Here is a 57,671-nt window from a genome sequence, read left to right on the forward strand (position 1 = left end):
GTCTCAGTCCCAGTGTGGCCGGTCGCCCTCTCAGGCCGGCTACCCGTCGTCGCCTTGGTAGGCCATCACCCCACCAACAAGCTGATAGGCCGCGGGCCCATCCCCAGCCGAAAAAACTTTCCACCCCACCCCATGCGAGGCAAGGTCCTATCCGGTATTAGACCCGGTTTCCCAGGCTTATCCCAGAGCTGAGGGCAGGTCACCCACGTGTTACTCACCCGTTCGCCGCTCGTGTACCCCCGAAGAGGCCTTACCGCTCGACTTGCATGTGTTAAGCACGCCGCCAGCGTTCGTCCTGAGCCAGGATCAAACTCTCCAACAAAAACTGGCTCTCACAACCACACCACCCACGGACGGGACCGCGATGGCGCGTCAAACAAACTGGCACAAAAACCAATTCATAAACAAGCTCGACACACTGTTGAGTTCTCAAAAGACACCCGCACACCCTCACCCACCACCAAGCGGGATCCGGGGCCGTGTTCCGTACCAGCCCCACCGTACACCACCCGATCCAAGCGGATCGGCAGGGTCCGACGGGGGCCGCCAGCGGGCCTGTTGACCGAACCCTCAGGGCCCGTTCTGTCCGGCTGTCTCGCTGACAGGAACTAAGTTACGCGCCGACTCGGGGCAGAGTCAAATCGGCCCCCTTCACGGCTCCTGAACTGCGAAAACGCGCCTCAACGGCGGCATTTCAGCAGGTTCTGCGTGCACATCTCCAATGTGTTCCGGGCCACCATTCATGCTTGTTTCGCAGGTGGTTCGAGGTTCTGCACGTGGTGTGTGGCTGTTCCTGCTGCGTGCCGGCGTCCGACGGCGAGACCGGGACCGGGAGGAGGTCCTCCCGAGCTCTACGCCGCGCCTGTCCGCGAGGCGACCCGGGGTGGCATGACCTGCGCTGCCGGTCCAGTCGGGGATCGGCTCCTCGCGCGCCGTGGCGGGGCGTGTCCGGACGGGATCCGACCTGACCCGTGCGCGGGGCCGTGGCACGTCCGGTCGCGGAGTCCGACGGTGTTCCGGTCGGCCCGTGCCGTTGTGGACCTGGGTGCACAGACACGGGGGATCCACGGACTCGATGGGTCGCGGACGGCGCCCGCCGGTCCGGACCTCGTCCACATCGGGTTGTCCGACAGAGCTCAAGCTCCGAACCGGCCGCGCACACGCTCCTCACCGCGGGATGATCGGCCGGTGAGGATCCGCCGCGAGCAGCCCGAAGACGTCACTGCGATTCACGCCGTGCACAGAGCGGCCTTCGCACCCCTCACTCCGGCCGGGGCCCCTGTCGTCGAAGGCCGTCTGGTCGATCAGCTGCGCGCCGGGCCGTGGTGGTTGCCCCAGTTCTCCCTCGTGGCGGTGGCTTCGAACGGGGATGTGGTGGGCCACGTCGTGGCCACGCGCGCCGTGCTGGAACCTGCCGGCACCCCGGTGCTGGGCCTGGGACCGCTCGGCGTGCTTCCCGCGTGGCAGCGGCGGGGAGTCGGCAGCGCGCTGATGGATGCCGTCCTGAGTGCCGCGCAAGCCTGCGACGAGGTGCTGGTCGGTCTCCTCGGGGATCCGGCGTACTACCGCCGTTTCGGCTTCGTGCCCTCGGTCCAGCACCAGGTCGTCGCCCCCGACCCGGCCTGGGGCCCGGCATTCCAGGTCCGGCTGCTGGGGCAGGCCGTCGGCGGTGGGACCTTCCGGTACGCGGAGCCGGTCCAGCACCTCGGCTGACCGCTCCTCTCCGGCGTCCGGCTACCCCTGCGGCACGAGCCGGACCTCGTGGGTGCCGGAGTTCTGGAATCGTTTCCCGATCGTGTCAGTCACCGATGCTCTCGGTGGTCGTTGCTCCATCCGAGGGAGCCCCGATCGGCGTGGTGCTCCGGAGCATTGGGAGCGTGGTCGTGTTCGTAAGTGTGTCGAGGCGGCGAGTGGCCTGCGCAGTGGCCGCGTGTGCCGCAACCGCTGGAGCGGTACTCGCCGCGGTGCCGGGAGTGGCCGCCGCCGGTCCCGCTTCCGACCCGGAGGTCGTCGCCGCATCGGTCGCACCCGACAACGGACGCACCTGCACGACCAGCCGGTTGCCGGTCGACCTCGAACTGGGGCTCCCGCCCACCCCGGGCTCGGACATCGGGGTCCCGGTGGGCGAGGCGCTGGGCCCGCAGGAAGTCGTGGTCAAGCTGTGCCTGCCGGACGGTGAGCCGACCCCCGACACGGTGCAGGTGCTCGTCCACGGCATCACCTACGACCACCGGTACTGGAACATCGCCGACCCCGACGATCCCGAGGGCGACCGCTACTCCTGGGAGGCCGCGGCCGCGAAGGCCGGCTACGCGACGGCCGCGATCGACCGGATCGGCAACGGTGACAGCACCCGTCCGGTCAGCGCGGCGATCAACATCGACTCCAACGCCACCGCTCTGCACCAGGTCGTGCAGGCCCTGCGCGAGGGCCGGGTCGAGGCCCCCGAGAAGAAGTCGACGGCCTTCGACAAGGTCGTTCTGGTGGGCCACTCCTACGGCAGCATGACCAGCTTCACCGAGGCCTCGCGATACCAGGACGTCGACGCCCTGATCCTCACCGGTGTCTCGCACAACATCCGCGAGGTGCAGACCCCGACGAACATCGAGTCCAAGCACTACCCGGCGATCCTCGACCCGCAGTTCGCCGGCAGCGGGTTCGACCCCGGCTACGTCACCAGCCGCCCCGGGACGCGGTACGACCTGTTCTACGCGCCGGGCACCGACGTCGACGAGCGCATCGTCGAGCGGGACGAGGCCACCAAGGGCACGTTCTCCCAGGGCGAGCTCGCGAACTACCCGGTCATCTTCCGCACCCCGCTCGACGTGCGGGCCCCGGTGTTCCTGCTCAACGGCAGCCTCGACGGCATCTTCTGCACCCTGGGCCCGCTGGACCTGGGGGCGCCGTGTGAGACCCCGGAGGCGCTGATCGAGAACGAGCGCCCGTGGTTCGGCCCGAACGTGCCGTCCATCGACGCACACATCACCCCGGACGCCGGCCACGACCTGAACGCCTTCCGCAGCAGCCAGGAGTCGTTCGGCGCAGCGATGGAGTGGCTCAGCGGGAAGGTTCCGGCCACGAGCTGACCCACGACGGCTCGTACGAGCAGGCCAGGGCGCACCGGTTGGGTGCGCCCTGGCCTTCGTCGTTTCCAGGACCGTGATGCGACCGCATCCGGTACCCAGGTACGGGTTCACCGTCGTCGTGCGGGCGCTGATCGTGGCGGTGGGAAGGACGTGGGGCGATGACGTGGGTCCCGGAGACGTGCACGTTGCCGTCGAGCGAGCGGCCGTTGCGGGTCGCCGAGTTCGACGGCGTATTCGCCTCGTCCGTGCGTCCTGCGGTACGGCAGGGCCGGATGTGGCTGCGGCTGTACGTGGCCGGCGGTGACGAGCTCGTCCCACGGTGCGGGAGCTGATCGCCCGGGAAACCGCGTGTTGCTCGTTCTTCACGTTCGACCCTGCGGCCGGCAGAGGGCGGGATGGAGCTGGATGTGCGGGTGCCGGAGTCGTACGTGGCGGTCCTGGACGCACTGGAGCAGCGCGCGGAGGTGGTCCGTACCGGCTCGGGTCCGGTCTCGTGAGCGGTGTGCTGCGGTCAGGGTGCCCGGCCGCAGCGGCCGGGGTCGACGTTCAGACATTGCGGTGCTACGAGCGGCGCGGGTTGCTGCCGGAGCCGCAGCGCTCGCCGGGTGGGCACCGCAAGTACGGGCCGGATGCGGTGACGGTGCTGCGGATCATCCGGGCGCGGCGGCTGGGCTTCACGCTGGACGAGATCGCCGAACTGCTCGAGGTCGGTTCACAGCGCGGGCCACGTCCCGGGCTGCGCGCCCGCGCCGGGGCCGAGATCGCCGAGGTCGCCGAGGTCGCCGAGGTCGACACGACGATCGCGCAGCTGAGCGAGATCCGTCGCTCGCTCGTCGACGTGATCGCCGCCGGGTGCAGCGATCTCACCGAGTGCTCGTGCCGGCCGGAGTGCCCTATCCCGTTCACCGGGCCGGCGCCGTGGGGGCGTGGGCAGGACGTTCGCCGTCACCGACGCCGACGACATCGTTCGCCATGTCCGACGCCGGCAGCGGTCCTTGCGGCCCATCGCCGATCTGAATTGCGCCGATGGGGGCGACAGCGAGCATGTGAGCTGCTCCACACTGACCGGTGACGGCAGTCAGCCCGACACCTCTCGGACCGACCGACCAGAGCTCCGGGACGTGACAGGCCCTCGGCCGCTACCACCTGGAGACGGCGCCGTGTCGACCGATGAACCAGCTGCCGACTTCCTCGAAGACAGGCTCCCGACGGCGGGGCTCGCCGCGCCGCGGACGGGAGCGGGAGGAGGAGCACATGGGATCGAACGCGCACCAGGACGTGCTGGACGCTTTCCACCGCCTCTACTACGACCTCCGCGAACGGACTCGCGAGAACAACTCCTGGCTCGGCGTGAAGATCTGGAAGTGCCCACTGGACCTGTGGGTCTACCAGGAGCTGCTGTACCGGGTCCGGCCTGATCTCGTCGTCGAGACCGGCACGTACAAGGGCGGTAGCGCGTACTTCATGGCGGGCATCTTCGATCTCATGGGCTACGGGCGGGTCCTCACCGTCGACGTCGACGAAGACGGCGACCGGCCCGAGCATGACCGGATCGAGTACGTCACCGGTTCATCCCTGGATCCCGCCGTGCTCGCGCAGGTCCGTGAGGAGGCCGCGCGCAACAAGACCGTGCTGGTCATTCTCGACTCCGACCACCACTGCGACCATGTGCTCGCCGAGCTGCGGGAATACTCCGGGATCGTGACGCCGGGCAGCTATCTCATCGTGGAGGACACCAACATCAACGGCCATCCCGTCCGGGCGGAGTACGGACCGGGCCCGCGGGAAGCGGTCGACATCTTCCTCGCCGACGCGCGGGACTTCGTGCCCGACGCCGCGTGCGAGAAGTTCCTCCTCACCTGGAACGCCGGTGGCTACCTGCGCCGGGTGGGACGACCTGCGGGCAGGTAGACCGAGACGTCCTCCCCCTTGCACGCCGTGTACGGGCGCGCCGGTCTGCGACGGGAGCCGCCAGCGGCCCTCGCCGACGAGCGACCACCGACGGCGCGTCAGCCCTTCGCCGCGGCCACCGCGGCTTCCGCCACGGTGACGTCCTGCTCGACGGAGCCGGCGCTGACGCCGACCGCGCCGACCAGTTCGTCGTCGCGGTAGATCGGGATGCCGCCGCCGAAGGCGACCATCCCGCCCGCGGTCTGCTCCAGGCCGTAGAGCTCGGCGCCGGGCTGGACGAGCGGGGTCAGCGCCGCGGTGGGGGCGTTCATCAGCACCGCCGTCAGCGCCTTGCGCTGGGAGATGTCGATGCTGGCGCGGATGGCGCCGTCCTGCCGGCCGAACGCGAGCAGGTGCCCCCCGGCGTCGACGACGGCGATGTTCATCGGTTGGCCGATCTCCTCGGCCCGGGCGAGCCCGGCGGCCAGGATGCGTTGGGCGTCGGCGAACGTCAGTGTTCCACTCATACGCACAGCAAACCGTGTTCCGGATGGCGGCACAGCCGTCCAACCGTCGAATCCCGGCCAGCGGCGGCGGCCTATGCAACGGACGCGCGGGGTGGTACGTGTCACACGGGACTACGGCTTCCGGTGGCCGGGCCCGCCGACGAAGGGGACACGTTGATGACCCAGAACGCGCCGTCGATCTCGCTCGGCCCCGCCGATTATCCGCTGTCGATCAACCATTCCGAGCTCCTGCGCACGCCGACCGGCAAAGCCCTCTCCGACCTGACGATGGACGCCGTCGTCTCGGGCGAGGTCACCGCCGACGACCTGCGGATCGCGCCGGAAACCCTGCTGCTGCAGGCCCAGCTCGCCGACGCGAGCGACCGGCCGCAGCTGGCGGGCAACTTCCGGCGGGCCGCGGAGATGACCGCGATCCCGGACGCCGAGGTGCTGGAGGTCTACAACGCGCTGCGCCCGCGGGCGTCGAGCAAGGAGCAGCTGCTGGCGATCGCCGAGCGGCTGGAAGGGCACTACGGCGCCGCGGAGTCGGGCGCCCTGGTGCGCGAGGCGGCCGAGGTCTACGAGCGCCGCAACCTGCTGGCCCGGCCCGAGCAGGCCTGAGAGGGGAACCGGAGATGACCGCCACCCAGCCCGCTCCGTCCAACCGCCGGACGTCCCGGCGGACCGAGATCCTCGATAGCCGCCCGGTGAACCTCGACGGCTTCGTCGAGGAGTGGCCCGAGAAGGGCCTCGTCGCGATGGAGAGCGACTTCGACCCCCGCCCGAGCGTCCGGGTCGAGGACGGCCGGATCGTCGAGCTCGACGGCAGGGCGCGCGCCGAGTTCGACTTCATGGACACCTTCATCGCCGACCACGCGATCGACGTCGCGACGACGGAGGCCTCGATGGCCATCCCGTCGGACGAGATCGCCCGCATGCTGATCGACCCGGGCGTCTCCCGCCGCGACGTGCTGGCGGTGACCCGCGGGCTCACCCCGGCGAAGATCCTCGACGTCGTCAAGTTGATGAACGTCGTCGAGATCATGCAGGGGATGCAGAAGATGCGGGCGCGGCGCACGCCCGCGAACCAGGGGCACTCCACCAGCGCCCGGGACAACCCCATCCAGGTCGCCGCGGACGCCGCCGAGGGCGCGCTGCGCGGGTTCGCCGAGCTCGAGACGACGCTGGGTGTGGTTCGCTACGCGCCGCTGGTGGCGATCGCGCTGCAGGTCGGCGCCCAGGTCGGGCGCGGCGGCGTGCTCACCCAGTGCGCGTTGGAGGAGGCCACCGAGCTCGAGCTCGGCATGCGCGGCATCACCGCCTACGCCGAGACGATCTCGATCTACGGCACCGAGTCGGTGTTCGTCGACGGCGACGACACCCCGTGGTCCAAGGCCTTCCTCGCCTCTGCGTACGCCTCGCGCGGCATCAAGATGCGGTTCACCTCGGGCACCGGCTCCGAGGTGCAGATGGGCAACGCCGAGGGCAAGTCCATGCTGTACCTGGAGATCCGCTGCATCCTCATGGCGAAGGGTGCCGGGGTGCAGGGCCTGCAGAACGGCTCGATCAGCTGCATCGGCGTGCCCGGCGCGATGCCGGGCGGGATCCGGGCGGTGGCCGCGGAGAACCTGGTCGCGAGCATGGTCGACCTCGAGTGCGCCTCGGGCAACGACCAGTCGTTCTCGCACTCGGCGATGCGCCGCACGGCGCGGCTGATGCCCCAGCTGCTGCCGGGCACCGACTTCGTCTGCTCCGGCTACTCCGGGGTGCCGAACGCCGACAACATGTTCGCCGGGTCCAACTTCGACACCGACGACTACGACGACTGGAACACCTTCCAGCGCGACCTGCAGGTCGACGGCGGCCTGCGGCACGTCCGGGAGGACGTCATCCTGCAGGTGCGCGAGAAGGCGGCGCGGGCGCTGCAGGCACTGTTCGAGTACCTGGACCTGCCGCCGATCACCGATGCCGAGGTGGAGGCGGCCGTCTACGCCAACTCGTCGAACGACTACCCGCTGCGCGACGTGCTCGCCGACCTCAAGGGCGCGCAGTCGGTGATGGACCGCGGCGTCACCGGCCTCGACCTGGTCAAGGGGCTGGAGGCCACGGGGTTCACCGACGTCGCGGAGAACCTGCTGACCGTGCTGCGCCAGCGGGTGTCCGGCGACCTGCTGCAGACCTCCGCCATCCTCACGCCCGCCTTCGTCCCGCTGTCCGCGATCAACGACGCCAACGACTACGCCGGCCCGGGTACGGGTTACCGGCTGCAGGGCGAGCGCTGGGAGGAGCTCAAGAAGCTCCGTCACGTCACGTCCGCGACCAACCCCGAGACCGAGGTGAGCTGAGCGATGGCCACTCCTGCCACCGAACGCACCGTCAGCCTCCGCGAGACCGGGCCCGCCGAGCGCGGCAGCCGTCCCGACGAGGTCGTGATCGCGCTGTCCCCGGCGTTCGCCGGGGAGTTCACGAAGACGATCGTCGACCTCCCGCACGCCGAGGTGCTGCGCCAGCTGCTGGCCGGCATCGAGGAGCAGGGCGTCACGGCCCGGGTGGTCCGGGTCCGCGACACGGCGGACCTCGCGGCGATCTCCCACCTCGGCGCGAAGCTCTCCGGCTCGGGGATCGCGGTGGGCGTGCTGTCGCGCGGGACGGCGATGATCCACCAGAAGGACCTGCCGCGCCTGTCCAACCTCGAGCTGTTCCCGCAGTCGCCGCTGCTCGACGCCGAGGTGTTCCGGAAGATCGGCTCGAACGCCGCGCGGTACGCCAAGGGCGAGTCGCCCGAGCCGGTCCCGACGCGCAACGACCAGATGGCCCGACCACGCTGGCAGGCCAAGGCGGCGCTGCTGCACCTCAAGGAGTTCGACTGCATCGAGGCCGACCGCGGTCCGGTCGAGGTGAAGCCCGTCTTCGAGCTGAGCCACGCCTAGCCAGGTGGACACGAGGCTGGTCGTCGGGGTCGACGTCGGCAACTCCACCACCGAGGCCTGCCTGGCGCGCGTCGGACCCGACGGGGCGGTGACCTACCTCGGCACCGCCTTGAAGCACACCACCGGCGTCAAGGGCACACCGGAGAACGCCGACGGCGCGGTGGCCGCGGTGCGCGAGGTGCTCGCCCGCGCCGGGGCCACCGTCGGCGAGCTGCACACGGTGCTGCTCAACGAGGCCACGCCGGTGATCAGCGGACTGGCCATGGAGACGATCACCGAGACGATCATCACCGAGTCCACGATGATCGGGCACAACCCGGCCACGCCGGGCGGGGAGGGCCTCGGCGTCGGCGTCACGGTGCCGATCGGGGAACTGCTCGGCGACGGACGCGACAGCGAGCGCCCCGTGATCGTCGTCGTCCCGCACGGCTGGGACTTCGACGACGTGGCGGCCACCCTCAACTCGGCCGTCCGCGACGGGGTGGACGTGGTGGCGGCGGTGCTGGCCGGCGACGACGCGGTGCTGGTCACCAACCGGCTCGAGAAGCGGATCCCGGTGGTCGACGAGGTCGCGGCCGTGGAGAAGGTCCCGGTGGGGATGCTCGCCGCCGTCGAGGTGGCACCTCCCGGGCGAACGATCCGGACGCTGTCGAACTCCTACGGCCTGGCGACCGTGTTCGCACTCGACCCCGCACAGACCCGGCAGGTGTCCCCCGTGGCGAGGGCGCTCACCGGCAACCGGTCCGCGGTCGTCATCCGGACCCCGACCGGGGACGTCACCGACCGGTTGATCCCGGCCGGCGTGCTGGAGCTGCGCGGGGCGGGAAAGACCCTGCGGGTCGAGGTCGACGCCGGGGCCGACGCGATCATGGACACCCTGGCCCGGGCGCAGCCCGTCGACGACGTGCACGGCGAGCCCGGCACCCACGTCGGGGGCATGCTGGCGCAGGTCCGCGACACGATGACCGACGTCACCGGCCAGCCGGCGAGCGAGATCGCCATCCACGACGTGCTGGCCGTCGACACCATCGTCCCCGCCGAGGTGCGCGGCGGGCTGGCCGGCGAGGTCGCGCTGGAGCACGCCGTCGCGCTCGCGGCGATGGTTAGCACGGACCGCAGCCGCATGCAGGCCGTCGCCGACCAGGTCGCCGCGGAGCTGGGCTCCTCGGCGGGGGTCGGCGGGGTGGAGGGCGCGATGGCCGTGCGCGGGGCGCTCACCACGCCCGGTGTCGACCGCCCCGTCGCGGTGATCGACCTCGGTGGCGGCTCGACCGACGCCGCCCTGCTCAGCGCGTCGGGCGAGACCACGGCCGTGCACGTCGCGGGGGCCGGAGAGCTGGTCACCAAGCTCATCGCCTCGGAGCTGGCGCTGGACGACCGGGAGGTGGCCGAGAACGTCAAGCGGTACCCCCTGGGCAAGGTGGAGAGCTTCTACCACCTCCGGCACGAGGACGGCACGGTGGAGTTCGTCGACGAGCCGCTGCCGCCGCACGTGTTCGCGCGGGTCGTGGTGATGACCCCCGACGGGCTGGTCCCGGTGCCCACGCGGCACACCCTCGACGCCGTCCGCCGGGTGCGGCGGGAGGCCAAGCGGCGGGTGTTCTGCGTGAACGCGGTGCGCGCGCTGCGGCAGGTGGCACCGCAGGGCAACCTGCGCGCGCTGGACTTCGTGGTGTTGCTCGGCGGCTCGGCGCTCGACTTCGAGATCCCCGACATGATCGCCGACGCGCTCGCCCCGCACGGGATCGTGTGCGGCACCGGGAACATCCACGGCAGCGAGGGCCCGCGCAACGCGGTGGCGTCCGGGCTGGTGGACGCGTACGCCGAGGAGCCGGGGTGAGCGACAGGCGCGAGGCGGAGCGCCCGTCGGTCGTCATCGGCCGGCACATCGACGCGTTCCCCGGCGTGCTGCGCGAGGTGTGCGCGGGGGCGGAGGAGGAGGGCGTGCCGACCCGCGTCGAGCCCGCCGGGGACCGCGAGGTCCGCGACGCCGCCGCCCTGGCGCATTCGGCCGCGCTGGCCTCCGGGCTGGAGGTCGGCGTCGGCATCGACGCGGGCGGCATCATCGCTGTTCACCACGCCAAGCTGCCGCCGGGAGCCCCGGCCCACGTCACCTCCCCCGGGGCGGGCCCGCCGGACTGGCGGCGCGCGGGCCAGGTGGCCGCCCGGATCGTCACGGGGCTGCCGATCGCGCCCTGAGCACGGCGTGGCGGACCAGCCGGGGGCTCCGGAGCCATCGGCACCGGCCCGAGGTCGAGGCGTCGTGCGGTGTGGGCGGGCGGCCCGCTCCGGCCTGCTTCTCGTCCCTGCTGAGCCGGGTCAGCGAACGGCTGGCCACGTACGAGGAGCAGACCCACCAGGACAAGCGGCATGCCGAAGAGCTCCAGGCCACGGCCGACGATCTTCTCGGCCGCCTCGAGCAGCAGCGCCGGCGGGAGCCGTGGGGCCGGCCTGAGTGCACGCGGCGCCTTCGCGGTTCAGCGATTCGCCGGAAGGGGAATTCCTGCCGTTGGTTCGGTTAGCGGTCGGACCGGCCCACGAATTCGATCGAAGTGGGCCGTGCTCGTGTTACTGAGCGACAGGCACCGCGATGAGCGGAACAAAGACATGAAACCGGTCGTATTGCGCGAGCCGATCGAGCCCGGGCCGACCTGACGCTGCGAACGCAACCCGCGGTCGACGACGAGTCCCGGGCCGACCACCAGGCATTCGACCAGGGCTTCCTCATCGGTGCCGCCGCGGCCAGCCGTGACGTGGACGGTGCACCGGACCCATCGGCGTGACGTCACATCCCGCTACATCAAGAGTCGTCGATTGAAAGTCTCGCTCCTTGGCACTTAAATCTTGGGGATCCTGGAATGATCCAGCGCACCGACCGGCCGGATTCGACAAGGAGCTGGTTATGCCTCAAACACCTCAAGACGTCCTCGCACTCGCACAGGACAGGGCCGCGCGGATCGTGGACCTTCGATTCTGCGACCTTCCCGGGCTGATGCAGCACTTCTCCATCCCCGTGGAGGAGCTCACCGAGGACGGCATCGAGTCGGGCTACGGCTTCGACGGCTCCTCGATCCGCGGGTTCCAGGAGATCCACGAGTCCGACATGCTCCTGATGCCGGACCCGACGACGGCGGTGATGGACCCGTTCCGCGAGGTGCCCACCCTTCAGATCCACTGCTTCGTCGTCGACCCCATGACGCGGGAGAACTACTCACGCGATCCGCGCTACGTCGCCAGGAAGGCGGAGGCCAACCTGCGGGCGACCGGCATCGCCGAGGTCTCCTACTGGGGCCCCGAGCTGGAGTTCTACATCTTCGACGGAGCGCGCTTCGATCAGAACCAGCACGAGGGCTACTACCACATCGAGTCGGTCGAGGGGGTCTGGGCGTCCGGAGACCCGGGGAGCCGCGGCTACCGCCCTCGCTACAAGGAGGGGTACTTCCCGGTACCCCCCATGGACCAGCACCAGGACCTGCGGAGCGAGATGGCCCTGACCCTCATCGAGTTGGGCATCCCCGTCGAAGTCCAGCACCATGAGGTGGGTACTGCCGGCCAGGCCGAGATGGACATGCGCTTCTCATCCCTGCTGGCCATGGCGGACAACGTCATGAACTACAAGTACGTGGTCAAGAGTGTCGCCTGGAGGGCGGGCAAGACCGCCACCTTCATGCCGAAGCCGATCTTCGCCGACAACGGCTCGGGCATGCACGTCCACCAGTCGTTGTGGAGGAACGGGGAGAACCTCTTCTACGACGAGGCGGGGTACGCGGGGCTCAGCGATCTGGCCCGGTACTACATCGGCGGGCTCCTCGAGCACTCTCCTGCGCTGCTGGCGTTCTGCGCACCGACCACCAACTCCTACCGCCGCCTGGTCCCCGGCTACGAGGCGCCGATCAACCTCGTCTACTCCCAGCGCAACCGCTCGGCCTGCGTTCGCATCCCCATGTACATGCAAGGTCCCAAGGCGAAGCGCCTCGAGTACCGCCCTCCCGACCCCACCGCGAACCCCTACCTCGCCTTCTCCGCGATGCTGCAGGCCGGCCTCGACGGGATCCGGAACAAGATCGAGCCGCCGGACCCGATCGACCGGGACCTCTACGAGCTCAAGCCCGAGCAGGCGGTATCGGTGAAGCACGTGCCCGCGTCGCTGGAGGCGGTCCTGGAGGCCCTGGAGGGGGATCACGACTTCCTCGTCGAGGGCGGCGTCTTCACCGACGACCTGATCGAGACCTGGCTGGACTACAAGCGGACCCAGGAGGTCGACCAGATCCGCCTGCGGCCGCACCCCTGGGAGTTCATGCTCTACTACGACCTCTGATCCGAACTCGAAATGCAGATCAGGGCGGCGGTGTGCGTACGACCAATCGGCGGAGCGGCGACTCGACCTCCCCGCCCCGCCGCCCAAACCTCAGACCATCGTGCCGAGCAGCTCGCGGAGGTGCCGGTCGACCTGTGGCATGTACTCGGGGTTGACCGAGAACAGCCCGACGTGGCCGAGCACGTCGTCGAATGACTCGCAGCTCGCTGCCGGCGATCAGTTCCTGCTCGAGCCGGCAGTCCCGAACGGGGAAGAACATGTCCTCGTTGATCGGCATGACCCGTCCCGATCCCATTCCAGATCGTCGTGCAAACGCATTCGGCCAGAGCTCCGAGCAGGATCTACGCGCTGCCGTTACCACAGATGTTGTCACGGACGTGCTGGAGATGTGTCCGCATCAGGTGCTGCGCCAACTGCGCATCCCCGTCGAGCACAGCTGCGACGATCTCCCGATGTTCCCGCAAGTAGGCATCTCGCCGCGCAGCAGTGAAGTTTCTGCGCTTCATGGCGCCCCAGATCGGCTGCGCACGGGAAAGATTGAAGGCGTCGCTGAAGGCGATGAGTAGGCCATTGTGCGTGGCCATGGCAAAACTCCGGTGTAATGCAGCATCCCAGAGTTCGAACTCCTCGTAGCCCCTCGACTTGTCGCCGCCGGCGAGACACCGCTTCATCTCCGCCACATCGGCCTCGGTTGCCGCAGCGATCGCCAGCGGCATCAAGTGCGGCTCGAGCATGATCCGCGCCGCCATGAGCTCGGCTGGGCTGACCTTGAGATCGTGAGTCGGCAGGCCGTTCGGCATCGGTTGAGGAGCCGCCACGAACGTACCTCGTCCCACGTGGCGCACGATCCGGTGGTCAGCCTCGAGGATCTGCAGCGCGCGGCGCACGGTGCTTCGAGTCGCTACTGCCACCTCGGAGAGTTCGCGTTCCGTGGGAAGCTTGGTCCCTGGCTCGAGACCGCCATCGTCGATCATCGCTTGGACGATCGAGAGAACCTTGCCGACATCTCCAACGGCCCAGGTCGAGGAGATCATCCGTGTTTCCCACCTGTCGCCGAGATCGTTCGTGACGAAATGGACCCGCTGCCCGGTGACAGCGCCGGCGGGCCGGCGCGCCGGAGCCGAAACCGAGGCCGGGCGCTGCCGCGAGGCCGGCGATTCACCCCTGGACCTCCGGCATCGTGACCACCAGCCCGTCCAGGTCGTGGGTGATCAGGATCTGGCACGAGAGCCGGGAGCCGCCGTCCACGCCGTCTGCGAACTGGAGAAGGGCCTGTTCGGCTCCCGTGGCTTCCCCCACCTTGTCGCGCCACGGCGCGACGACGTGGACGTGGCAGGTGGCGCACGAGCAGTGTCCACCGCAGTCAGCGTCGATACCGGGGACGTTGTTGCGGATCGCCCCCTTCATGACCGAGGTTCCGACTGGAACGTCCACGACATGCTCCGTCCCGTCGAACTCGACGTAGGTGACCTTGGCCAATGGGCCCACTCCCCTCGATGCGCTCCGACTCGGATCCATCTCCGATGTGCCTACAATTAAATGATCATGTCACGCATGGGCACGTCCAGGTCGCCAAGCTTGTCCACGCAGACGTGCCGGCAGTCCGCGATGATTTTCTTTCCCGCCATGAACTCCGCCGGCGAGTTGACCGCTTCGACTGCCATCAGACGGTTGCCTTTCAGGTGGAACACCGCGAACCGGTTCTGCGCCTCGTCACCCCTGATGACGAGTGCGCCACCTCGGCAGACCATGCCCGCGATCTGCAGCTTGGTGTCGTACTGATCCGACCAGAACCATGGCGTCTCCGGGCGCGGCGCGGGACGTCCGGTGAACGCAGCGGCCACCTGCTTGGCCTGCTCGATCAGATTGGGCACGCTCTCGAACCGGAACGAGCAGTCATAGAGAACCACGGGCCGACGGGAGACGTCGCCGATGGCGAAGATGCACGGATCGCTCGTGCACGCCGATCCATCGACGATGACGCCGTCGTCGCACTCGAGACCGGCCGCGATGGCAAGGCCGTCCTGGGGAACGGCGCCGATGCCGATCACCACGGCGTCGCACGGCAGCAATTCTCCGGTGGCGAGCGCAACGCCCACCACCTTGTGGTCCTCCTGGACGAACGTCGTGATCTGGGCGTTGAGCCGGAAATCGACCCCGTGATCGAGGTGATGGCGAAGGAAGAACGCCGCGAGTGGCTCGGAGGCGACGCGGGCAAGCAGGCGCTGCTGCTGTTCGATCACGGTCACCTCCACGCCGAGGTCCCGTGCGGCTGCTGCCACCTCCAGTCCGATGTAGCCGCCACCGCAGATGACGATGCGTCCACCTGTGCTCAGAACGGCCTTGAGCCGCTCGGCATCCGCCTGGTCACGCAGGTACAGCACGTTGTCGAGATCGTGGCCATGGACGTCGATCCGTCGGGCCCGGGACCCGGTCGCGAGCACGAGCCGGTCGTAACCGACCATGCGTCCGTCGTCGAGGCCGACGGTCCGGGCGACGCGGTCGATCGTCACCGCCGTACGCTGCAACAGCAGGTCGATGCCCTGCTCCTCGTAGAAGCCGGCCGGCTTGAGCAAGAGGCTGTCGGCATCGGCCTGGCCCTTGAGCCAGGCCTTGGACAGGGGTGGCCGCTCATAGGGCAGGCCCGGCTCCTCGCCGATGAGCACGATCGCGCCGTCGAAGCCATAGGCGCGGAGCAGCGCCGCTGTGGCGCCGCCGGCCTGGCCACCGCCCACGATGACGACGCGCTGTGGCCTGTCCATCACGTCTGTCCTCGCCGGGGCACGGAACGTGCATCGTGGGTGGTCCTCGCCGTGCGCCCCAGGTGACTCGTAATCATGTCGTCCGGACCGAGGTCGTCGTTGCTAAAGATGCCGTCCTCCGGACACCCTGCCGATGCCGCGGACCCGCAGGCCGCCGTCGGACTGCATCACCGCGCCGGTGGTCGTCGCCGAGTTGGCGTTGGAGGCGAGGACGACATACATGCCCGTGTAGTCCTCCGCGGTCGGCGAGTAGTCCAGCGGCAGCAACGGCGCGATGTCCTCGGCCGTGCGCCCGTCGGTGAGTGATGCCCCGTCCAGCCCCAGGCTGACCGGGCCACGCAGGTCGGAGTTGAACGGCCCCGGAGCCACGCCGTTCACCCGGATCTTCGGCGCGAGCTCGAACGCGAGCTGGCTGACCAGGCCGAGGCCGGCGTGCTTGCTGGCGGTGTAGAGGGGGCCGCCGCCGTCGGTGTGGAAGGCCGCGTTCGACAACGTGAAGATCATGTTGCCGTGGGTCTTGAGCAGCTCGGGGTAGGACGCCTTGGCGCCCATCAGATATCCCTTGACGTTCACCGAGAAGACGGTGTCGAACGCCGCGTCGAGGCCCTCCGCCGGGAGGTCGACGATGGACACGCTGCCGTCCCACACCCCGGCGTTGCCGACGAACGTGTCCAGCCGGCCGTAGGCCTCGACGGCCGCGGCCACCGCCTGCTGGTTCGAGGCCAACGAGGACACGTCGCCCTCGACAGCCACCACGTCGGACGGGAAATCCTGGCGCAGCTGCGCCACTTTGTCGGCGTCGCGCTCGAGGACGGCCACCCTGGCGCCTTCTTCGACGAACCGCCTCACCAGTGCGTGCCCGAGGCCTGAGCCGCCCCCGGTGATCATCGCTACCGCGCCGTCCAACCAGCCCACGACTTCCTCCACATTCTCTGCCTGACAACCGGATGGGCTGCTCCCATCCGGGCACCGCACCGGTGACGGAAACCCGGATGGGAGCCAGGGCGGCTCAGAAGAACGTCGTGACCGCAGGCGACCAGATCACCGTCGAGTCCAGGACGACCTTGCGGGAGGCGATCTTGAAAGAACCCCCGGTCCGGCGCAGGATGTCCTGGCGCTCGCCGTGGAACTGCGTTCCCTTCTCGTCGAATCGCGCGTGCGGCACGAGGAAGTTCGACCTGACGGCCAGTTCGTCGGGCTTGTCGGTGTAGCTGGCTTCGACGTTGGTGATCAGGTGCCGGACCCGTCCCGGGGGGTTGTCGCACCACAGCAGCCGGGCGGTCTGCATCCGGAAGACGCGGAGCTGGAGCTGGGGCAGCCGCTCGTCGAGGACGCACGGCTCACCATCAGCGGACAGTTCGAGATCAACCGCTCGATCGCCGGGCTTCCCCGAGATCATCCGGACCTTTCGGGCCGGGACCCAGTAGCGCATGTCCTCGGTGAACAGCGCGAGCCATTCCTCGTAGCACCGGTGGTCGAGCAGCCGTGCCTCCTCGGTCAGGAAGCGCTGCACCTCGAACCAGGCCGCCATGTCCACCAATTCGCCCGGCGTCCCCGCCGTGCAGGTACCGGTCTCGGTCGTCTGCAGCATCTCGGTGCTCACTTCCCGCCCTCCATCCGGCGCGACCACTCCCGGAAGAAGCTGCGCTGCGCGGCCTCGCTCAACTTGTCGGTCATCCAGCAGCCCAGCCCTTCGTGCCAGTACTCGGTGCCCGCGCCCATCTCGTAGCTGGAGAATCCTCGGGAGCCCTGCGTGCCCTGTGCGGTGCGGGTGATGCTCTCCCAGATGGCGCCGTCGTCCTGCTCGACGATCCCGGCCGGCCCGAAGGAGAAGTTGTAATAACCGGCCAGCTCCCGCTTGACGTGCTCGGGGGCGTCCCGGTCGACGAAGGTGTAGGCCCAGAGCTCGATCTCGTTCGGGCCCTTGGGATGGCAGACCCGGAAGGTATGGAAGATCGGCAGCAGGGACCAGTTCGGGAACACGGTCCCGGCCGCCAGCTGGCAGCGCAGGTGGATCGCGCTGACCCGTTCCTCCGCCTCCGCCAGGCAGGACTGCATGTACTCCCGGGTCTCGGGGCTGAACGCCTCCACGGGCTGGTTGAGCGGCAGGTAGGGCTCGGACCCGTCCGGCGGGTCGAAGTTGGCGGCGAAGCCGTGGCCGCCATCGACGGCGCAGTGCACCAGGCCGGCGAGGAACTGCTCGTCGCTGAACCGGATGGCCTCCAACGAGGAGCCGTGGGTGAATCCGATGTGGTACTCGTCCCCGGCGAAGTTGTCCTGATAGATCTTCCAGTTGGTCGGGATCCGCCACTTCACCGGCTGGCCGACGACCTCCATCCCGCCCTCGCGGCGGTCGAAGATGGCGTCGAGAAACGGGACCATGCCACCGAGGGCCTCCCGCAGCGGGACCGCGTTGGGGTCGAACGTCGCGAAGATCATCCCGTGGATGGTGTCCACCTGGGCGACCGGCGTCAGCCCCAGCTTGCCCTTGTCCAGCGGCGGGTTCTTGTAGTACTGCTCCTCGAAGGTGACACCCACCAGCCTGCCGTCGTTGGCGAAGGTCCAGGCGTGGTAGGGGCAGGTGAACGTGTTCGCGGTCCCGGTGTCCTCCAGGCACACCTTCGCGCCGCGGTGGCTGCAGGCGTTGAGGTGCACGCGGATCTGGCCGTCCCGCCCGCGGCTGACGATGACCGCGTCCTCGCCCATGAACGTGGTGAAGAAGGACCCGGTCCGGGGCAGCTGGCTCTCGTGGCCCAGCGGGAGCCAGCACTTGCCGAAGATCTCGGCCAGTTCCCTCTGGTAGATCTCCTCGCTGGAGAAGATGGCTCGTGCCACCCGTGACCCGTCGGGGGACACCAGCCTGTTCTGATCGCTGTCGATGACCGCCGCGATGTCGGCGTCGGAGATGGTGCTGGACATGCCGAGACTCCTTTGTTCGGCCTTTCGCGGGCGCCGGTGCGCACGTGGTGCCCCGGCGGAGGGAGATGCCTACAGCTCGTAGATCGCGAAGCCCATGCCGCAGACCCACTCGGGCACGGCCTCGTAGCTGAGAACGGTGGCCTCGGCCCCGTCGAGGGCGCCCATGCCGGCCGCCCAGTTCAACACCTCGTGGGCGCCGAAGCCGGCGGCGGACTCGATCTCGGCGTAGGTCAGGGCGCGTACCGCGGCGGTGTCGCCGGCGGCGACGAGGTCGAGGAAGTGGCGGTCCCAGTCCGGCGCGACGAGCGGACGGTCGATGATCTCGGCCATCATCTGCTCGTACTTGCCGAGGTCCACCATCAGGTCCGGGTCTTCCTTCAGCACCTGGAGACCCTCGGTCTGGTAGCGCTTCATCCGCTCCATGAACGGCTGCAGTTCCGGCGGCCAGTCCTGGAAGTGTTCGAGCCAGATCGGCGGCCAGTGCGACAGCCCGCCGGTCGAGAGGATCAGGATCCGGTTCTCGCCGGGGGCCTCGAGCAGCGCCGACCGTACCGCCCGTCCCAGCCGGTACGCCCGGTCCATCGTCGGCAGCGGCGGGTGGTAGACGTTCACGAAGACAGGGATCACCGGGATGTCGTTCTGCGGGCGGATCAGCTGCCACGGGGCCATCAGGTTGTTGCCGTACGCGATGCGGCCCATCCGGGTGATGTCGAAGCCGGCGGCGACGGTTCGCTCCAGGAGCTCCTTGGCCAGCGCCGGCGCGCCGGGCACCTCGACGGGCCGCTCCATGCGCATGACCTCGACGAAGTGGTCGGCCGGACCCTGGTGGGAGTCGGCGACGGCGATGGCGAAGGTCGGGGCCATCGGCCGGAAGATGTTCTCGAAGTGGTCGTCGAGAAATGCGACGACCACGTCGGGGCGCAGTTCGTCGAGGTAGGCGTTGATCCGGTCGATGGCCGCGAACATGGGCTTGCGGCGTTCCTCGGCAACCGTCTCGGGCCAGCCGACGATGCCCGGGGCGTGCGACATGCTGATGCCGCCGACGATGGTGTTCATCGGTTCTCTCCCTCGGTTCGATGTGCTCAGGCGGAGCTGCTGCCCGGGCCGGCGACGACCGCTTCGACCTCGAAGAGGAACTCCTCCTTGACCAGGCGGTCGACGGTGAGCAGCGTGTTCGGCGGGAACACCGAGGTCGTGAACAGCTTCGGGAACAGCGCGGCCCGCAATTCCATGAAGGTCGGGATGTCCTGGGAGTGCACGAGGTAGGTGCGGAACTGGATGACGTCGTTCCAGTCGGCACCCATGGCCCGCAGGACGTCACCGAGGTTCTTGTGGACCTGCGCGAACTGCGCACGGAAGTCGCCGACGCCCACGACCTCGCCGTGCTCGCCCACAGCCAGCTGCCCCGCGACGAACATCAGATCGGTGCCGGAGGGGACGACCGTGAGGTGGGAGTAGAGGCCCTGCGCTTCACAGGCTCCATCGGGATTGGCATACGTCACCTTGGGGGGCATGACGACCTTTCGATGAGGGGGCGGGTTAGTGGTCGAGTGCTGGCCGGCCCCGTCGCAGCGCGCGGTCGGGGTGGTCACGCATGAGCACCTCGGCGGCTGTCAGGCAGCGGTCCTCGCGGAACCGGCCCGCCACGAACTGGACGCCGCACGGGCCGTCCGGGCCGATCGAAGTGGGGACGGCCAGTGCCGGTAGCCCGCAGACATTGGCGGCGATCGCCGGCGCGAGAGCATCGATCACCTCGCGGACCGCGTCCGGCCCCCGCTGGTCGTAGTCCACCGGGAAGGGCCGGCGCCAGGAGACGGGCATCAGGAGCAACGGGTAGTCGTCGAGAAACGCCGACCACTCGCGCAGGATCGTCGTCCGCAGACCGAACAGCTCGAGGTACCGGACACCGTCGATATCCGCGGCCACCTCGTTCATCACCTTCGCCACGGCCTGCATGGAGGGATCTCCCAGCTCCGCGACCCGTTGCAGGAGCCCGTGCCCCGCCTCCCAGAGGGCGGCTCGGAATACGTCCATCACCCGCTCGAAGCTGGGTGGCACCACCTCCACCGGCTCGTAGCCGGCCGCCTCCATCCGGCGCGCCGACACATCGATCTCGGCGGTGACCGAGGCGTCGACGTCGGTCCATGGCACGCTTCGCACAACGGCCAGCCGGGACGGGGGTGTCGCGTCCAGCTCCAACGGCACCGGTACCGACCACGGATCGAGATCGCTGCCGCGGGCCATCGCCCGCAACGCCAACCTCATGTCCTCGACCGTCCTGGTCATCGCCCCTTGGACGCCCATCAGCTGGGACAGGGGGGGACGGTCCCCCGGTGCGGTGGCGTCGAAGGAGGGTATGCGTCCCTGGGTGGGGCGCAGCCCCAGCACCCCGCAGGCGTAGGCCGGGTAGCGGATCGAGCCCGCAAGGTCACTGCCGTGCGCGATCGGGACGATGCCGGTGCTGACCGCAGCGGCGGAGCCGCCGCTGGACCCGCCCACTGTGACCTTCGGATTCCACGGGTTCAGGGTGCGGCCATGCAGCTCGTTGTCGGTGAACCAGCGCCAGGAGAACGAGGGGGTGTTGGTTCGGCCGAGGATGATCGCCCCGGCGTCGCGCAGGTTGCCCACGGCGGGGTTGTCGTTGAGCGCCACCCGATCCTTGAACGCCCGGACACCGTTCGTCGTGGGGCTGCCGCGCTGATCGACGTTGATCTTCGTGGCCACCGGGACCCCATGGAGGACGCCCAGGGGCTCGCCGCGCCGCACACTCCGGTCCGCTCGGTCCGCAGCCGCCCGCGCTCCAGCGGCGTCGATGTCCACGAGGGCCACCAGGTCGCCGTTGACCTCCTCGAGACGGGCGAGGCAGGACTCGGTGATCTCCCGACAGCTGACCTCCCGGCTGGACACGGCCCGCGTGATCTGTGCCGCGGTCCAGGTCCAGTACGCGTCCGCGGTCATGCTCGTTCGTCCCCCGGAGGGCGACCCGCGGCCCCACGACCGACGCGGTTGGTCAGGACGCCCAGGCGTGGTGCGGCGATGCTCACTTCGTCGCCCGGCACCAAGAACTTCGGCGGATCGAAGCCGATTCCGACCCCCTTCGGGGTACCGGTGGCGATGACGTCTCCCGGTTTGAGGGTGAGGCCCGCGCTGATCGTGGCGATCAGGGTCGGGATGTCGAAGATGAGATCCGTGACGAGCGCGTCCTGCCGCTTCTCGCCATTGACGGTGGTGGTCAGCCGGGTAGTGGCGAGATCGACCTCGTCCGCCGTCACGGCGAACGGTCCCATCGGCCCGAACGTGTCCAGTGACTTCCCGAGGAACCACTGCGTGTGCCGCTTCTGCAGGTCTCGCGCCGTCACGTCGTTGAAGAGGCAATACCCCCACACGTGACCGAGGGCATCCTCGGCTGTGATGCCACGTCCGCCGACCCCGAGGATGACCGCGAGTTCACCCTCGTAGTCCAGCGACTCGGTCAGGCCCGTGTGCGGATCGATCTCCTCCCCGGATCCGATGAGCGCGTCGGGGCTCTTGGTGAAGATCACCGGGTGCTCGGGCGACGCAGATGCCGTCCGGCCGGCGGGATCGCTGGAGTCGAAACCGCTCCTCGCGAATTCTTCGGCGTGTTCGTGGTAGTTCCTGCCCACACACAGCAGATTCCGGCTCGGGCGCAGTGGCGGCAGCAAGGAAAGGAATGTCAGCGGCAGCTCCTCATCATCGGGCCGCAACGTTTCCTTCAACTCGGCCCAGCCCGAGAGAAATGGCGTGAGCGAGGCGACCGGGCGCCCCGTAATGGCGTCACGGAGCGGGCGGAGAGTGTCCCCGCCCTCGGTAACGAGCCCCACCTGGGGCTCGCCATCTCGCAGGTACGACGAGAAACGCACGCGCAGAAGCCTTTCGCGGCCAATGTGGACCAATGAATGGATGCGGTCGAACTGGTTGGAAATTAGAGCGCGAGGGCGCCTTCGACGTCAAGCCCCGGAAATCACATGGCTCCGCCGCGGGCCGGCCCGACCAATGCGGACCATTTATTCCTGTCCAACCAATATGGACCAATAGACGGGTATCGCGGCGGCCGCAGCTGCATTGAGCAGAGACTTCGACGCACCCAGACGCAGTGAACGCCGCTGTTCACCACCCCTGGAACTGCTCACAAGGATTCCTGATCTGATGGCGGAACACGGGCCGGCCTGCCGGCCACCTGGAGCTCGGCCTCCCGGTGAACACATGACCTCGCCCACCGCGGGATGGTTCCTGAGTTACCGACCCACGGGCGAGAGACGGAGCACCGGCCACATCTGTGCGCTCCATACGCGATGGCATCGGTCCGCGTACGGGGGTCGGGCGTGCCCCGAACGGTCGTGGCGCCCCATCCATCGCCCGTGAGGTGAGCTGATCGGTCGGCTCAGGGGCCGGCGGGGCCGTCCCCGAGCAGGAAAGCGGTGATGGCGTCGGCCACGTCGGGCTGCTCGTTGAGCAGCAGGTGCCCACAGCACTCGACGATCAGCGTCTCGCTGTGCGGCAGCCGAGCCGACCACGCTTCAGCCTGCCGGACGGGAGTCACCTCGTCGTCGCGCCCCCACACCAGCAACGTCGGCATCGCGACCCGATGCAGCCAGCGTTGCAGGGTGTGGTCGTAGTTGCGTTCCCACAGCACCCGGGCCAGTGAACCGCTCTCGCGATAGCCGGCGACGATCGCGTCCACGCTCGGCTCGCCCGAGCCGAAGAGCAACTGCGGGTTCCGGGTGAGCTTGGTGGCCAGTACCGGAGGTTCCAGACGAAGGATGTCCAGCGTCGGGTGGTCAGGTACGCGCAGGCCCGCGGGGCTGGCGAGCGCGAGCCGCCGCACCCGGTCCGGGCTGTGGATGGCCAGTAGTGCGGCGATCCAGCCGCCGAGCGAGTGCCCCACCACGTCGGCCGAGGAGATGCCGAGGTCGTCGAGTAGCTGCAGGTAGTGCGGCACGAAGTCGCGCATGTCCCGGATTCCGGGGTCGTCGGCGGAGAGGCCGAAACCGGGATGGTGCGGGATCACGACCTCGAAATGCTCCGCCCAGCGCAGCGCGAAGTCGGCGCCGGGGGCGGTCGAGCCCCCGTGCAGGAACAGCAGCGGCTGCCCGCTGCCGGCGCGCTGGACCGCGACCTCGATTTCGTTGACGGTGTGGCGTTCGACCGCGAATGAGCGGTGCTCCCGGTCCGTGGTGGTCATGCGCTGGCTCCAGCGGTGGAGGGGGCCAGGGCGACCCGGCCACGCAGTCGGGGGATGACTTCCTCGGCGAACAACGTGAGGTTCTTGACGGTCTTCCAGTGCGGCATGTCCCCGAGGTGCAGGTGGCAGAGCACCCGCCCGGCGCCGGTCTCGTCGAGCCACCGGCCGATCTGGTTCGCGACCGTCTCCGGGCTGCCCAGCGTCGCCCGCCAGGACTGGATGCCCTCCCAGCTCATGGTCGTGCGCTGGTCCCCGGTGGTCCAGCCGGGGCCCGCCTCCAGCAGGGCACGCAGCGCGGCGGGCGATACGTAACCGGGCGGCATCCGGTAGTGGTTGGACGTACGCAGGGCGTTGTTGAAGTACCAGAGCACGTGCTCCTTGCCCTCGCGCTCGGCCTCCTCGTCGGTCTCCCCGACGTAGCAGAAGATGGAGAACATGAGCCGGTCCGGAGTGACCGTCTGGCCCTTGTCGGCGGCGGCCTTCCGGAAGCTGCGGTACGCGCGGTCCTGCTGCTCCTTCGGCACGAACACAGAGGCGTAGCCGGTCTCGTAGCGGGTGGCGAGCTCGATGGTCTCCGGGCTGCCGGTGCCCACGAACCAGACCTTGGGGTGTGGCTTCTGGTAGGGCCGCGGCCACGGGTTGAGCATCCGGTAGCTGTAGAAGGGCCCGTCGTGCTCGATGGGGCCGTCCTCCTGCCACGCCTTCAGCACGACCTGGAACGCGTCCTCGAAGCGTTCCCGGGCCGTCGCGGGGTTGATCTGCGTCGCATTGGAGTAGTACTCCATGCCGGTGCCCAGCGGGAACGCAACCTCCAGCCGGCCACCGGACATGACGTCGAGCATCGCGTACTCCTCGGCCACCCGGTTGGGGTAGGAGAAGTTGAGCAGGGTGCCCATGACGCAGAGCTTCGCTGCCGTGGTCTGCGGGATCAGCGCGCCCGCGATCAAGTTCGGGGCGGGCATCATGCTGTACACCGTCGAGTGATGTTCGTTGATCATCAGCCCGTCGAAGCCCAGGCGGTCGGCCAGTGCGAGCTCGCTCAGGTACCGCCGGTACAGCGCGTGACCCTTTTTCGGGTCGTACATCGAGTTCGGGAAGTCGACCCACAACGAGTCGTATTTCTCGTGGTCGTCCGGCAGGTGCGCGTAGGGCATGAAGTGAGCGAAGTAGAATTCCAGATCATCGTGCGGATTGATGGTGATCCCCTTCGTGTCGCGACGGCGTTGGCGCGGCAAAGAGACATCGGAACTCGCCTGACGTCGTCGGATTCCGTTACCCGGTCGGCGGGACGACTATGACCGCCTGCCGGAACCCCGGGTAGTCCCGCTTCGGCTCTCGGGCGATACGGCGAACGTGTCGGAGCCCACGCCAGGGGAGCGCTTCGTGATGCCCTTAAGGGAGGACGGCGTCGGGGACGAGGTCGTGCTGCAGGCGGCATATCACGCCGGCGTGCCGGATGAACTCGGTGACGGCGATGCGCCGGTCGCCGCGGCGCCGCGCGACTGCGATCATCGACGGGGAGGCGTCACGTAGGGGTATCCCGACCAGCATCGGGTTGGGCGCCAGCCGGGGCACGCTCGCGGCCACGGTGAGAGCGCCGCGCCGCAGGGCGAGCGCGAGTTCGAACTCGTGCACGGTGACGGCGTCGATCCGGCCGTGCCCCGGAGCCGGCCCGTCGCGGAGTTCGTCGAGGAGCCAGAAGGCGCTCCATTCCGCGGGCGCGCGGGACATGTCGAGCATCGGCTCGTCCAGGATGTCGTCCACCCGTACCTCGTCCGCGGTCGAGAGTGGATGGCGAGTACTCACGAACAGTTCGCGGGGCTCCCCGAGCACCGGAAACATATCGATGCGCCGGTCGTGGTAGGGGGGTCGGACGATGGCGACGTCCACGGCGCCCCGGGCCAGCGGCTCTGTCTGCTCAGCGAAGTTGAGCTCGCACAGAGAAAGTTGGAGCTTCGGATGCGCCATCTGGAAGCTCTGCAGGATCGGCCCGGTGAGCTCGGCCGCGGCCAGCATTCCGCCGACGAGGCCGACACGCAGGAATCCTGATGCTGTCTCCTGCCGGACGGCACTGATCGCGTCCTCGACCCGGCTGAGGATCTCGCGAGCGTGCTCCACCAGTTGCGCTCCGGCTGTCGTCAGCTCGACGCCGCGGGTGGACCGGATCAGGAGTGGCACACCCAGCTCGAGCTCGAGCTGGCGAATCGCCTGAGACAAGGGGGGCTGGGCGATCTGCAGCCGCCGGGCAGCCCGCCGAAAAGCGCCCTCCTCCGCCACCGCCACGAAGTATCGGAGATGGCGGAGATCCATGTGCGCGGAAGGTACCGATCGATTGCGGAGCGGTCAATCTCCGACAAAGAAATCCACGGACCGGGCCGGGAAGAATGGAAGCAGCGCTGAGAACATGGTGGAGGGCTACTACGCGGGGCGATCGACGAACTGCTGGATCGCCCTCTTCCGAACCTTCCTCAACGCTGTTCCTGCCTTCCCGACCAGACCTTTACGTGGCTCTGTCGAGGAGCACAACCTGAGTAACCGACTCCGCCACCCCGCGGATGGTCCCCCTCGGCCCGATCGCGGTCGGCCCGCTCACCGGGCCGCCGCTACCGACCACGCCGCACGACGAAGCAGGTCACCGCGCGGGCTGGAGATCACCCGGCCACCCGCGCGGCTGCCGCACCTCCAGCGGTCACATCATGCCGGCCGGCCGAAGAAGTCGACGGCCAGCCGGTTGAACTCGTCCCGCCGCTCCGCCTGGGCCCAGTGACCGCACCGGGAGAAGACGTGAAGATCCGCATTCGGCATCCGCTGCAGAGCGAACAGGCCCCCATCCATGGGCACCACACGATCGTCGCGCCCCCAGACCAGCAACGTCTCGTGCCGCACCTCGTGCAGGTACCGCCAGAGCTGGGCCTCGGATGACGACATGATCGAGTTGACCGCCCTCAGCGCGCCGGCTCGCGCATCGGGATCCAGCGCGGCCTCGAGGCGCTCCGTGATCAGCTCCTCGGTGACCATCGCCGGGTCGAAGACCATCATCCGGATGAAGGCCGCCATGCGGTCGCGGGACGGGCCGGGCGCGTCGTAGAACGAGGACAGGATCTTCAGTCCTTCGCTCGGGTGCGGCGTCAGGACGTTCACCGACACCCCGGCCGGCCCCATGAGGATCATGCGGTCGATGCGGTCGGGGTGGTCCAGCGCCAGGCGCACCGTCGTTCCGCCGCCCAACGAGTTGCCGACGAAGTGCGCCTTCTCCACTCCCAGGGCGCCGAGGAGGTCGGCGATGCACCGGGCGGCGAACGTCCAGTAGTCACCGTCGAAGTCCGGCTTGTCCGACTGCCCGTATCCGGGCTGGTCCGGAACGATCACGCGGAAGTGCTCGGCGAGCGCCGCCACGTTGCCGCCGAAGTTGCTCCACCCGGACGCCCCCGGGCCGCCGCCGTGCAGCAGGACGAGCGTCTCCCCCGCTCCGGCCTCGTGGACATGCAGTTTCGTTCCCTGGACCGCGACCGTCCGGGTCGTCACGTTCGCGGAGTCGGCAGCGCTGTCATTGGTCATGTGATTTCCCACCATCCTGGGACAACAAGGACTTCAAGTCGGTGCCCTCGTGTGCGAGCGTCGCGGCGTCGACGACGGTGCGCCGCCCGATCAGGCGTTTCGCGACGGCGATATCGCGGGCGTTGTTCATGCTGAAGGCCGCCACCACCCGGGACCGGCTCAGATAGAAGACCGAGAACCGGCGGTCGTCCGGGGCCCCGCGCAGCACGACGTCGTCCGCGCCCTGGGACGAGCCGACCATCTGCAGGTTCACCGAGAACTGGTCCGACCAGAACCACGGGACCTCCGAGAACGGCTGGTCCGCACCGAGCACGTTCCGGGCGACGGCGACCGCGTGGTTCTGTGCGTTCTGCCAGTGTTCCGGCCGGATGTGCCGGCCCAGCGCCGGCTCGAACCGGTTGGCGACGTCACCAGCGGCGAAGACGAACGGGACACTGGTGCAACCCCGCGCGTCGACGAGCACGCCGTTCCCGGTCGCGAGGCCCCCGTCCGCAGCGAGATGGTCGGCCGGAACAGCGCCGACACCGGCCACGACGAGATCGGCCTCCCAGCGCCGCCCGTCCTCCGCGGTGACAGCGACGCCGGCTCCGGACTCGCGCACGCTCGTGACGTGGACCGACGTCACCACGTCGACCCCGAGGCCTCGGTAGAAGTCCGCGAGGATCTTCGACGTGACGGTGCCCAGCGACCTCGAGAAGGGGCCCTCGGCGGCCTCGAGCATCGTCACCGAGCAGCCCAGGCCCACGGCACCCGACGCGACCTCGGCCCCGATGAACCCGCCCCCGACGACGAGCACGGACCGGGCCGTGGCCAGGCGTGCACGCAGCCGGGATGCGTCGGCGAGCGTACGGAGCACGAGCACGCGCGACTCCGGATCGTCCCGGCACCCGTCGAGCCCGCGGGCCGCCGCCCCGGTGGTCAGGATCAGCTTCCCGAACGGGAACCGGTTCCCCCGCGCGTCCTGCACGCAACGGTCGTGCAGGTCGACGCCGGTGATCCGGCACCCGAGCCGGAGCTCCACGTCGTGGTCGCGGTACCAGCTCTCCGGGTGCACCAGCAGCGTCGCGAGATCCGGCTCCTCGGTGAGGACGGACTTCGAGAGCGGCGGCCGGTGGTACGGAGCCGTGGGCTCCTCGCCGAACATCACGATCGACCCGGTGAAGCCCTGGCCGCGCAGCGACTCCGCCGCCCGGGCGCCGGCCAGGCCGGCGCCGACGATCGCGATGACCTCACCAGCGCTCATGCCGTGACGTAGACGAACTCGCTGTCGGAGCGCGTCCCGAAACGCCGCAGCGGGTGCTGCGCCGGAAGGCAGACCGCCGCACCCGACCGCAGATCGAACTGGCCGCCGTGCAGCGGACACTCGATGACGTGGCCCTCGAGGAATCCGTCGGCCAGCGACGCGTCCTCGTGCGTACACGTGTCCTGCACCGCGAGCACCTCGCCGTCCACGAGGAACACCGCGACCGGGCCGGCCTCGCTGGGGACCCGCACTCCCTCGCCGCTGCGCAGCTCAGCGAGCGGGCAGCGGGCGATCTCCTTCGGCGCGCTCATGCATCCCAGTCCGTCGGCACGTCGGCGAACTGGTGCAGCGCGGCCTCCAGGCCCTTGAAGTGCCGCAGCGCGGTGGCCAGGCTGCCCTTGAACTTGATCGGCCCGGTCACGGCCCGCCGGACGCCCATCTCCTTCGTGGCCACCTTCCGCCAGGTCTCCGCGGGCGCGGCCAGGTTGAACTTCGGGTCCTTCCCGTCCAGCTTCGGCCCGGCGTAGTCGATGATCCCGTCGTTGTTGACGTGGATGTGGACGGGCGCCCGATCGCGGTCCGAGACGGACATCTCCACGATCATGTCGAGGCCCTTCGTCCCCTCGATCGCCTTCGTGTTGTCCTTCCAGACCTCGGCGTACTGCCGGATCCAGTCCTCGCTCAGCAGGGGGTACACGGCTACTCCTTGAAAGAAGAGAAGTGGGTGCGGTATTCGAGGCGCAACGTTTCCCAGGCGTCGGAATCACGTGCCGCGTCCGCGAGAAAGGCCCAGAACTCCTGCCGCGCATGGCAGAGCAGGTCCAACGCCGTCGGGTCGAGGAAGATCTCCCGGTGCGACCGTTGCGACGTCACCCGCAGGCGCGACCCGTTGGCGGTGGTGTCCACCGCCACCCGCACACCGGCGTACTCGTTCTCGACGAGCAGTTCCGGGCCGGCGGACTCGGCCTGCGCGGTGCCGTTCCGTCCCGCTCGAGCCGCCATCAGAACAGCACGCTGATGTTGTCGGAGGTGTAGACGTTGTGGTCCAGGAGGATCGTGCGCTCGAGAATGCGCCACGACGCCCCGTCTCGGGCCAGGACGTCCTCGCGGGCCCCCACGAAGGTGTGCTCGGTGGCCTCCAGCCGGGACCGGAAGATCAGGAAGTTGGACGTCGCGGACACCTGGCCCTCGACGTCGGACTCGGTCGCGGTCACGTTCGTGATGAGGCGGCGGGTCCGCGACGGCGGGATCTCCGCCCAGGCACTCTTGGCTGACAGGCTGGCCACCCGCAGTTCCAGGGTGCCGAAGTCGTCGTCGAACAGCGCGAGCTCACCCCGCTGCATCCGGTCCGGGTCGCCCTCGCGGGTCACCCGGACCGGTGCCCAGTAGGTGCTCTCGCTGGTGAAGAGCTCGATCCACTCGTCGTATCGCCGTTCGTCGAGCAGCCGCGCTTCGTGGTAGTAGAACTGCGCGACCTCCAGGGAGAGCATCGCGAGGTTCGCCGGCCGCGCCTCGTCGAGCAGTGTCATGTGATCGCCAATCTCGTGGTCGTCGGAGGGTGAGGACGGGGCGTCAGCCGCGCCCCGGGGACGGCTCGGAAGCCGGCGCGGACGAGGGCGCCTGCATGAACCGCTGCCAGTGCTCGTAGAACCGGCGCTGGTTCCCCTCCGACCAGATGCCGCCGGCCACGCCGGGCGCGTTGTCGTCCCCGACGATCTCCGAGGCGGACTTCTCGAGACCCAGACCGAGCATCATGTTGCTGTCCAGCTGGCGGCCGATGAAGCCGCGCATGCCGTTCTGGCACTCCCGCCAGTTCTCGCCGTCGTCCTGCTCCAGCAGCCCGGCCGGGCCGAACGTGAGCTCGTACTGCTTGCGGACCGCGTCCTTGACGTCCGCGGGCAGGCTCCGGTCGAGCACGCACCACTGGTGGATGAGGGTTCGGTCGGGCCCCTGGGGGTGGTGCACCCGCATCAGGCGGAACTGCTCCAGGTCCAGGAACGCGAACGTCGGGAACAGGGCGCCGTGGCCGAGCGGGATGAGCCGCGCCAGCGCCGCGCCCTTCTCCTCGGCCACCTGCTTGCGCATCTCCGCGAGGAACTCGGTCTGGATGTTCGGCAACGTCCAGTAGGAGTGCAGCGGTTCCTCGCCGCCGGCGTCCTCCGAGACGGGCCGGGTGAACGCGTGCCCGACGAACCCCATGCCCGCCGAGATCTGGTAGCCCTCGTCCGGCATCGCCTGCATCAGCCCGAGCTCCGCGGGTCGCGCGTGCGAGTGCTCGACGTGGTACATGTCGGCCGCGAAGTTCTCGCTGGCGATCTTCCAGTTCGTGTCGACCGTCCAGCGGTGCGCACCGGGCACCACCTCGATGCCCGCGGGGTCGCGAGCGAAGATCAGGTCGAAGTACGTCGTGAAGTCGCCGAGCCACTCCTCCAGCGAGGGGCCCTCCGGCGCCCAGTTGCCGAAGAGGAACCCGCGGTACGACTCGACGCGGGTGACCTCACGAAGGCCCCACTCCTTCTTGTCCAGCACGCCGGCGTAGCCCAACCGGAACTTCGGGACGCCCTCCAGCTCACCCGCGCTGGAGTAGGTCCACGCGTGGTAGGGGCACTGGAAGAAGCTCGTGTTGCCCTCGTCGGAACGGCAGACCCGCATGCCGCGGTGCCGGCAGGCGTTCAGCAGCGCGCGCACGTGCCCGTCGTGACCCCGGGAGACGATGATGGGGTCCTCACCCATGTACGTGGTGATGAAGTCGCCGGGCTCGGCGACCTGGCTCTCGTGACCGAGGAACAGCCAGTTGTTGGCGAAGATGCGATCGAGTTCGAGCGCGTAGACCTCCGGGTCCACGAAGATCGAACGGGCGACCAGGCCCTTGTCGTACTGAACCGCACCGACCAGGTCGGCCAGGTGTGAGCCCACTGTCATGGCGGAGCTCCTTTCGATGAAAAAGCTCGGGTCAGTAGGTGATGTCGAGGCTTTCTTCGACGCGTGCCAGGAGGTCCAGCGCCTTTCCGAGCGACATCATCTTCTCGATGTTTCCGGTCACCTGCATGCGCCCCGTCATGGCCGCCGCCTGACCGGTGAGCTGGCCACGTGAAATCGTCACGTTCGTGGCGTAGTCCAGCTTCGCCTTGATGTCGGAATCGCCCGTCGGGGCGCCGGCCCGGACAGTGAACGAGTCGCCGGAGAATTCCATGTGGTAGACGTCCGCAGCCGGGCTGTCGGCCACGGAGAGCTCGAATATCGCGTGCTTTCCGGACGCCGCGGACATAAATTCGGCGTGCTCGCTCGCAGCCGCCGTCAGGGCTTTCGCCCAGTCATCCGAAAGAAATTGAACCGGCAAGGGAACTCCTCGTGGATCGAGCCACCGATAGGTCAGCGAGGCACTTCTTCGAAAGCGCCGGGGGGCGTTTGGGCGATCATCTTGTGCCCCCAGATGCTGGGCCGGTCGTACTGCGCCACGGACCAGTCGGCACCGACCGAGATCGCGCCCCAGCCGTACTCGATGTCGAAACCGGAGGGCGAGCGGACGTAGAACGAGACCATCTGATCGTTCACGTGGCGCCCCAGCGTCATGGAGATCGGGATCGAGCGTTCCATGCACAGGTCGTAGGCCAGGCCGACGTCGTCGATGTCGGCCACCTCGAGCATCACGTGGTGCAGTCCGCGCACTCCGGGGATCTGGGTGAGCGCCAGGCTGTGGTGACGGGGGTTGCAGTGGTAGAAGACGAGGTCGATGAACGTCGAGATCTCGTCGCTCTTCCGCAGCCCGAGGCCGCTCGTGTAGAACGTGTGCGCCTCTTTCAGATCCGGCACGGCGAGCACCACGTGCCCCATGCCCTCCTCGCCGGTGACGAATCCGGAGATCGGGCGTCCGGGCCGGAAGGTCTTGGGCTCCACCTTCTGCCCGGAGACGATCTCGTGCCTGATCCCACCCGGGCCGTCGGCCACCACCATGGACAGGACCCGCCGTTCCTGGCATTCCTCCTCGGTGCCCCAGCGGCCGGACAGACCGTTGCGCTGCAGGACCTCGAAGCACGCGCCAAGCGTGTCCTCGTCGCCCGCGTCCCAGCCCAGGTAGAGCAGCGAGTTGCGCTCGCCCCGGTGGATCGCGAGCCGGTGGTGGCGGTCGTCCATCCGCAGCTGCAGGACGTCGTCGTTCTCGCGCTCGCGGACCTCCATCCCCAGCACCTCCGGGCCGAAGGCCTCCCACTCGGCGAGCGCCGGCGAGGCGACTCCGACGTACGCCAGTGACTTGACCACCTGCGGTTCCCTTCGTCGGTCGTTATCAGAGATCGGTCCCGCCCGCCGCCTGCGCCAGCCCGCGGACCTGCATCCCGCCATCGCTGTTGATCACCACGCCGGTGACCGCCGCCGCGTTCTCCGGCGAGGCGAGCAGGACGTACGGACCCGTGTGATCGGCGGCCTGCTGGACGATCCCGAGCGGGTTCGTCGCCCGCACGAGATCCGGGAAGTCCGGGACGTCGAGCAGGGAGGTCTCGGCGTGGCCGAGCGAGCTCGCGCCCCGCAGATCGGTCAACGTGCCGCCGGGAGCGACCCCGTTCACCCGGACCCGCGGCGCCAGTTCATAGGCCAGCTGGCGGATGAGCCCGACCGCGGCGTGCTTCGACGCGGTGTAGACCGTTCCCCCACCGGCCGGCAGGAACGCCCCGTTGGACAGCGTGAAGACGATCGACGGCGAGGTGCTCTCCAACAGCGCCGGAAGCGCTGCCTTCACACCCAGCAGATAGCCCTTGACGTTGACCGCGAAGATCTCGTCGAACGAGCTCGCCAACGTCGCGCCCGGCGTGGTCGCGACCGGTGCGAAATAGTCGAAGATCCCGGCGTTCCCGATGAACGTGTCCAGGCCGCCGTGGGCTTCGACCGCCGCCGCTACCGCCCGTTCGTTGTCCTCGAACGAGGAGACGTCGCCCTCGACCATGACGAGGTCCGGAAAATGACCCTGCATCGCCGCGATGTTCTTCCCGGAGGAATCAAGGACCGCGACCCGCGCACCTTCCGCCAGGAAACGCTCCACAACGGCGCGGCCGATTCCCGAGGCGCCTCCCGTGACGAGTGCGACACGTCCCTCAAGCCAGCCCATGAATCTCTCCCTCACGTGAGCCGTGTCGTCCGGGGCCACACCGGCACGCTGCCGTCGATTCAGAGCTCGCTCGGCTTTTCGGCATTTGTCAGCGGACGGTGCCGCATCTGGAATGATGCTTCACCCCGGTCCGCCGCACATCTCTCTCCGGGGGGGTCCGCATCCTCCGAGCGAGAGGCATTTCGTGCGTGGCGCCATCCGGGTGGGTAGCCGGTGCGACCCGGCCTGGCCGGCGAGACCGGGCGGGCCGATCAAGCGGACACGGGGAACCCCGGCGTCGCCGCCGCGAGCACGAAGGCGACGGCGACGATCTGGCAGGCCAGGGCGGAGCGGCGGTAGATCCGCTCACTGCGTGCCCGCCGGCCGGAGAGCAGCGGGTCCGCTCGGCGCCGGTGGAGGTGGAGATATCCCCAGTGCCCCAGCACGAGCAGCATCACCGCGAGCGCCCCCTGCGGCAGAACGCCCGCGGGCACCGGCCCGTTGCCCGGGGATGCCGACGTCGAACCGTCCGGCACGGCGGCACCCGGCGCGGGCGGCCCGTCGGTCCGCCACGCGTCGGGCACCGCCTCGGGATTCGCCGGAAGGTATCGGGGCGCGTACTCGACGCCGGCGTTCCTGATCTGCTCCTCGACCCACGGCCGCCAGATCCGGCTCGCCGATTCGGTGAGCAGTTCCTGACGCAGCGGGCCCTGTGCCGCCTCGAAGCTCAGTGGTTCGGCGGGCACGACCTCGGCGACCTGGCCGACGTTCCAGCCGTTGCGGGTCTCGACCGGGCCGAAGACCTCACCTGGCCCCACCGAGAATGCCCGGTCTGCGTAGGGCTTCTCGAGCATGCCCGCGGTGACGAGCCCGAGATCGCCACCTGCGTTCCGAGTGCTGCCGTCCAGCGAATGCTGCCGTGCCACCGTGGCGAAGTCCCTCCCGCCACGTACCAGCTCGGCGACCTGGTCCGCTTCGGCTCGGCTGGACACGACGATGTTGCGCAGGCCGCGCCGTTCCGGGTTGACGAGCTCGTTCCTGCGCTGCTCGTAGGCGGTGCGGACATCGCCGTCGGTGACGCTGACTTCCTTGGTGACCTGCTCGAACAGCGTGCCGACGGCGCTCTGGAGCTTGATCTCGTCGAGTACGTCGCGTTCGGAGGCCCCGAAGGTACCGAGCGCCCGGATGAACCCCTCGCGGCCACCGTCGGGGAACTGCTGCTCGATGAACCTCGTGAGAATGTCGCGGGCGGCCTCGTCGGAGGTCACGACGCCCTGCCGGCGCGCCGCCTGATCGAGGACGATGCTCATCGCGATCGATGCGGCGACGTCCCGGCGGAACCGGTCCAGTCCCGATTCGTCGGAGGGGGGCTGGATGCCGTACAGGGCTCGCAGGGTCTCCGTTCGCTTCTCGAGCTCCCGCTCCGTGAGGAGTCGATCGCCCACCTTCAGGGCAGCATCCTCGGGAAGACCACCGGTCCAGGCGATCGCGGCCCCCGCTCCCCCGGCCAGGACGGCGAGCGATGCGGCAGCGGCGACGAGGAGCGCCCTGCGGCCGGTCGGCCGGCCCAGGCCCCGCAGGTGGTCCCGGAGGTGCCGCGGCCAACGTGTGATGCAGGAGATCATGTGCGCACTCCGGACAGTGGTGTGCGTGGTGAGCCCACGGGCTCGCCGGGTGCGGCGTCGGTTCGCCCGGGCAGCAGCCGCAGCACCACGAGCGCCGCGAGGTAGGACAGGATCACCGAGCCGGCGAGGGCCAGCCCGAACTGACGGATCATGGACAGACCGGACAGGGCCAGCACGGCGTAGCCGATCGCCGATGCCAAGGCCGCCACCAACACCGATCGGCCCAGCCATCGGTCCGCGCGGCGACCCGCCTGCGCGAGGAGCACGGCGAACTCACAGCCTGTCGCGGCCGTCAGGGATCCGAGTGTCACGGTCAGGGGGGACAGCGACAGGCCGGTCGCCCAGACCACCAACAGCCCCCAGCCGGTGGCCAGCGCGGCGGCCAGCGCGGCGCGCAGGGCATCCGGCCGCCGCCCGAGCCCAGCCACGAGCACGACACCCGCGGCGACGATGCCCAGCATGTTGCCCGCGTACCGGCCGTCGGAGACCAGTTCGTAACCGCGGGCCGCCACGACGGGCAGGCCCACCACCCTCGCCCGGTATCCCTGCGGTGGTGGCGGGAGTGCGCGCCGGACGTCGTCCAGCAACCGGTTCTGCGCATCGAGATTCTGCAGCTGGACCCCGAACGAGCTCACCGAGGCACGCCGGTCGTTCCGGACGACCGCGCTGCTCAGGTACGGAGGCAGCAATCGCATCGCGGCGGTGATCTGTTCGGCGGTCGGAGAGCGACCGAGGAACTGCAGCAGGTCCGGTGCCGACAGGATCGGACGCAACCGGTCCCCGTACTCCACGATCAGCGCCTCCTGCGCACGGCGGCTCCACTCCAGCGCCTCCGGACGGAGCACGTCGTCCCCGTCGAGGACCACGGCGACCTCGCCGGAGGAGCCCAGCACCCGCTCCGCGCGCCCGGCGTCGTCCAGCGCTCCCAGTCCGGCCGCCAGCAGCTGCGGGTCGGTCTCGACCCTCAGGCCCGGCAGCGCGGCCCATCCGCTGGCGGACAGGGCGATCAGCGCGGCCAGGACGGCCATCCGAACCCTTCGCGGCGGTGGCGCCGACACCACGGCAGAACACTGCTCGCGCTCGGCCGGGAGAGGGGCCGCACCGGGCCGGGACCGCAGGACCAGCAGCGCGAGTGCGGCGGAGACCAGCACGCCGATCGCGAGCGCCACGCCGAACTCCCGGACGAAAGGGACCGGGGAGACGGCGAGTGAGGCGAAGCTCGCGGCGCTGGCCAGGGCCACGACGAGGACGCCGCGGACCCGGGCTCGGTTGGCGACGTAGAGGGCGTAGTAGCTGCCGATGCCCAGCAGCACGGGTAGGAACGCCACGACGCCGAGCGACAGGCCGCGGCCGGCCCACCCGAAGGCCGCATAGGTGAGCGCGGTGCCGCCGAGAGCGACGAACAACGGCACGAGGCGCCGACCCCGGCCGCCGAGCCATGGGATGGCCAGGAAGCAGAGTCCGACCGCGGTCGCGGCGATCGCGCCGAGTATCGGAACCTCCCGCCGCACCTGCTCGCCGAGCGCCGCGGTCACGCTGGGGACGCCGGTGACCGTGAGCCGGGTGGACCCGAGATCGGGCCGGCCCGCCGCCGCGCGCACGGCGTCGACGAGCCGCTCGGTCCCGGCCTGGTCGAGGTTCTCGCGCGGTCTCACCAGCACGGTCACGGCGCGGTCCGAGGGGACGACGAAGCGCCACTGCGGTTTGGGTGCACCTTCGACGTCGTAGATCACCGACCGGACGAAGCTCGGATTGTGCAGAGTGGGCAGGCCGGCCGGGAGACCCTGCACCAGCAGGCTGCCGTACCGCTGGTCGAACTCGACGACGGCCTCGTCGCCGGCTCTGGCGACGGCCGCCGGCCCCGCGCCCGCCTCGCGCGCCTGCTGCTCGGCGGCGGCGCGAAGGCCGTCACGCCGGCCGGTGATCTGCGCGAGCAGGTTCTGGGCCTGGATGGCGACCTGGTTGAGCACGGTCGCCGGGCCGTAGACCACGGCCACGTTCGGCAACTGCGCGAGCTCGCCTTCGAGGCTCAGCAGCCGCGGCAGCCGATCGGGACCGAGCAGCGACCCGGGTTCGGCGGACTCGACCAGCACCACGATCGGATCCCCGCCGAACGACTCCGCCCGCTCCTGCAGGTCCGCCACCGCCGGGTCGCCGGCGGGGAGGAACGACTCGACACTCGTGTTGATCTCCACCCGGGCGATGCCACCCACGGCCAGCCCGGCCACCGCGAGCACGGCGAGCGATGCCGCGATCGTGCGGTGGCCGGGCCGGCGCGCCCTGGGGAGCGGAACCGGGCGGAGGAGCCGGGTCGGCAGTCGCCGCGGGTCGGGCAGCCGGAAGCCGCGGAGCCTCACCCGCCGTCCCGCTCCACCCGCGGGTACGGGCCGTCGAACGGCGCGGGGTCGTTCGACTGGCCCGGTGACGGGTACGCGTTCGACCTGTCCACCACGCCGTCGGTGGGCACCGGGGAGCCGCGGAGCGACTGCTCGCTGAAGATGAACATGGGCCGCGCGTAGCGCCCGTGCACGTCCACCGAGTTCGCGAGGCCGGCCGACCAGTTGGTGAAGAACGCGGCCAGGTCGGGACCATACGGTTGCAGGTAGCCCAGCATCGGGTTGAGGTCCGACAGCGCGACCCGGGCCGGCGGAATCAGCGCCCGGGTGTCCTGACCGAACGTCGGCACCCGATCGAGCGTGGACGGCGCCGCATCGAGGGTGCCGGCCAGCGGCGGCAGCAGACCCCGCAGGTCGCTGCTGACGGCGGGGAGCTGACCCAGCGCCGTGCTGAGGAACGGCGCGGCCTCGTCGAGGTTCGCGGCCACCGGGCCCAGCGCACCGGACAGTTCGGTCAGCCGGGTGGAGGCCGTCCCCGCGCTGCCGAGCACCCCGGGGAGCTCGCGCATCGTCGCCTCGATGTCCGCGTTCCCCCCGGCCGTCACGTCGGTGATCCGCTGTGCGTCGAGCACCATCGTCGCGACCTGCCCCTGCCGGGTGTCCAGCGCCTGCAACAGTTCCGCGGTGTTCGCGCTCAGCGCCTTGAGGTCCTCCGACTGAGCGGCGAGCGCGTCCAGCGCGGTCCGGCCCTCACGGCCCAGCGCGCCGAGCCCCTGCACCACCCCGGCGACGTCCTCCCGGCGCCCGTCGGTCCCCGCGCCGAACGATCGCAGCGCGGAGCCCAGCGCCTCCCGGGCCTGCGGGTCGAGGCTGCCCAGCACGTCGTCGAGCTGCACACCGGGGGTGACGGTGGAGTCCGCCAGCGTGGAGCCGTCGGGCAGTGGCGGGCCGTTCCCGTCGCGCACGTCGACGTAGGTCTCCTCGATCAGCGTCTTCGCGCCCATCCGCATCGTGACGCCCTCGTGCAGCGGCGCGACCTCGCGGTCCAGGGCCAGGACGACCCGCGCGGTGCCGCCGCCGGGGTTCTCGATCTCCTGCACCTTGCCGATCCGGACACCTGCCATCCGGACATCGGAGAAGTAGACGAGGTTGTCGACGTCGGCGACGTGCACGGTCACGCGGTACCCGCCCCCGGTGATCCCGGGGATGTCGCCACCGCTGTTGACCCACAGGTAGCCGAACAACCCGGCGCACGCGCTGGTGAAGGCCGCCAGGGTGAGCAGCCGGAGCGGGGGCAACGCGCTCTGCGGGATCTTCATCGCGGCGGCTCCTGGACGATCGACGGCAGCTTCAGGAAGGACGCGGTCTCGGGTGTCACACCGGTGAGGCCGCGGAAGAGGCCTCCGTTCGCGTCGGAGAGGCTGAATGCCGAGTTCGTGTTGTAGACGAAGGCCTGCAGGTCGGTCAGGTACGGCAGGAAGCCCGCTGTGATCGGCTCCAGCCGGGTCGTCGTCGGTTCGAGGTCCTGCAGCGCGCCGTGGACGTCGGCGACCAGCGGGCGAAGGTCCGCCACCACCGGCCCGGCCCGGTCGACCACCGGTTGCGCGACGTCCAGGGTCTCGTCGACCTGTCCGACCGTGCCGCGGAGCGCGGACAGGGCCTCGGGCAGTTCCTCGGACGCCCTGGCGACGTTGTCCAGCGTCGGGTCGAGCTGCTCGGTCAGGTCCTGGGTGGCCGACGTGGCCCGGCGCAGCTCTCCCGTCACCCCCGGCAGCTCCTCCAGCGTGGCCGCGAGCTCGTCGTCCCGGTCGGCGAGCACACCCAGCGTCTGTTGCATCGAGTCGGCGAGCTGGGCGAGCCGGACGTCCTTCTCGCCGGTCGCCTCCATGATCCGGCCGAGGGAGGCCACCAGGGTGGCGATCTTCTCCCGCCGGGTGCTCAGCGCCTCGGCCACGGGCGCCAGCCCGGTCAGGGTGTCGTCGGTGGCGCGCAGGCCGTCCGGCAGATGTGCCGGAGCGTTGGCCAGGGCCGTGTCCGCCGTTGCGAGCAGGCTGGTCAGCGCGTCGCGGCTGCGGTCGTCGAGATGGGTGAGCACCGCGTCGACCTGGATCGGATAACGGCTCTGGGCCTTCGGGATCACCTGGCCCTCGGTGATCGGGGCGCCCGGCGGGCCGCCCGGATCGATCTCGACGTACATCTCGTTGAGCGGGCTCTTGGGGCGCAGCACGAGCTTCGCGTTGTCGTAGACCGTGTGCTCATCCCCGTCGATGGCCAGGTGGAGCAGGGCGCTGCCGTCCTCGGTCACCTCGGCGCCACGGATGTCGCCCACCGGCACGCCGGCGATGCGCACCTCCTGACCGTTGCCGGGGCTGATGGCCGGGACCGCGTCGAACTCGGCGGTGAAGTGGAACTCCTGCTGCCACGGCCAGTTCGCCCGCTGCTGGGACAGGATGTAGCCGCCCACGGCGGCACCCAGGATGAGCAACGCGACGAGCGCCGTGACGTCCCGGGCCAGGCCGGGCACCGTCCGGACCCGCTGCCAGGTGCGGCGCCAGCCGCCGACGCGGGTGTGGAGCGCGCTCGGTGTGTCGGTCATCGCTGCTCCTCCTGCGGGGCGGCAAGCCGGCGGAGCAACTGTTCGAAGCTGAGGTCCGTCCCGTAGACGCTGCCGGGTCCGAACCCGGGGTTGAACGGGAGCATCGCCCCGTTGGGGTCGGTGCTCTTCGAGGCGTTGCCGATGTTGGCGGCCATGTAGGCGAACTCCTGATAGAACAGCCGATCGGCGGACCCGCTGCCCTCGTACGGCCCGCTGCCCACGTACGGCGAGAGCACGGTGTGCAGGATCGGTCCGTTGACGCGGTCGAGGACCGGGCCGGAGAGGTCGTCGAGCACGGCGGTCGCGTCGCTCGCGGTGGGCACCAGGCTCTCCACCAGCGGCCGGGCGTCGGCGAGCACCGGGCGCAGGTCGGCGACGAACGTCCGGGCCTCGGCGAGGACAGGATCGGCGTCGTCGAGCAGCGGCCCGAGCTCATGGACCGCGGGACGGGCGGCGTCGGCGGTCGTGACGACCCGCTGCAGGGTCCCGTCGAGGTCGGCCAGGCCGGCCCGCGCGGTGGCCAGGTCGACGGGCAGCCCGTCCAGGGTGGCCGCGAAGTCGTCCCGCCGCTGGTCGAGCACGGCCGTCACGTCCCGCATCGAACCGACGATGGCGTCGAGTTGGCCCTGCTGGCGGTTCAGCGTCCGCGCCGTGTTCTCCAGCCCGCTCACGGTCCGCGTCAGGTCCATGTCGTCCCCGGTGGCGCCCCGGAGGGCGGCGAGCACCTCCCCGGCCGGCTCGAGCGCGTCCGGGGCGTCCCGCAGCAGGTCGCGGGCCGCGTCCCGCCCGCCCTCGCGCAGGGTCGCGTCGAGGCGGTCGACGGCGCGTTGCATCCCCACCCTGGCGTCGGGCTGAAGGGTCTCCGCCACGTCGCCGAGCTCCACCGGGACCCGGGTGCGCTCGGCCGGGATCGTCCCGGAGAACCTCCCCGGGTCGCCCCCCGGCGCGAGCTCCATGTAGTAGTTCCCGCCGAGCACGGTGGTGGCGCGGATGGCCGCCGACGGCGCGGTGCCGAGCTTGTCCAGCGCGTCGGAGTCGAGCTTCATCGACACCTCGACGCCGCCGTCGTCGTCCAGCGCCACGCCGCGGACCACACCGACGGGCACGCCGGCGATCTTCACCTCGGTGACGTACGGCCGCAGGTGGTGGTCCTGGGCGAACTTCGCCGTGATCGTCTCCCCGAAGCTCAGCATCGTGAGGATGCGGTTCTTCTGGAACGCGGCGGCGCCCACGACCAGGCAGAGGACCACCAGCACGATGCCGAGCTTCAGCGGCGAGGCCTGCCTGAATCCGCGGAGCAGCTTCATCGCGGCACTCCCGTCTTCTCGGTCTGGGCCTCCCCGGGGGCGGGGTAGGGGTTGCGATGGACGGTCGGGTCGTCCACCAGGGCGCTCCCGCTGACCGTCTCGGGGGCGAGCAGCGGCGCGATGCGCAGGTAGTGACCGGACTCGTCGCCGTAGGAGAGGGCCTGCGCGGTGTAGGTGAACCACAGGCCGATCTCGGGCGAGTACGGCGCGAGCGCCTCCAGCGGGGTTCGCGCCCTCCCCAGCGTGGTCGCGAACTCGGGCGCCAGTGGCCGGGCGTCGGCGACGGTCTGCGTGAGATCCCGGACCGCCGGCTCCGCGGCCTCGGCGACCCCGGGTACCTGTTGCAGCGGGTCGACGCCCTCGCGGAGCACACCGCGCAGGTCCGGCGTGGCCTCGCCGAGGGCGGCCGCGCCCGGCTGCAACGCGGCCATCGCCGACTGCGTGTCGGCCAGCGGAGCCTCCAGCGCTTCGAAGGCGCGCCTCGCCTCCGTCAGCGTTCCGGGCGCCGCCCGGAGGGTGTCCTGCAGCGGGACGCCGCCGTCCACCGCGACCGCCCGCAGGGTGCTGTCCAGCTGATCGACCAGCTGGGCGATGTGCTGCTCCTTCCCACTGAACCGCGCGGCGAGACGTTCACCGCTGCGCATCAGGCCGACCAGGTCGGTCTGGTCCGACGACGCCGCCGTCGAGATCTCGCCGAGGTCGTGCAGCAGGTGCGGCGCCGCCGTCAGCGCGTCGGCGAGGTCCTCGCTGCGCCCGGTCAGCCCACCGCCGACCTCGCGGAGCGTGCTCGCCGCCGCGTCCCGGGTGGGTCCGTCGAACACGTCGAGCAGGTCGTCGAGCTCGTTGGAGTCCACGGTCTGCGCCGCGGGGAGGACGGCCGAGCCGAGCGGCCCGGCTCCCTCGGTGCCCGGGTTCAGTTCGAGGAACTTCTGTCCGAGGCCCGAGCGGGCCTGGATCGCCGCCCGCGCGTCACGGTAGAGTGGGCGATCGCCGTCGAGTTGCACCTCGACGACCGCGGCGCCGTCCACGAGTTCGATGCCGTGCACCTGGCCGGCCCGCAGGCTGTTGATCCGGACGTCGTCACCCGGCAGCAGCGCTCCGACCTCGCCGAAGGCCACCTTGGCGTAGGTGTACGACTGACCGGGCAGACCCTTGAACGCGAAGATCGCGACGTAGAGGCAGGCCCCGAACACGGCCAGCACCACGGCGCCCACGAGCATCGACCGGGCCTCGGCCGCTCTCGCACGACGGGTTGCCATCTCAGCGACCTCCCAAGAGTTGACCCACGAGGCCCTGCTCCTGCTCGGGGCTCAGGCCGGTCGCGTTCCCCGACTCGGGCCGTCCCAGCACCGGGGCGTCCGGCAGTCCCGGCACGTCCGGCACCTCGATGCTCTGCGGTAACGGCTCGAGCAGGTCGCCGCCACCGGGGATCGGCCCGGTGAGGCTGTTGGGCGTGAGCACGACGAAGGCCCGGAAGTAGTGGCTGAGCCCGTCGTGGCCGTTGGTCGTCAGCGCCCAGAACCGGATGAAGTCCAGGAGGCCGCCGAGGTGCTCGGTCAGGTGCTCGACGACGGGACGTGTCGAAGTGGCGACGGCTCCCAGGTCCTGGCCGGCCGGCCGGAGGGCGTGGACCAGCGGCGCCGCCTCGTCGAGCAGCCGCCGGGCCTCGGCGAGAACGGGTTCGAGGCTCGCCAGCGCGGGATCGGCGGCAGCGCTGAGGTGCTGGAGCTCGGAGCTGAGTTCGGTGAGGTCGTCCGTCACCGGCCTGATCGACTCCAGTGTGGGGGTGGTGGCCTCGGCCACGCCCGCCACCTGCGCGAGCGTGCTGCGGGCCCGGCTCAGGGTCGCGGGCAGCTGCTGCAGCGATGCCTCCATCGCCGACCGGTTGGCGGCTGTGGTGCGCAGCAGCAGATCGGTCGATTCGAGCAGCCGGTCGAGGTTCGCGCCGCCGTCGGTCGCGAGCGCACCCGCGACCGGGTCGACGCGATCGATCAGCGAGGTGAGCAGCGTGTTCTGCTCGTTGAGGATCGCCACCAGCTGGTCGGTGCGTTCGAGGGCCGGCGCCAGCGCCTGGATCGCGCCGTCGATGTTGCGGCCCTGCCCGTCCACACCCTCGCCGAGGGTGGTGATCATCGCCGCCAGTGCGGTACCGGTCGGCTGGTCCAGGGTGTCGAGGACGTCCTGCAGATCGACGGAGCTGCGGGTCTGGCCGACCGGGATCGGCTGGTCCGCCGGCAGGACCGGTGCGGACGGGGAGCCGCGGTCGAGGTCGATGTAGCGCTCCCCGAGCAGACTGACCGGCCGGATGCTGGCGGTCGCGTCGGCATGCAGGGGGAGCCCGGTCCCGGGCTCGAGCGCCATCGCCACCAGCGCCCTGCCGTCCCGGATCGAGATGGAGGTGACCTCGCCGATCTTGACGCCGCTCGACTTCACCATGTTGCCGACGATCAACGGGCTCGCATCGGCGAACTCCGCGCGCACCACGTCCTCGTCCGGCCCGCCGCGAACCGAGGTGGCAGCGGCCACCGTGGCGGTGAGTCCGAGCACCGCGGCGACGACCACCGTCGCCACCCGGGGCCGGCGTCTTCCGATCCTTCTCATCGCATTCCACTTCCGGTCGCGTCGGTCCACGGCTGCCCCTCCGACGTGCCCGGAGCGGGAGTCAGGTTCTGACGGACGCCCGGCGGCATGACACCGGGATTGACGTTGGCCGACTGCATACCGCCCTGCACCAGGAACCGGTGGTAGTGGCCATGGCTGTCGTAGTTGGCGGTGGCCGAACCCCAGTTCGCCATCCAGCCCGCGATCTCCGGCGTGTACGGGCGGAGGAACTCCAGCGCGGGCGCACCCGATACGGCCGCCGCGGTGAGCGGCGGGAGGGTCGCGTGCGCGCTGTCCAGCAGGGCCGGGGTGCGGCCGAGCAACGTCTCCGCCGCAGCGAGCGTGGGCCGCAGGTCGGCGACGGCGGGGCGGAGATCGACCAGCAGGGGTTCGAGGTTGCGGGCCACCGCGGGGAGCCGCTCGGTGGCCGACCCCAGGTCGGTCAGCAGCGGGGTGGCGGCGTCCGCGGCGGCGGGAACCCGGTCGAGGGTCTGTCGCGCGGTCGACAGCGTCGAGGGCAGCTCGCGGAGTGCGGCGCGCAGCGCCTCCTGTCGCGCAGCCGTGACCTCGGTGAACCGGCTCAGGTGTTCCACCGTGCCGCTCACGTCGCTGTGACGGGCGGCGAGGACACCGGTGAGCTCGCGCAGCCGCGTGACGAGCGACTGGATCGCCGGGCCGTCCTGGCCGACGGCCTGCAGCACGTGACCCAGCGAGTCCAGCGCCGGACCGGCCGTCTGGATCGTCCGGTTGAGATCGGGCTCGCGCCCGTCCAGCGTTCCGGTCGTTTCCGACAGGAGGGACGTCAGCCGTTCGCGGGTGTCCGGGTCGAGCGCCGCGAGCACGGTGTCGAACTCGACCGGGGCGATCGTCCCCGGCACCAGCGCTCCGTCGGGGAGCGCCGGGTTCTGCTCAGGTCCCGGGGTGATCTCGAGCAGTCGCTCACCCAGCACCGCCTTCCACGCGATCCGGGCTGCGGTGCCGTCGTGCAGCGGGGTGTACCGCTCGGCCATCTCGACCCGCACCACGGCCTTGCCGTCGCGCGTCGTGACGTCGGTGATCGTCCCGGCGTCGCTGCCGGCGATCTGGACGGGTGTGCCCGTCACCAGGCCTCCGGCCGCCGGGAGCACGAGGGCGATCTCGTAGCCGTCGCCGGAACGGGACATCGCGTACACGCCCCCGGCGAACACGAGCGCGACCGCGGCCGCGGCGAGCCGGCGCAGATGGCGCATCTCAGTCCATCCCCAGGGGACCGGCGGAGGCACCGGCGAGGAACTGGCGGACGAACGGGTGGGAGGACGCGAACGCCGCCTCCGTCTCGCCGTAGTGCACGAGCCGGCCGCCCCAGATGAGACCGATGTAGTCGCTCACCTTGCGGGCGGTGGAGATGTCGTGGGTGACGAGAAGGTACGTGCCGCCGTGCTCGCGGTGCATCTCCAGGATGAGGTCGTTGAGCAGGCTGGTCCGGACCGGGTCGAGACCCGAGTCCGGTTCGTCGAACATCACGATCGCCGGATTGAGCACCAGTGCCCGGGCGAATCCTGCTCGCTTCCGCATCCCACCGGAGACCTCGTTGGGCAGACGCGTGGCTGCGTTCTCGAGCCCGACCTCGCGGAGGCGCGTCATGACGATCTCGCCGATCTCGGCCTCGTCCTTGTCCGTGTGCTTCCGCAGTGGGAACGCCACGTTGTCGAAGAGGTTGAGCGAGCCGAACAGCGCCCCGTCCTGGAAGAGGACCCCGAACCTCTTGCGGAACTCGTACCGCTCGCTCTCGGTGAGGTCGGCGATGTTCTGCCCGAACACGACCACCTCACCGGCGTCCGGCTCCAGGAGTCCGACGAGGTGCTTGAGCAGAACGCTCTTGCCCGTTCCGGACGGGCCGAGAACGGTCGTGATGGCGTTGTCGGCGAAGTCGATGCTCAGGCCTTTGAGCACCTCGAAGGAGCCGAAGGCCTTGTAGACGTCGCGCACCCTGATCGTGTGTGCGAGCTCGGTTCCCGCGCCACTGGCCCCCACGCCGGGAGCGACGGGGGAATCTTGGTGCCACACAGTTCCTCCAGGGCATGAAAATCGGCGCGCGATCCATGCGGATCGCATTTTTCGGTCGACTAGTTGGCGATCGGAGCATTGGGGTTCAATCCCCAGAACACTTGTGTGCCGATCAGTCCGATGACGTGGACGAGCACCATGTTGACCATCATCGACTTGGCGGTGTTACGGCCGACCCCTACCGGGCCACCACCCGCCGTGTATCCGTAATAACAACCGACGAGCACCACGGTCGTTCCCATCGCCATCACCTTGGCGACCGAGAAAATCATGTCGAGAGGATTCTGGAAGAGCCAGAACGTGAAGAGGTAACCGCCCGACGAAACGCCCCCGTACTGAACGACGACCACGAGGTACATGGAGACGTACATGACCCCGAGGCCGACGACGTAGAGGAACGGCATGGCGATCCACGCAGCCAGGAGCCGGGTACCGACGAGGTAGGCCTTCGATCGGATGCCCATGACCTCCATGGCGTCGACCTCCTCGGATATCCGCATGGATCCGATCTCGGCGACGAGCCCGCAGCCGACCTTCGCGGCCAGGATGTACGCCCACATGTAGGGCGCCATCTCCCGCAGCGAACACCAGGACGTGAAGATGCCGGTGTAGAGGGGGGCGCCGACCTGCTTGAGCGTGTAGTTCGCCTCGGTGCCGCACATCGTTCCGACGACGAACTGCATCGCCCAGATGATCGGGGCGCTGGCGATGATGAGGATCCCGGCCTGGCGAAGCACCTCGGACGGGTACAGCCGCACGGTGGACGGCAGGATGGCGACGGCATCCGCGGACATGCGCACGATCCGCCCGAACTCCTCGAGGAAGTTCCGGATCCTGCCGATGATCGAATGCAGCCCGACATCCAGATCCGGGCGGCCTGGCGGTGGTAGCGGTGGACGGCTGTTCACGCGGTCGACTGACATGTTGGGGAGCCCCTACCGGAATACCTGCATCTCGGGGTTCAGCCCGAGCAGGGTCGCAGTGAACACGTAATTGAAGATCCAGATCGCAACGAAGGCGATGACCACGGCCTGGTTGACCGCTCGGCCGACGCCGATCGGGCCACCCTCGGTACGAAGCCCCTTGTAACAGCAGACGACTCCGATGATCAGGCCGAACAGCGTCGTCTTGACGATGCTGCCCCACATGTCGGTGGTCGTGGCGTTGGCGAAGAAGTTCGCGATGAACGCATCGTTGGAGGCGCCGAGGACAAGAGCCGCGACATAGCCGCCGATCACACCGAAACTGAGTGCGACGAGATCGAGCAGCCCGGTGAGCAGCGTGACGGCGATGACCCGGGGCAGCACGAACGTGCGGATCGGGTCCACGCCGAGCACCGCCATGGCGTCGAGTTCTTCGCGGATCTTCTTCGCGCCGAGATCAGCGGTGAGCGCGGTTCCCACGACTCCGGCGACGACCATGGCCGTGATCCAGGGGGCGAACTCCCGGATGCTCGCCATGATGAAGAACGAGCCCAGCCGCTCCGGCACCCCGAACAGGGCGTAGATGCTGCCGCCGGTCAGGCCGGGAGCACCGAGGCCGAGCGCGAACGTCGCGAGGGCCATGGGGAACCAACACAGCTTGAGCAAGGCGTAGGCCTCGTCCCGCACGTCGCCCCAGTAACCGACCGGGTGGCGCACCGCGCTGTAGAGGACCGCGCCCATGAGCTGCGCCATCTCCCCCGCCTGGACGAGCGTCTCCCGGGCCCACCTCGGGAGCAGGCGGAGTGGCCGCGACTCGCGGACCGCCGCACCGGCGGGCCTCGTTCCGGTGTCCGTCATGACCGACGCCCCAGGGAGGAATGCACGCCGCCGGCCACGGGCGTCGCCCCGGCCGCGGTCGCCCGGGCGCAGGATGCGGACCCCGCGCAGTGGCGATGACCAGCCAATCGAACTCCCTCGGTCAGGTCCCCTGGAACACATTGATGAGCGGCGTCTCGTAGAGGGACGCGACTCGCGCGCCTACCGTCGTGGACTCGCGACGTCACGAGCAGCAGCGATTTCCGGGCACCGGATTCGCCGCTCGGGGATGTTGCCGCGCCGCGTGCCGGGACTTCGTCTTCCCGCCGGGGGATCTACATCCTCCGTACGGGAGGTGACGGCACTCGGCCGGACCGGCGCCGGGCCGTGGGGGTCGCGCCGAGCTCGCAATCGCGGCCATCCCGTCAGCCCGAAGCGGCGATCTCAACCATCTGAGCCGGGCCGCCGTGTGCGGTGTCCCGACCCCTCACCGGCCCCGCATGTCGACGACGGCCCTTGATCCGTGTGCTACGGTCACCCAGCGTTACGTTCATCACAGAGTGCGACGATGGCAATGCTCTCGGTAGTACCCGCAATGATGCGGTCACTCAAGGAGGTGTCATGCAATCTGCTGTCCATCGCGTCGACCTCATGAAGGCCCAGGATCCAGGCGATCTGTGGGACACCTCTGGAGTCGTGTTGCCGAGTGCGAACCTGAGCGAACTGCACGAGGTGATCACGACAGCTCAAGCATTGGTCGCCCGGGAGGAGCTGCCGCCGTTCGAGGAAGTCGGCGACTTCAAATCCGCCGGGGACATGCTGTCCACCATCACGGCCCTGACGAACGAGGCGTTACGGGGAGATTCCCGGGCCACGGAGAACCTGGCGACGAGCAACGGCCTCACGGAGCTGCTCGTCAAGGTCAAGACGGTGGGCGATCGCCTGCACGAGGCCGAACTCGCGCGTCGCACGAGGGCCTTCAAGATGGTTCGCGAGGCACTCGCGCATCTGCACGGGGCCGGCTCCGTGGAACAGTTGATCGAGCAGGCTCCCACGGCGATCTGCCGTCTCGGTTTCGACCGAGCGATCCTCTCCCGTATCGACGACTCGTTCTGGATCACGGAGAACCTCTACTTCGAAGGCGATCAGCAATGGGCCACCGAGGTCTGCGATATCGGCCGCGAGAACCCGCAGAGGCTGAACCCGGGACTCGTCGAGTCCGAGGTCGTGCGGCGCAAGGTGCCGCTCGTGGTCCTGGATGTCCTGCGGAGCCCGCACGTGCATCGCCAGATCGCGGACGCCACGCTCTCCCGCTCGTACGCCGTCTCACCGATCATGCCGGAGGGCCGCGTCATCGGCTTCCTCCACGCGGACTGCTACTACCAGCGGCGCAACATGGACGAATTCGACCTCGAGATGCTGTCGATGTTCGCCGAAGGATTCGGGTACGCCCTCCAACGAGCGTCGCTGTTGGACCGCCTGAGCAGCCTGAAGGCTGCCGTCAACAGCCTCGCCAACGGTGTCTCATCACTGGTCGACGACTTCTCCAGCTGTGGAATCAAGGACAGCAGCGCCCGCCCGGGATGGCCGGAGATCACCTCAGGGGGCGCAGCCGATCACTCGGATGAATCGGCAGAACTACCACTGACCCGTCGGGAACGGGACGTGCTGCGGCTGATGGCGGCCGGCGAGACGAATGCGGGGATCGCGAGCCGCCTGTTCATCTCCGAGGGCACGGTCAAATCACACGTGAAGCACATTCTGCGGAAGCTCGGTGCGGCGAACCGGGCGGAAGCGGTCTCCCGGTGGTTCACGCTCGAACAGCGGGGGCGGGCCCAAAGCCGGTACTGACGGTGCCGAGAGCCTGGGCCCGATCATTACCGACAGTAATCGCGGCGATCCGGCGCTTCGAGTAACCGATCTCGTTCCGCCACGCCTCGACCGTCATCGCGCCCCGACGGCCGAGACGAGGACGCCGAGCCCGTTGGCCGCCCAGTGCAGTCCGACCGGGGCCAGGAGGCTGCCGCTGCGCCGGCGCAGCTCGCACAGCAGGACCCCGGCCAACCCGGTGAACAAGACCGCACCTGCCACGGCCAGCACCTGCCCTGCCCGGCCCGACCCCGCGAGATCGGCGACGGCCGGGTTGACCCGGTTGAGTCGGAGGGACGGAAGGACGTGCCAGAACCCGAACAGCACCGACGACACGAGAGTCGCCCGAGCCGCGCCGTGCAGGGAACGCACCAGCCCCCACAGCACCCCCCGGAAGGCCACCTCCTCGAACAGCACCGTGCCCAGCGGGATCACCACGAACGCGGTACGCACCGCCGCACCCAGCTCGATCCGGTACCGCTCGTCGAGGAATGCCGAGCGGGTGGCGGGCAGCGCGGCGGCCACCGCGTACACCATCGCGACCGAAGCGACACACACACCCGCGTACACCGCGCCCCGGCGCCAGGAGCGCCGACCCAGGCCCACGTCCTCGGCACTCAAGCCGGCAGCGCGGGCCAGGAGCAGCACCAGCACTGTGCCGAGGGGCCCGGCGATCAGCATGGTTCGGCGTGGCCCGAACCACCCCGCAACGGCGACGAGCACCAGGATGCCGACCATGGCCACCAGAGCGCGGGGCCGGTCGGCTCTGCGGCTCGACGGAACGGTCGCCACCGGCCGATCGTGTGGAAGCCGCACGGGGCCCACATCACCTGCACGGGATGGTCCGAGGTTCCCGACAGCTCGTCCGGGTGGCGCAGCGCACCGCGAGGACGGCCACGTCCCCGCCCGGCGTCAGCCGCTCGGCGAAACGAGCTCCCGCAGGCGAGCGACCCTGTCCTCGGTCCAGCCGGGCGGCTGCAACACGCGCACCCATGCATCCACGTACTGGCGGGTGTAGACGTGGCCGTGGCCGTCCGGAACGGCCGTGGCGAACGGAAGGTCCGCCGTCACCTGCCAGAACGTCACGAATGGGATCCACCGCACCGCGCCGACGACATCCGGGCCGCGGGACTCGGTCAGCCAGTCCGGCTGGCGCAGGATGAGCCGGGGGCTCCAGAAGACGATCGGGTCCGAGGCGTGCTGGAGATAGAGCACCCTGGAGCCGTCCCACGGTGATGCGACGGGCTCGACGGCCATGGCGGGGTCGCGGGTGAATCGGACGGTGCGGCCCCCGCGGTACACCGGACCGATCTCGGGGGTGCCCTGGTCGCGCCCGTCGACGAACTCCCGGTAGAGCACGTTGAAGTTGGGTGGACCGGCGAAGATGACGCCCTCGGTTCGGTTCCGCAGGTCGTACTCGCCGCTGAACGCCGTCTCGCTGCCGAACGAGCCGAGGCTTTCTCCGGCGACGACCAGCCGCGGCCGCTGGTCCAGGGGGAGCCTCGACCACCGGTCGTACACGGCGTCGAACAGCTCCCGGCCCGCTTCGCGGGCCCGTTCCTGGTCGACGAGGTAGGAGATCCACGACGGAAGGTACGAGTACTGCATCGAGACGGTCGCCGAGTCACCACCGGTGAGGTACTCGATCGAGTCCACCGCGCCCGGATCGACCCAACCCGAACCGGTGGTCGTCATGACCACCACCGTGCCGCGGTCGAACCCGCCCGCCCGGGTGAGGTCGTCGACGGCCAGCCGCGCACGCTGCTCCGTCGTCGTGGCGGAGTCCAGCCCTGCGTAGGACCGGATGGGCTGGCCGGCCGCTGCTCCGGTGAACGCGGCGATCTGCTCAGGCGACGGGCCTCGTCCGGTGAAGGTCCGGCCCTGTTGTCCGAGTGACTCCCACGTGACCAGCGACCCCGGCCCACCCGACCGCTGAGGGACGACCGGCTGGACGACGCCGGCCTCGGTGGACCCGTTGCGCACGGAGAACGCCTTGTCGGCGAGCGTGACCAGTCCGTCGAGCACCACGCCGCTGACGAGCAACACCGTGCCCACGACGACCGCAGCCCACCCGAGGGCGCGGGCTGCGCGCGGACCGATCCAGCGGCCGAGCAGGACGGCGATCCAGCGGTAGAGCCGACGCAGCCCACGCGAGGCAGCGACCAGCGCGACGAACACGACGACCGCGACGACCGGAACCACCAGCAGCGACACCCACCCGTCGGCGGGCATGTCCATCAGGGCCCGCAGCTGCCCCTGCCAGTACCGGCCGAGGAGCATCGCGCCGAGGAGCGCAATGCCTGCCACCACTGCGAACACCTGCCACGAACGACGTCGGGCAACTCGCTCCTCCCGATCGGCGAAGGCACGCCAGACCCAGGCCCCGGCCACACCGACGCCGTAGCCGATGGCACCGGTGATCCCGCAGACCAAGCCCTGGGTGAGGGCGCTGCGCGGCAGCAGCGACGGGGTGAACGACAGGCACACCAGGATGACCGCCATCGAGAGTCCCGGTAGCGAGTACCGGAACCACCGGGTCGGCGACCGCCGCTCCTTTGTGGGCTGCCCCGTTCCGTGGGCACCGGCATCCCCCGCCGGTGTGACTCGATCAACCGTTCTCATCTGCCCACCACCTGCAAGGCTCGACGGGAGCCGACCGCCGCGGTGCGGCCACAATCGCTGTCGACAGCGGCGAGGCCGGCGCCGGCCTCTCGCAGTCACGCTTTCAGGATCTCGATCTCCAGCAGGAGCCGCCGTTCCTCCCGGCACAGCTCGGCGAGCTCTCAGGGCAGGTGTGCGGGCCACGGGGGCAAGCTCACCGGTGAGGTCCACGGTGCGATGCCCGGGGTCCGACGTCCTCACCCGATCCGGATGATTCGCCGGGCCCGCGGAGTGCTTGCTCGATCAGGACGGCAGCGGCGGGCACATGATGCGTGAAACGGTGGTTTCCGGGACGGACGCCGGGGCCCCGGCGAGCTCGGCGTCCGCCCCGGGCCCCCTCGCGCCCGGCCTGCTCCGGGCCATACGAGCTGCTGCTCGTGGGCGCCCGTCAGACCTTCGTGCCGAGCAGCTCACGGAGGTGCCGGTCGACCTGCGGCATGTACTCGGGGTTGACCGAGAACAGCCCGAGGTGGCCGAGCACGTCGTCGATGACTCGCAGCTCGCTGCCGGCGATCAGTTCCTGCTCGAGCCGGCAGTCCCGAACGGGGAAGAACATGTCCTCGTTGATCGGCATGACGAACGTCTTCGCGGTGACGCGGCCCAGTGCTGCGGCGAGGTCACCACCGGTGTGCCGGCTGACGTCGCCGCGCTGCCACTTCCACGCCATGCACAGCAGGTCGTTGGGGTCCATCGCGGTGAAGTAGGGCTCGAGGAATCCGGCCATGAAGGCCTCCTTCGAGTCGAACTCCAGAGCTCGCCAGACCTCCTGCTTCCAGAACTCGGTGGAGAAGCCCATCACCGCCCAGATGCCGGCATGCCGCTTGAGACCTTCGACGACGTCGGCGTTGGAGGTGTACTCCCCGCCGCTCCAGCCGGGATCGGAGGTGATCGCCTCGATCAGCGACTTGGTGAACAGGAAGTCGTGAGGAGTGTTGCGTGCCGTCCCGGCGATCGGAGCGGCCCGTTTGACCTTCTCCGGGAACCGGACCATCCACTCGTAGGTCTGTTGCGCCCCCATCGACCCACCGACCACGAGCTCGAGCGATGTGATGCCGAAGTGCTCACGCAGCAGCCGCTCCTGCGCGACCACGTCGTCACCGATCCGCACGTGCGGGAACTTGGACATGGCGATGTCCGCGTTCGGCCCGCTGGCGTTGTGCGGGGAGGTGGACAGGCCGCTGCCGATCTGGTCGACCACCACGATGAAGTACTTCTCCGGGTCCAGGGCGTGCCCGGGGCCTATGTAGGCGTCGCGCCAGATCTGATGGGTCCCCGAGTACCAGGTGCTGACGAAGATCGCATTGTCCTTCGCCTCCGACAGCCTTCCGAAGGTGGCGACCGCCAGCTGGCAGTCCGGAATCGATCCGCCTTCCTCCAGTTCCAGGCGACCGATGCTGATCAGCTCGTAGTCGCCGTGGAACTCGTGGCTGTAGAAGGGGTTGTCGAGGGCGCTCATGCCACACCCTCCATGATCAGGACGTCGTGATCTGCACCCGCCCGGACACCGGCCGGGGCTGCTGTCGTGTCCGTAGCCGTCATCGCTGCGACCTCCTCGTCGATCAAACGGTGAGTCCGACGTCCCCACGGGTGCCGCCCGGGCGGACGCCCGTAGGCGTTCGTCGGCGTAACCTGTAGCGCACCGGAGCACGCCGGACGGGAGTTCCGGTGGGCGCCTCCCGCCCGAGCGCAGATCAACTGTGTTCTGTGTCCCAGGCACGACGGTGTCCGATAGTGGGACAGGTTCTCGGTTCGGCTACTGGCCCACCATGTGTCGGGAGACACACGGGGGTGTACCTCATGGACGACGGCATGGAACGGCGGCTGCTCGTCGCCACGGCACGCGCGGACTTCCTCAGCAGCGGCAGCGACGACCTGTACGGCGTGCCCGACCATGTCGCGGCATCCTGGCGGCGCAGTGCATCCTCGGGTGTGCGGCCGCACGAGGTGGCCAGCGTCTTCCACACCGAGCTCGACCTGAGCTCACGGCTCGTACGCTGCGCCCGACCGATCATCGAGCGCTTGTCCGACGAGGTCGCCGACGTCCCGATCAGCGTCGCGCTGACCGACAACCGGGCACGCATAGTCAGCCGGACGGACAGCAACGCCTGGATCGGGCGCCTGTTGGACAACGTGTACTTCGCTCAGGGCTTCGGCTACGCAGAGGGCTCTGTCGGCACCAACGGTGTCGGGACGGTCCTGGAGTCCGGGGAGTCGGTGCACATCGTCGGCCCGGAGCATTTCGTCGAGTCGCTGCAGTCGTTCTCCTGCGCCGGCGCGCCGATCCGCGACCCGCTCAGCGGCCGCATCGAGGGAGTCCTGGACGTCAGCTGTCTCAGCGACCAGTCCAGCCCGCTCATGCACTCGCTCGTCCGTTCGGCGGCACGCGACATCGAGCACAACCTGCTCCTGGATCGCAGCCAGCCCCAGCAAGCCCTGTTCGACGCCTACACGCGCATCGATGCCCGCTGTAGGGAAGCGGTGTTGGCGGTCGGACAGCGCGTCGTCATGGCCAACACGATGATGCAGACGCTGCTCGATCTCGGGGACCACGAGGCCCTGCAGGATCACACTCGGTTTCTCATGGCGCGCCACAACACCGTGGACGACGAGCTCGATCTCCCCTCGGGAGCCAGGGTCCGACTCCGCGGCACTCGTGTGACGGCCGGCGCCGAGGTCGCCGGCATGATCGTTGTCGTTAGCGTGCTCGCCGAGAAGGACCGCCCCGTCCGCCTCTCCGGCCGATACGCGGCGGGAGCCGGGCATGTCCCCACCAGAACCGGGCACCCTGACACCGCCACGCTGCCGCGAAGTACGCCGCCCCGGCGCATCGGTAGCGTGGGCGGCCGGACCCCCGCGTGGGGAGCCGCGGCGGCCGACATCGAAGTGGCGCTTCGGGCTCACGACGCGCTGCTCGTACTCGGCGAACCCGGCACCGGCCGGTTCACTCTCATCGCCGAGCTCTACCACCTGGTCCACGACAACGGGCGCAGCATCGCGCTCCATGCAGAGGACATCAACCAGGCATCCGAGGACACGATCGCCCTCCTCCTGCGGTCTGATGCAGCCCCCACGCTCTACATCATGCGGGACATCGACCGTCTGACCGAGGCGGCCGTCGATCGTCTGATCGACGCCATCCACTGCGCACCGGAACCCGATTCGCCGATCCATCTCGCCGCAACAGCCGCTGAGGCACCCCCGCACGACGCCTCATACCGTGCACTGCTGCCCTACTTCCGGGCCTCGGTCACCGTCCCGCCGCTTCGCCACCGTGGAGCCGACATCGCCGCGTTGGCCACGGCGATGCTGGCCGAACTGGCTCCGCACCGCGACGTCCGGCTCACGCGCGACGCTCTGCGTTTGATCATGCGCTACAGGTGGCCCGGTAACGTCCGACAACTGAAGCAAGCGTTGAGCGCCGCCCTGTCCAAGCGGCCCGTCGGGGCCCTCGAAGCCCACGATCTTCCGGCCTTCTGCCACAGCACGCCGCGAAGCACACTTCGCCACGTCGACGAGGTCGAACGGGACGCGATCGTCAAAGCCCTCAACGACGCGAACGGCAACCGCGTAGCAGCAGCAAAGGCACTGGGTCTGGCCCGGTCGACGCTCTACAGAAAAATCAGGCACTACGGCATCACGAGATGAAGTCCGGCGGACCCTCCCGGCGCCCGGGAACCTCGACCGCCAGACGAGCCGGTGTGAGCACCTGACCGACGCGAGCCCATCGAACCGACCGTCGACCTTCGAGGTCATTGCCCGGTAAGCCGCTTCAGCAGGGCAGCGCCTGACGACGTGAGCGGTGGGCAGTCCTGTGACCCCGGCAGCGCACCTGCAGCTCGACGGTGTGGCCGACGACGGCCTGCGGGCCGCGGGTGTCCGCCGTGCACGCGCGTGCGCCGTGGATACCGAACGACTCACGGGGACGCCGGCAACTGCCGGACCAGCGATCGTCCCGATCTGGGACACCCCCTGCATGTGGGACACCGCTGACCATGAGGTCACTGGGAGTGACCCAGGGCACAGAAAGGTAGACCACGAGATGACCACCGACACAGCAGTGAAGGCCGAGGTCGACGGCGCATCCGCGGCCCAGGAGCTCGATGCGCTGATCATCGGCGCCGGGGTGGCAGGTCTGTACCAGCTCCACCAGTTGCGCGAACAGGGGCTACGGGTGCGTGCGTATGACGCGGCATCCGACGTCGGCGGGACCTGGTACTGGAACCGCTACCCCGGGGCGAGGTTCGACTCCGAGGCGTACATCTACCAGTACCTGTTCTCCGAGGACCTCTACAAGGACTGGAGCTGGAGCCAGCGGTTCCCCGACCAGCCCGAGATCGAGCGATGGATGCACTACATCACCGACCGCCTCGACCTGCGCCGGGACATCCGGTTCTCCACCACCATCACCAGCGCGCGCTTCGACGAGGAGCGCAACCGCTGGATCGTCCGCACCGACCGCGGCGAGACGATCGACACGCAGTTCCTGGTCACGTGCTGCGGGATGCTCTCGGCACCGTTGTCGGAGCTGTTTCCCGGGCAGGACAGTTTCCGTGGACCGCTCGTCCACACTTCACGGTGGCCGCACGAGGACGTCGACCTGGACGGCAAGCGCGTCGGCGTGATCGGCATCGGCGCGACCGGCATCCAGGTGATCCAGACGATCGCCGACCGGGTCGGGCACCTGACCGTCTTCGCCCGTACACCCCAGTACGTCCTGCCGATGAAGAACCCCGCCTTCGGGCCGGCGGAGGTGGCCGCCTACAAGGAGCGCTTCACCGAGCTGCGCAAGACCCTGCCCTACACCTTCACCGGCTTCGAGTACGACTTCGAGCACATCTGGGCCGACCTGACCCCACAGGAGCGGCGGGACGTGCTGGAGGAGAACTACGAGAACGGCTCGCTGAAGCTCTGGCTGGCCGGGTTCGCCGAGATGTTCTTCGACGAGCAGGTCAGCGAGGAGGTCTCGGAGTTCGTCCGGGAGAAGATGCGCGCTCGGCTGAAGGACCCGAGGCTGTGCGACGTGCTGATCCCCCAGGACTACGGGTTCGGCACCCACCGGGTTCCGCTGGAGACCAACTACCTGGAGGTGTACCACCGCCCGAACGTCGAACTGGTCGGCGTGCGCGACAACCCCATCACGCGCATCGCGCCCGAGGGGATCGTGCTCAGCGACGGCACCGTGCACGAGCTGGACGTCATCATCCTGGCGACCGGGTTCGACGCCGGCACCGGCGCGCTCACCCGCATCGACATCCGGGGGCGTGGCGGCCGGTCACTCGCGGAGGACTGGGGCCGCGACATCCGCACCACGATGGGCCTCATGGTGCACGGCTACCCCAACATGCTCACCACCGCCGTTCCCCTGGCGCCGTCTGCCGCACTGTGCAACATGACGA

At 69.5% G+C, this 57,671-nt stretch carries 52 protein-coding genes and 1 rRNA gene (1 of these 53 running past the window's edge); 14 read left to right on the forward strand and 39 right to left on the reverse strand.

Going from position 1 to position 57,671, the window contains the following annotated elements; genetic code table 11:
- Window positions 1–322 (reverse strand): 16S ribosomal RNA (locus HF519_RS07185); the annotation flags it as partial.
- A gap of 866 nt (window positions 323–1,188) precedes the next feature.
- Here HF519_RS07185 and HF519_RS32715 point away from each other — a divergent pair.
- From HF519_RS32715 to HF519_RS07210, 5 genes are all read left to right on the forward strand, one after another.
- Window positions 1,189–1,713, forward strand: coding sequence for a GNAT family N-acetyltransferase (locus HF519_RS32715; RefSeq protein WP_169411370.1), 525 nt, complete (start codon window positions 1,189–1,191; stop codon window positions 1,711–1,713).
- A 260-nt stretch (window positions 1,714–1,973) separates the two neighbouring features.
- On the forward strand, window positions 1,974–3,086 hold the full coding sequence (locus tag HF519_RS07195) for an alpha/beta fold hydrolase (RefSeq protein WP_169411372.1): 1,113 nt from the start codon (window positions 1,974–1,976) through the stop codon (window positions 3,084–3,086).
- A 158-nt stretch (window positions 3,087–3,244) separates the two neighbouring features.
- Window positions 3,245–3,418 (forward strand): hypothetical protein, encoded by a 174-nt coding sequence (locus HF519_RS30295; protein WP_211169661.1) that lies wholly within the window; start codon window positions 3,245–3,247, stop codon window positions 3,416–3,418.
- 161 nt (window positions 3,419–3,579) lie between these two features.
- Window positions 3,580–4,158, forward strand: a complete 579-nt coding sequence (locus HF519_RS07205; RefSeq protein ID WP_169411374.1) for a MerR family transcriptional regulator — start codon at window positions 3,580–3,582, stop codon at window positions 4,156–4,158.
- A 182-nt stretch (window positions 4,159–4,340) separates the two neighbouring features.
- Window positions 4,341–4,997 carry a CmcI family methyltransferase gene (locus HF519_RS07210; protein WP_169411376.1) on the forward strand — a complete coding sequence of 219 codons (657 nt, stop codon included), beginning with the start codon at window positions 4,341–4,343 and terminating at the stop codon, window positions 4,995–4,997.
- Between the two features lie 98 nt (window positions 4,998–5,095).
- Here the strand turns inward: HF519_RS07210 and HF519_RS07215 are convergent, their stop codons facing one another.
- Entirely contained in the window at window positions 5,096–5,503 is a 408-nt protein-coding gene (locus HF519_RS07215) for a GlcG/HbpS family heme-binding protein (RefSeq protein WP_169411378.1), read from the reverse strand.
- Window positions 5,504–5,659: 156 nt separating this feature from the next.
- Here HF519_RS07215 and HF519_RS07220 point away from each other — a divergent pair, with 156 nt between their 5' ends.
- The 6 genes from HF519_RS07220 (at window position 5,660) to glnA (ending at window position 12,730) form a co-directional block, all read left to right on the forward strand.
- Window positions 5,660–6,103, forward strand: coding sequence for a diol dehydratase small subunit (locus tag HF519_RS07220; protein ID WP_169411380.1), 444 nt, complete (start codon window positions 5,660–5,662; stop codon window positions 6,101–6,103).
- A gap of 14 nt (window positions 6,104–6,117) precedes the next feature.
- Window positions 6,118–7,827: a propanediol/glycerol family dehydratase large subunit gene (locus HF519_RS07225; protein WP_169411382.1), complete on the forward strand. Its 1,710-nt coding sequence runs from the start codon at window positions 6,118–6,120 to the stop codon at window positions 7,825–7,827.
- 3 nt (window positions 7,828–7,830) lie between these two features.
- Window positions 7,831–8,412: a propanediol/glycerol family dehydratase medium subunit gene (locus HF519_RS07230; RefSeq protein ID WP_169411384.1), complete on the forward strand. Its 582-nt coding sequence runs from the start codon at window positions 7,831–7,833 to the stop codon at window positions 8,410–8,412.
- A 4-nt stretch (window positions 8,413–8,416) separates the two neighbouring features.
- Window positions 8,417–10,252: a diol dehydratase reactivase subunit alpha gene (locus tag HF519_RS07235; RefSeq protein WP_169411386.1), complete on the forward strand. Its 1,836-nt coding sequence runs from the start codon at window positions 8,417–8,419 to the stop codon at window positions 10,250–10,252.
- The gene (locus tag HF519_RS07240; RefSeq protein WP_169411388.1) at window positions 10,249–10,611 is read left to right on the forward strand and encodes a glycerol dehydratase reactivase beta/small subunit family protein; all 363 of its coding nucleotides are present in this window, start codon (window positions 10,249–10,251) and stop codon (window positions 10,609–10,611) included. The genes HF519_RS07235 and HF519_RS07240 overlap by 4 nt, the downstream gene beginning before the upstream one ends.
- Before the next feature lie 703 nt (window positions 10,612–11,314).
- Window positions 11,315–12,730, forward strand: a complete 1,416-nt coding sequence (gene glnA, locus HF519_RS07245; RefSeq protein ID WP_169411390.1) for a type I glutamate--ammonia ligase — start codon at window positions 11,315–11,317, stop codon at window positions 12,728–12,730.
- Between the two features lie 341 nt (window positions 12,731–13,071).
- On the opposite strand, the gene HF519_RS07255 is transcribed toward glnA, so the two are convergent.
- From HF519_RS07255 to HF519_RS07420, 34 genes are all read right to left on the reverse strand, one after another.
- Window positions 13,072–13,764: a FadR/GntR family transcriptional regulator gene (locus tag HF519_RS07255; RefSeq protein ID WP_169411392.1), complete on the reverse strand. Its 693-nt coding sequence runs from the start codon at window positions 13,762–13,764 to the stop codon at window positions 13,072–13,074.
- A gap of 124 nt (window positions 13,765–13,888) precedes the next feature.
- Complete coding sequence (locus tag HF519_RS07260; protein ID WP_246242728.1) at window positions 13,889–14,248, reverse strand: 2Fe-2S iron-sulfur cluster-binding protein; 360 nt, start codon at window positions 14,246–14,248, stop codon at window positions 13,889–13,891.
- Between the two features lie 17 nt (window positions 14,249–14,265).
- A complete protein-coding gene (locus tag HF519_RS07265; RefSeq protein ID WP_169411396.1) occupies window positions 14,266–15,492 on the reverse strand; it encodes an NAD(P)/FAD-dependent oxidoreductase in 1,227 nt (408 codons plus the stop codon).
- Window positions 15,493–15,594: 102 nt separating this feature from the next.
- Complete coding sequence (hcaB, locus tag HF519_RS07270; RefSeq protein WP_169411398.1) at window positions 15,595–16,407, reverse strand: 3-(cis-5,6-dihydroxycyclohexa-1,3-dien-1-yl)propanoate dehydrogenase; 813 nt, start codon at window positions 16,405–16,407, stop codon at window positions 15,595–15,597.
- Window positions 16,408–16,501: 94 nt separating this feature from the next.
- Complete coding sequence (locus HF519_RS07275; protein ID WP_169411400.1) at window positions 16,502–17,095, reverse strand: aromatic-ring-hydroxylating dioxygenase subunit beta; 594 nt, start codon at window positions 17,093–17,095, stop codon at window positions 16,502–16,504.
- Window positions 17,092–18,411: an aromatic ring-hydroxylating oxygenase subunit alpha gene (locus tag HF519_RS07280; RefSeq protein WP_169411401.1), complete on the reverse strand. Its 1,320-nt coding sequence runs from the start codon at window positions 18,409–18,411 to the stop codon at window positions 17,092–17,094. Before HF519_RS07280 ends, HF519_RS07275 begins: the two co-directional genes overlap by 4 nt.
- Window positions 18,412–18,480: 69 nt before the next feature.
- Complete coding sequence (locus HF519_RS07285) at window positions 18,481–19,467, reverse strand: DODA-type extradiol aromatic ring-opening family dioxygenase (protein ID WP_169411403.1); 987 nt, start codon at window positions 19,465–19,467, stop codon at window positions 18,481–18,483.
- 26 nt (window positions 19,468–19,493) lie between these two features.
- The gene (locus HF519_RS07290) at window positions 19,494–19,925 is read right to left on the reverse strand and encodes a RidA family protein (RefSeq protein WP_169411405.1); all 432 of its coding nucleotides are present in this window, start codon (window positions 19,923–19,925) and stop codon (window positions 19,494–19,496) included.
- A gap of 25 nt (window positions 19,926–19,950) precedes the next feature.
- Window positions 19,951–21,369 (reverse strand): amidase, encoded by a 1,419-nt coding sequence (locus HF519_RS07295; protein WP_169411407.1) that lies wholly within the window; start codon window positions 21,367–21,369, stop codon window positions 19,951–19,953.
- On the reverse strand, window positions 21,366–22,292 hold the full coding sequence (locus HF519_RS07300; RefSeq protein WP_312859955.1) for a fumarylacetoacetate hydrolase family protein: 927 nt from the start codon (window positions 22,290–22,292) through the stop codon (window positions 21,366–21,368). Before HF519_RS07300 ends, HF519_RS07295 begins: the two co-directional genes overlap by 4 nt.
- 521 nt (window positions 22,293–22,813) lie before the next feature.
- Entirely contained in the window at window positions 22,814–23,614 is an 801-nt protein-coding gene (locus HF519_RS07305; RefSeq protein WP_169411409.1) for an alpha/beta fold hydrolase, read from the reverse strand.
- A complete protein-coding gene (locus HF519_RS07310; protein ID WP_169411411.1) occupies window positions 23,611–24,768 on the reverse strand; it encodes an LLM class flavin-dependent oxidoreductase in 1,158 nt (385 codons plus the stop codon). The genes HF519_RS07305 and HF519_RS07310 overlap by 4 nt, the downstream gene beginning before the upstream one ends.
- A 238-nt stretch (window positions 24,769–25,006) precedes the next feature.
- The gene (locus HF519_RS07315; RefSeq protein ID WP_169411413.1) at window positions 25,007–25,924 is read right to left on the reverse strand and encodes a LysR family transcriptional regulator; all 918 of its coding nucleotides are present in this window, start codon (window positions 25,922–25,924) and stop codon (window positions 25,007–25,009) included.
- A 384-nt stretch (window positions 25,925–26,308) separates the two neighbouring features.
- The gene (hsaD, locus tag HF519_RS07320; RefSeq protein WP_169411415.1) at window positions 26,309–27,172 is read right to left on the reverse strand and encodes a 4,5:9,10-diseco-3-hydroxy-5,9,17-trioxoandrosta-1(10),2-diene-4-oate hydrolase; all 864 of its coding nucleotides are present in this window, start codon (window positions 27,170–27,172) and stop codon (window positions 26,309–26,311) included.
- Entirely contained in the window at window positions 27,162–28,415 is a 1,254-nt protein-coding gene (locus tag HF519_RS07325; RefSeq protein ID WP_169411417.1) for an NAD(P)/FAD-dependent oxidoreductase, read from the reverse strand. The genes hsaD and HF519_RS07325 overlap by 11 nt, the downstream gene beginning before the upstream one ends.
- Window positions 28,412–28,726, reverse strand: a complete 315-nt coding sequence (locus tag HF519_RS07330) for a non-heme iron oxygenase ferredoxin subunit (RefSeq protein WP_169411419.1) — start codon at window positions 28,724–28,726, stop codon at window positions 28,412–28,414. The genes HF519_RS07325 and HF519_RS07330 overlap by 4 nt, the downstream gene beginning before the upstream one ends.
- The gene (locus HF519_RS07335; protein WP_169411421.1) at window positions 28,723–29,112 is read right to left on the reverse strand and encodes an SCP2 sterol-binding domain-containing protein; all 390 of its coding nucleotides are present in this window, start codon (window positions 29,110–29,112) and stop codon (window positions 28,723–28,725) included. Before HF519_RS07335 ends, HF519_RS07330 begins: the two co-directional genes overlap by 4 nt.
- Before the next feature lie 2 nt (window positions 29,113–29,114).
- Window positions 29,115–29,417 carry a hypothetical protein gene (locus HF519_RS07340; RefSeq protein ID WP_169411423.1) on the reverse strand — a complete coding sequence of 101 codons (303 nt, stop codon included), beginning with the start codon at window positions 29,415–29,417 and terminating at the stop codon, window positions 29,115–29,117.
- Entirely contained in the window at window positions 29,417–29,944 is a 528-nt protein-coding gene (locus HF519_RS07345; RefSeq protein ID WP_169411425.1) for an aromatic-ring-hydroxylating dioxygenase subunit beta, read from the reverse strand. The genes HF519_RS07340 and HF519_RS07345 overlap by 1 nt, the downstream gene beginning before the upstream one ends.
- A 43-nt stretch (window positions 29,945–29,987) precedes the next feature.
- A complete protein-coding gene (locus HF519_RS07350; RefSeq protein ID WP_169411427.1) occupies window positions 29,988–31,337 on the reverse strand; it encodes an aromatic ring-hydroxylating oxygenase subunit alpha in 1,350 nt (449 codons plus the stop codon).
- Window positions 31,338–31,368: 31 nt separating this feature from the next.
- Window positions 31,369–31,755 (reverse strand): SCP2 sterol-binding domain-containing protein, encoded by a 387-nt coding sequence (locus tag HF519_RS07355; RefSeq protein ID WP_169411429.1) that lies wholly within the window; start codon window positions 31,753–31,755, stop codon window positions 31,369–31,371.
- A gap of 32 nt (window positions 31,756–31,787) precedes the next feature.
- Window positions 31,788–32,675, reverse strand: a complete 888-nt coding sequence (locus HF519_RS32720; protein WP_211169662.1) for a VOC family protein — start codon at window positions 32,673–32,675, stop codon at window positions 31,788–31,790.
- Window positions 32,676–32,700: 25 nt separating this feature from the next.
- Window positions 32,701–33,516: a 3-(cis-5,6-dihydroxycyclohexa-1,3-dien-1-yl)propanoate dehydrogenase gene (gene hcaB, locus HF519_RS07365; protein ID WP_169411433.1), complete on the reverse strand. Its 816-nt coding sequence runs from the start codon at window positions 33,514–33,516 to the stop codon at window positions 32,701–32,703.
- 251 nt (window positions 33,517–33,767) lie between these two features.
- Window positions 33,768–34,940 carry a peptidylprolyl isomerase gene (locus HF519_RS07370; protein ID WP_169411435.1) on the reverse strand — a complete coding sequence of 391 codons (1,173 nt, stop codon included), beginning with the start codon at window positions 34,938–34,940 and terminating at the stop codon, window positions 33,768–33,770.
- Window positions 34,941–35,116: 176 nt separating this feature from the next.
- The gene (locus tag HF519_RS07375) at window positions 35,117–37,477 is read right to left on the reverse strand and encodes an RND transporter family protein (RefSeq protein ID WP_169411437.1); all 2,361 of its coding nucleotides are present in this window, start codon (window positions 37,475–37,477) and stop codon (window positions 35,117–35,119) included.
- Window positions 37,474–38,775 carry an MlaD family protein gene (locus HF519_RS07380; protein WP_169411438.1) on the reverse strand — a complete coding sequence of 434 codons (1,302 nt, stop codon included), beginning with the start codon at window positions 38,773–38,775 and terminating at the stop codon, window positions 37,474–37,476. The genes HF519_RS07375 and HF519_RS07380 overlap by 4 nt, the downstream gene beginning before the upstream one ends.
- On the reverse strand, window positions 38,772–40,052 hold the full coding sequence (locus tag HF519_RS07385; RefSeq protein ID WP_169411440.1) for an MlaD family protein: 1,281 nt from the start codon (window positions 40,050–40,052) through the stop codon (window positions 38,772–38,774). The genes HF519_RS07380 and HF519_RS07385 overlap by 4 nt, the downstream gene beginning before the upstream one ends.
- Complete coding sequence (locus tag HF519_RS07390) at window positions 40,049–41,359, reverse strand: MlaD family protein (protein WP_169411441.1); 1,311 nt, start codon at window positions 41,357–41,359, stop codon at window positions 40,049–40,051. Before HF519_RS07390 ends, HF519_RS07385 begins: the two co-directional genes overlap by 4 nt.
- Window positions 41,356–42,618: an MlaD family protein gene (locus HF519_RS07395; RefSeq protein ID WP_169411443.1), complete on the reverse strand. Its 1,263-nt coding sequence runs from the start codon at window positions 42,616–42,618 to the stop codon at window positions 41,356–41,358. Before HF519_RS07395 ends, HF519_RS07390 begins: the two co-directional genes overlap by 4 nt.
- Window position 42,619: 1 nt before the next feature.
- Window positions 42,620–43,930, reverse strand: coding sequence for an MlaD family protein (locus HF519_RS07400; RefSeq protein WP_312859956.1), 1,311 nt, complete (start codon window positions 43,928–43,930; stop codon window positions 42,620–42,622).
- Between the two features lie 26 nt (window positions 43,931–43,956).
- Entirely contained in the window at window positions 43,957–45,189 is a 1,233-nt protein-coding gene (locus HF519_RS07405; protein ID WP_169411447.1) for an MlaD family protein, read from the reverse strand.
- Window position 45,190: 1 nt separating this feature from the next.
- The gene (locus HF519_RS07410) at window positions 45,191–45,973 is read right to left on the reverse strand and encodes an ABC transporter ATP-binding protein (RefSeq protein WP_308259389.1); all 783 of its coding nucleotides are present in this window, start codon (window positions 45,971–45,973) and stop codon (window positions 45,191–45,193) included.
- A 92-nt stretch (window positions 45,974–46,065) separates the two neighbouring features.
- The gene (locus tag HF519_RS07415) at window positions 46,066–46,800 is read right to left on the reverse strand and encodes an ABC transporter permease (protein WP_246242730.1); all 735 of its coding nucleotides are present in this window, start codon (window positions 46,798–46,800) and stop codon (window positions 46,066–46,068) included.
- Between the two features lie 141 nt (window positions 46,801–46,941).
- Window positions 46,942–47,787 carry an MlaE family ABC transporter permease gene (locus HF519_RS07420; protein WP_246242732.1) on the reverse strand — a complete coding sequence of 282 codons (846 nt, stop codon included), beginning with the start codon at window positions 47,785–47,787 and terminating at the stop codon, window positions 46,942–46,944.
- Window positions 47,788–48,366: 579 nt separating this feature from the next.
- On the opposite strand from HF519_RS07420, the gene HF519_RS31040 reads away from it, so the two are divergent.
- On the forward strand, window positions 48,367–49,596 hold the full coding sequence (locus HF519_RS31040) for a LuxR C-terminal-related transcriptional regulator (RefSeq protein WP_169411452.1): 1,230 nt from the start codon (window positions 48,367–48,369) through the stop codon (window positions 49,594–49,596).
- A gap of 93 nt (window positions 49,597–49,689) precedes the next feature.
- On the opposite strand, the gene HF519_RS32725 is transcribed toward HF519_RS31040, so the two are convergent.
- The 3 genes from HF519_RS32725 to HF519_RS07440 form a co-directional block, all read right to left on the reverse strand.
- A complete protein-coding gene (locus tag HF519_RS32725; protein ID WP_211169663.1) occupies window positions 49,690–50,406 on the reverse strand; it encodes a CPBP family intramembrane glutamic endopeptidase in 717 nt (238 codons plus the stop codon).
- A 120-nt stretch (window positions 50,407–50,526) separates the two neighbouring features.
- Window positions 50,527–52,116, reverse strand: coding sequence for an alpha/beta hydrolase (locus HF519_RS07435; protein WP_211169664.1), 1,590 nt, complete (start codon window positions 52,114–52,116; stop codon window positions 50,527–50,529).
- A gap of 547 nt (window positions 52,117–52,663) precedes the next feature.
- The gene (locus HF519_RS07440; protein ID WP_169411456.1) at window positions 52,664–53,731 is read right to left on the reverse strand and encodes an alpha/beta fold hydrolase; all 1,068 of its coding nucleotides are present in this window, start codon (window positions 53,729–53,731) and stop codon (window positions 52,664–52,666) included.
- Between the two features lie 341 nt (window positions 53,732–54,072).
- On the opposite strand from HF519_RS07440, the gene HF519_RS07445 reads away from it, so the two are divergent.
- Window positions 54,073–55,920, forward strand: coding sequence for a sigma-54-dependent Fis family transcriptional regulator (locus HF519_RS07445; protein WP_169411457.1), 1,848 nt, complete (start codon window positions 54,073–54,075; stop codon window positions 55,918–55,920).
- Window positions 55,921–56,314: 394 nt separating this feature from the next.
- On the forward strand, window positions 56,315–57,671 hold the 5' portion of the coding sequence (locus HF519_RS07450) for a flavin-containing monooxygenase (RefSeq protein ID WP_169411459.1). Its footprint extends 287 nt past the window's final position; 1,357 of the gene's 1,644 nt are visible here — the first part of the coding sequence; it begins with the start codon at window positions 56,315–56,317; its stop codon lies beyond the right edge, outside the window.

The sequence above is a fragment of the Pseudonocardia bannensis genome, assembly GCF_012911875.1.
GTDB classification, from domain to species: domain Bacteria; phylum Actinomycetota; class Actinomycetes; order Mycobacteriales; family Pseudonocardiaceae; genus Pseudonocardia; species Pseudonocardia bannensis.

Excerpts from the sequence above, each read along its gene's own strand:
- HF519_RS07330 (WP_169411419.1), bottom strand. The coding sequence starts at position 28,726 with ATGAGCGCGCCGAAGGAGATCGCCCGCTGCCCGCTCGCTGAGCTGCGC.
- hcaB (WP_169411433.1), bottom strand. The coding sequence starts at position 33,516 with ATGGGCTGGCTTGAGGGACGTGTCGCACTCGTCACGGGAGGCGCCTCG.
- HF519_RS07225 (WP_169411382.1), top strand. The coding sequence starts at position 6,118 with ATGACCGCCACCCAGCCCGCTCCGTCCAACCGCCGGACGTCCCGGCGG.
- HF519_RS07340 (WP_169411423.1), bottom strand. The coding sequence starts at position 29,417 with ATGGCGGCTCGAGCGGGACGGAACGGCACCGCGCAGGCCGAGTCCGCC.
- HF519_RS07395 (WP_169411443.1), bottom strand. The coding sequence starts at position 42,618 with ATGGCAACCCGTCGTGCGAGAGCGGCCGAGGCCCGGTCGATGCTCGTG.
- glnA (WP_169411390.1), top strand. The coding sequence starts at position 11,315 with ATGCCTCAAACACCTCAAGACGTCCTCGCACTCGCACAGGACAGGGCC.
- HF519_RS07295 (WP_169411407.1), bottom strand. The coding sequence starts at position 21,369 with ATGACCGCGGACGCGTACTGGACCTGGACCGCGGCACAGATCACGCGG.
- HF519_RS07390 (WP_169411441.1), bottom strand. The coding sequence starts at position 41,359 with ATGAAGCTGCTCCGCGGATTCAGGCAGGCCTCGCCGCTGAAGCTCGGC.
- HF519_RS07445 (WP_169411457.1), top strand. The coding sequence starts at position 54,073 with ATGGACGACGGCATGGAACGGCGGCTGCTCGTCGCCACGGCACGCGCG.
- HF519_RS07310 (WP_169411411.1), bottom strand. The coding sequence starts at position 24,768 with ATGCCCTACGCGCACCTGCCGGACGACCACGAGAAATACGACTCGTTG.
- HF519_RS07230 (WP_169411384.1), top strand. The coding sequence starts at position 7,831 with ATGGCCACTCCTGCCACCGAACGCACCGTCAGCCTCCGCGAGACCGGG.
- HF519_RS30295 (WP_211169661.1), top strand. The coding sequence starts at position 3,245 with ATGACGTGGGTCCCGGAGACGTGCACGTTGCCGTCGAGCGAGCGGCCG.
- HF519_RS07215 (WP_169411378.1), bottom strand. The coding sequence starts at position 5,503 with ATGAGTGGAACACTGACGTTCGCCGACGCCCAACGCATCCTGGCCGCC.
- HF519_RS07220 (WP_169411380.1), top strand. The coding sequence starts at position 5,660 with ATGACCCAGAACGCGCCGTCGATCTCGCTCGGCCCCGCCGATTATCCG.
- HF519_RS07315 (WP_169411413.1), bottom strand. The coding sequence starts at position 25,924 with ATGGATCTCCGCCATCTCCGATACTTCGTGGCGGTGGCGGAGGAGGGC.
- HF519_RS07350 (WP_169411427.1), bottom strand. The coding sequence starts at position 31,337 with ATGACAGTGGGCTCACACCTGGCCGACCTGGTCGGTGCGGTTCAGTAC.
- HF519_RS07405 (WP_169411447.1), bottom strand. The coding sequence starts at position 45,189 with ATGCGCCATCTGCGCCGGCTCGCCGCGGCCGCGGTCGCGCTCGTGTTC.
- HF519_RS07265 (WP_169411396.1), bottom strand. The coding sequence starts at position 15,492 with ATGGACAGGCCACAGCGCGTCGTCATCGTGGGCGGTGGCCAGGCCGGC.
- HF519_RS07380 (WP_169411438.1), bottom strand. The coding sequence starts at position 38,775 with ATGAAGATCCCGCAGAGCGCGTTGCCCCCGCTCCGGCTGCTCACCCTG.
- HF519_RS07440 (WP_169411456.1), bottom strand. The coding sequence starts at position 53,731 with ATGAGCGCCCTCGACAACCCCTTCTACAGCCACGAGTTCCACGGCGAC.
- HF519_RS31040 (WP_169411452.1), top strand. The coding sequence starts at position 48,367 with ATGCAATCTGCTGTCCATCGCGTCGACCTCATGAAGGCCCAGGATCCA.
- HF519_RS07290 (WP_169411405.1), bottom strand. The coding sequence starts at position 19,925 with ATGCCCCCCAAGGTGACGTATGCCAATCCCGATGGAGCCTGTGAAGCG.
- HF519_RS07345 (WP_169411425.1), bottom strand. The coding sequence starts at position 29,944 with ATGACACTGCTCGACGAGGCGCGGCCGGCGAACCTCGCGATGCTCTCC.
- HF519_RS07210 (WP_169411376.1), top strand. The coding sequence starts at position 4,341 with ATGGGATCGAACGCGCACCAGGACGTGCTGGACGCTTTCCACCGCCTC.
- HF519_RS07325 (WP_169411417.1), bottom strand. The coding sequence starts at position 28,415 with ATGAGCGCTGGTGAGGTCATCGCGATCGTCGGCGCCGGCCTGGCCGGC.
- HF519_RS07305 (WP_169411409.1), bottom strand. The coding sequence starts at position 23,614 with ATGACCACCACGGACCGGGAGCACCGCTCATTCGCGGTCGAACGCCAC.
- HF519_RS07415 (WP_246242730.1), bottom strand. The coding sequence starts at position 46,800 with ATGTCCGCGGATGCCGTCGCCATCCTGCCGTCCACCGTGCGGCTGTAC.
- HF519_RS07420 (WP_246242732.1), bottom strand. The coding sequence starts at position 47,787 with ATGACGGACACCGGAACGAGGCCCGCCGGTGCGGCGGTCCGCGAGTCG.
- HF519_RS07255 (WP_169411392.1), bottom strand. The coding sequence starts at position 13,764 with ATGATCTCCTCGACCTGGGCCGTTGGAGATGTCGGCAAGGTTCTCTCG.
- HF519_RS07435 (WP_211169664.1), bottom strand. The coding sequence starts at position 52,116 with ATGGCGGTCATCCTGGTGTGCCTGTCGTTCACCCCGTCGCTGCTGCCG.
- HF519_RS07280 (WP_169411401.1), bottom strand. The coding sequence starts at position 18,411 with ATGTCCAGCACCATCTCCGACGCCGACATCGCGGCGGTCATCGACAGC.
- hsaD (WP_169411415.1), bottom strand. The coding sequence starts at position 27,172 with ATGACCAATGACAGCGCTGCCGACTCCGCGAACGTGACGACCCGGACG.
- HF519_RS07285 (WP_169411403.1), bottom strand. The coding sequence starts at position 19,467 with ATGAACACCATCGTCGGCGGCATCAGCATGTCGCACGCCCCGGGCATC.
- HF519_RS07385 (WP_169411440.1), bottom strand. The coding sequence starts at position 40,052 with ATGACCGACACACCGAGCGCGCTCCACACCCGCGTCGGCGGCTGGCGC.
- HF519_RS07260 (WP_246242728.1), bottom strand. The coding sequence starts at position 14,248 with ATGGATCCGAGTCGGAGCGCATCGAGGGGAGTGGGCCCATTGGCCAAG.